The following is a 57,671-nucleotide window of genomic DNA, read 5'->3' as shown; positions in this document are numbered from 1 at the left end:
ATAGCACTTTTTCTAATTTCGATACCATGCAGTTTTAGGCCAATTGTGATGTCGTTTCTTTTGACTCTCCATGATGAGCAATCTTTGACCCCATGTCCATGTTCATTAAGTCCTTGCTAAAAATATTAATTGGATTTGAATTAATATTAAATAACTTATATGTATTTCACCTCAACATTACTTGAGTTCATATCCCTCATTGACGATGCACTCACAGAATTAATATTACTAAAAACAACCAAAAGCACCGAGAAAATTGAAATTACAACAAACAAAATTAACTTATCCGTTTTCATAGGTGTTATGTTACATAAATAACATTTCGTGATAAAATATTATCACGAAAAACAATAAATTAAGGGGACTACAAAATGAAAGCTAAAACAATTCTTATATCAACATCACTCATTATCATTTTATCGATTGGTTTTCTTGCTTTTGACCTTTTATTTGCTGACCATGCAGCAGTAAGCATTCAAATGAGAGCAATAACTTTATCAAATACTAAAATTAAAAAGTTTAGCAAGAATTTAGCCACTTATAACTACATAAAACGCCATAAATATGAGACATTAAAAAATTTATCAGATGATCAAGGGTCAGGAAACTTAGATTATTACGTAGGATCGTTAGGGCAAAAAAACATTGGTGTTTACGGAAGACTCAATTATTCAGGTATTAGGATTTTATTCCCACAATTTCAAGTGAAATACATAGAGCTAGAATAATCAAACTGAATAGATAATATTAACAATATTGGTTTTAAAATGAAAAAAATAAAATCAAAAACGTGGTAATTCAATTGACATTAGCTTCGATAGTAAGACAAAAAAGAGCCCACCAGCTTTAGCTGGTAAGCTCAATCATCAGTTCACCACAAACTGGTGACTTGTTTATCTCTTACTGTTTTAATTATATCTAATATTATTATTTAGTCAATAATATACTAATTAAGGCGAGTATTTACACCACAATACTAACTATACTCGTCGGTGATTTGATGTATCTCTTACTATCAGTCATTATTCCAGTAATAATTAATTTATTAACTCATTTGATTGAAAAATTAATTGCCTTTTTACTTAACTATTTTTCTGGAACTAAAGACTAGAGAAAAGCTCCTTTCACTTTAGGAAGGAGCTTTTTTACTTAGTAGGAAAACTACATAAAATTATTTTCTTTCATGTTATTCTAGCGATTAATCGCATCACAATCAATTCGTTCCTTATGCTCGCTTAGGTCCAGTCCCTTCTCCTCTTCTTCTGGAGTGACTCGCATTTTCGTAACGTGCTTTAGCACTAACACAATCAAGAAAACCATGATGGTCACAAACACGATACTGAAACCAGTTGCCAGCAGCTGAATCCAAAACTGATGGAGTGAACCACCAGCAAAGATGCCACTAAACTTCACCTGCGGATTAATTGCCTTACTAGCGAACAGTCCAGTCAAAAGACTACCAACAATTCCAGATACCCCATGACAACCGAACGCATCTAACGTATCGTCGACGTGCAAGCGGGGCTTTAAGTATTTAATGAAAGTGTAACTACATAAGGTGGCAATGACGCCAATCGCAATCGCACTGCCAATCCCAACGAACCCACAGGCTGGAGTGATGGCAACCAGGCCACACAAAGTTCCAGTACATGCGCCCATCAGGGATGGTGCGCCCAAGATGAAAACGTCCAAAATAATCCATGTCAACATCGAGGTTGCCGTAGCAATCGTGGTCGTCAGCATTGCCTGAAACGCGATGTGATTAATGGCGAGTGCCGACCCACAGTTAAAACCGTACCAACCAAGCCACAAGATGACCGTTCCCAAAAAGACCCAGGTCAGGTTATAGGCTTTATCGTTCTTACCCCGTTTGTGTCGTCCGAGCATGTTGGCCAACACCAGGGCGGTAATTCCCGCGTTAATGTGAATGACCGTTCCACCAGCAAAGTCCAAGACGCCCATCTGTTGTAAAAAACCCCCACCCCATACGATGTGAACGAGTGGATAGTAAATCAAGATACACCAGGCAATCGTGAACATAATCAAGAACTTAAACTTCATCCGGCCAACGATTCCACCAATCCAAAGGGCTGGCGTGATAATGGCAAACATCATCTGAAACAGCATGTATGAACCGTTCGAGATGGGACCGGCAGTTGCTGGGGCGGTAAAGTTGAAATTATGTAACATGAAATCATGCAGCCCACCGATAACGTTGAAGTAGTTCCCAGAAAATGAGAGCGAGTAGCCAATGATGACCCACAAAAGAACGGGAATGCTGCACATGATGAAGACTGACATCAGGGTGTTCACCACGTTTTTTCTTGAAACCATCCCGGCGTAGAAAAACGCCAGTCCCGGTGTCATGAAGAACACCAAAATCGTACAGATAAATACAAAAACCTCGTTTGCTGCCATGTAAGTCACGCCCGTTCATCAATTTAGTATACTAATAGTCTAGGCTTTAATTTTCATTTGAACAGGTTTAATGTCTCAAAACGTTACATGGAAGACGGAAAAGTTTCATCAAGTCGACTTTCTTGACGTTTACGCCATATGAGAGGTTACCATTTAACTGTATTAAGAAGGGAGTTGTTATGATGTCTGTTAAAGATAAAGTTGTTGTCATCACCGGTGGCTCTTCTGGAATGGGAGAAGCTACCGCTAAGTTGGCCCTTACACGAGGTGCCAAAGTGGTCGTTGGATCACGAAATGAAGAAAAATTAGAACGAATGGCCGATGAAGTTGACCATCCCGAAAACTTTGCCTACCAACAAACTGACGTTACGAAAAAAGACGAGGTGCAGTCCTTAGTCGATTTAGCCATCAAAAAGTTTGGCAAGCTCGACGTAATTTATAACAACGCTGGGATCATGCCGCAGGGAATGGTTGACAATCCAGCTAAATTAAGCGAATGGCAGGATATTTTAAACACCAACATTATGGGAGTATTAAACGGGATTGTGGCCGCCGTTCCCCAAATGAAGAAACAGGGTCACGGTTTAATCATGGCTACCGACTCGGTCGCAGGTCACGTCGTTTACCCTGGTTCAGCCGTCTACAACGGTTCGAAGTACGCCGTTAAAGCCATCATGGAAGGTCTGCGTCAGGAACAACACCAAAACGGCATCAAGACCGGGATTGTCTCACCCGGAGCCGTTGATACCAACCTGATGTCAACTGTTCACGACGATACCATTCAAAAGAGTATTGAACAAAATAACAACACCAAGTATGGCTGGTTAGAACCTGACGACATCGCAGAGATTGCGGTCTTCATGATGAGTCAACCAGAAAACGTCGACATTAACGAGGTTTTGGTTCGCCCGACCGACCAAGACGTTTAATAAAACCTTGATTTAACTCCTACTCAACGAGTGGGAGTTTTTTTGTCACAGAATCTTAATCAATTTTGGAACCCATTTACTTGAATCAGGACTAAATTTAGCGTTAAATGATCCCGTATCGGAAGTCATAAGTTGGAAGAGGGGTTTTATTATGACAATCGAAAATAAAGTTGTAGTTATCACCGGTGGTAGTTCTGGGATGGGAGCTGCCACCGCCAAGTTAGCTTTGTCTCGGGGTGCCAAAGTGGTCGTCGGTGCTAGAAATGAGGAACAACTTGAAGAGCTTTCTACCGAAGTTGATAATCCAAAAAACTTTTCTTACAAAATTACGGATGTTACTAAAAAAGAAGACGTTCAGGAACTGACCGGCATGGCAATCGACAAGTATGGTCAACTAGACGTCATGTATAATAACGCTGGCATCATGCCACAGGGTCCTATCGACGACCCAGATCGTTTAACCGATTGGAAGAAAACCATTGACATCAATATCATGGGCGTCTTGAACGGGATTGTGGCCGCGGTCCCACAAATGAAACAACAGGGTCAAGGTTTAATCATGGCCACCGATTCCGTTGCTGGACACGTGGTTTACCCTAACTCCGCCGTTTATAACGGTTCCAAGTACGCCGTCAAAGCCATCATGGAGGGGCTCCGTCAGGAACAACACCAAAATGGAATTCGGACCGGGATCGTCTCACCCGGCTTTGTTGACACGAACCTGATGGACACCATCAACGATGACAAGATTAAAAAACAGATTGAAGCTGGCAAACATGGTTGGTTAAATCCCGAAAACATCGCAGAAATCGCGGTCTTCATGATGAGTCAACCAGAAAACGTTGATATTAACGAAGTCTTGGTTCGTCCAACCGACCAGGATGTGTAAGTGAATATACCAAATAAGCCCTTACTCAAATCGAGTAAGGGCTTATTTTTTTGAAAAACTAGTCATTCTAATTTCATTAAACTATTGTTCAGTCAAACATAATTAATCCTTATCAACAATCAATAACGATTTAATGGCTTCTCGTTTATCCATGGCGGTATAAGCATCCTTGACGTGGTCTAAATCAAATTCCTTGGTAAAGACTTTTCCGGGATTAATCTTGCCATCAAGAACCGCCTTCAACAATACATCACGGTCGTAAGTGGTAACGGGCGCAATGCCGCCACGCAAACCGGTGTTGTTGTAAAAAAGTTTGTTGGTATTCATGTCAGCCTTTTGGGGAATTCCCACCCGGCCAACGACAGCGCCTGGTCTAGCAACCTTAGTTGCCGTATCAACCGACTGTTCGGTTCCAACACATTCAAGGATGGCATCAGCGCCAGCTCCGTCAGTTAGTTCCATCACGTGCTTCACCGCTTCATCCCCACGTTCTGGGACGATGTCAGTGGCGCCAAACTCCTTGGCTAACTTTTGGCGATCCTCGTGACGACTCATGGCAATGATTCGTTTTGCGCCACGCAACTTGGCCGCAATTACACCACAAAGGCCGACGGCACCGTCACCCATGACGACAACGGTGTCACCGTCCTTCACTTCGGCGCTGGCAGCAGCGTGATAACCCGTTGCCATGACGTCAGAAAGGGTAACTAATGACTTCAACATCTCGTCTGAATAGTCCGATGGTTGACCCGGAATCTTGACGAGTCCCCAGTTGGCGTTGATGTATCTGAAGTACTGGGCTTGATAACCAATGTTGGCACCCTTTTCTTGGTTCATACAGTTACCGTCAAAACCCGCCAAACAAGCAGCACAGTGACCACAACCATGGGTAAATGGTGCAATCACAAAGTCACCGGGTTGAACGTCCTTGACGTCGGACCCAACTGAATCGACAATCCCGATGGCTTCGTGACCAACAAAGGTATCGCGTTTTCGTTCGTCAATGCCACGATACCACCAGAGGTCGGATCCACAAACACTGGCCCTTACCACCTTGATAATGGCATCGGTTGGTTTTTCAATCTTAGGTTTGGGCGTGTCAACAAGTTCAACATCGCCCGGTTTGATAAATTCCGTTGCTTTCATTTCAATTCCTCACATTCATTTAACTAAGCTTTTCGATTAATTCCTAAACTTTCCCTTAAATCCAGCTGGTCATCTTGAAGCAGGCGTGTCGCTAGGTCAGCAATACTGGCAACGGCTACCCGATTACCGCTAACATCTTGACCTTTATACGTAATTTCGTATTCACTACTGCCGTTATCAAACCATCCCGGTCGAATTAACGTGTAATCTAAATCAGAACTTTCAATCACATCGGCCGCCTCACGATACGGTGCCAGTCGCGGATTATTTTTCAGGTTTCCACTTGCCGAAATTTCTTCAGGGACCTCATTATAGATGCCCATTGACGTAATGAAGACCAGGCGTTTGACGTTTTCATCATCCATGGCGGCCACAACGTTCCTGGCCATTTCCGGTAAATTGCCACTAAGTGCCACAAACACTTCGTCTTGACCATGCACTACTTTTTCAAGGTCGGATAAGTCATTTACGTCGCCACTTACGGCTCGTTCACGATCATCATCACTAAACTTTTGACCTGCACTTCTTGAAAAGAGTGTCAAAAAATCATCGGTCTTTTCCAACAGGTTCTTTCTGACCTCTTGACAGACGTTTCCGGTCGCTCCAATAATTAAAATTTTCTTCATAAATTATGCCTTTCGCATTCTCATTACTTAACGAAATTTTGAATGGTCTTTGGATCACGGTGGTCAAAGAATTGGCTTTCACCCTTGTCCAACTTGGCGATCTCCTTCATATCATCGTCACTTAATTCAAAGTCGAAGATATTGATGTTTTCTTCCATCCGATTCTTATGAGTTGATTTAGCCAGGGTCACGATTCCACGTTGAAATTCCCAACGTAAGATGACCTGACCAACACTCTTTTTGTACTTAGCACCAATTGCTTTCAGGGTTTCGTTATTAAAGATAGCGTGTTTGCCCTCCGCAAATGGAGCCCATGCTTCTGGACGAACGTCAAATGATTCCAGATAGTCGACGGCGGGCTTTTGTTGTTCCCAAGGATTAATCTCAATCTGATTAACGGCGGGTTTAACGTCGTTAAATAGTGCCAAATTGGTAATCTGATCATCGTAGAAGTTGGAAACCCCAATGGACTTAATTTTGCCCGCTTTTTGAAGTTCTTCAAGGGCCCGCCATGAGCCAAAGGTGTCGCCGTAAGGTTGATGAATTAGGTATAAATCAAGGTAGTCAAGCCCCAATTTTTTGAGGCTGGTTTCAAACATGTTCATGGTTTTGTCGTAACCACTGTCAGTAAACCAAACTTTAGAGGTGACAAATAAATCCTCGCGTTTTACGCCAGACTTCTTTAAACCCCGACCCACGGCTTCTTCGTTTCGGTAGTATTGAGCCGTATCGATTAAACGATAACCCGATGCGATGGCGTCAATGACCGATTGTTCGGCCTCTTCTGGGTTGGTGATTTGAAAGGTCCCAAAACCAGTTGCGGGCATTTGGTTGCCGTCATTTAATGTAAAGTATTCCATGATAACTCTCCTTATTTGTTATTTATTAACTACCCCATAATTTACACCTTTACTTGGACTTGAATGCAAGTAAAGCGTTTTGTAGGAAAGAAAAAACAACCAAAGATTGGTTGTCTTAAACCGATTCATCTTCAAATTTTGCCATCCAGTACACGTCATGGTAACTTCCGTTAACGTAAAACTGGTCTTTGAGCGTTCCTTCAATCTTAAACCCAAACTTTTCGTAAATATGAACGGCGGGCTTGTTTTGCACGTCAACGTATAAGAAAAGTTTGTGGAGGTTTAACGTCTCAAATCCATAGTTCACACAGGCATCAAACGCCGCCTGGGCAATGCCGTTGCCAACGAATTCGTCACCAAGCGCAATCTCAATCTCAGCGTTTCGATCGCGTGGATTGATGTCAATCAACGCCACGATTCCCGCAAATTTCCCTTTAACGTCAATCGCAAAATTGCGAACGGCCGGATCGTTATTCTCACGTTCGTATCTTTCGTTAAGGGACGACATAGAAAGATACGGTTCGGTGAACCAGTAGTCCATGGCTCGTTTATCATTAAACAGTTCATGGAGTTTGGGTAAATCAGTTTTCTCTAAAGCACGTAATTTCATTAATTATTCCTCGGTTGTCTTTTAATTAGTGCCTAAATCTTATCAATCTTTCGCCACTTTGACAATTTATGAAGAAGAAACAGAACTAAAACAAATGAACCCATAAAGTCGACTTTTGATCCGACTCTATGAGTTCATCCCGTTTCTAATTATTAATATTGATTATCATTTTGCTTTATCAGGGTGCCCCTGTAAGTAGATGGTGTGGGTATTTAAGAATTCATCAATTCCATGTTTACCATCGTCGCCACCAATTCCAGATTCTTTCCAACCAGAATGTGAACCATTAATGGCTTCGAAGTTGTAACGGTTAATGTAGGTTTCACCGTCTTCGAGTTCATTTGCGGCACGATGAGCGTTATCCAGATTCTCGGTAAAGATTGATGAAGTAAGCCCAAAGTCACTATCGTTAGCCATCTTGATGGCATCACTTAAGGTCTTGAAGGTCACAATTGGGAGAACTGGTCCAAAGATTTCATCTTGAATAATCTCAGAATCCTGTTTGACGTTCGTGATGACCGTTGGTTCGTAGTAAAAGCCACCTTCGATGTTCAACTTGTGACCACCAGCGGTAACCTTGCCGCCAGCTTCAACGGCTCGGTCAACCATCTTTGAAACTTTATCCAAAGCTCCTTGGTTAATCAGTGGACCCATCCCAACGTTTTCGTCCTTCATCGGATCGCCAACCGTAATTTCTGACATTTTCTTCGATAATTTCTTGATAAATTCGTCGGCCACGTCTTCTTGGACGTATACTCGTTCACAGTTATTACAGATCTGACCGTTATTATCAACTCGGGAATCAATGATGGATTGAACCGCCAAGTCAATATCAGCGTCTTTACATACAATGGCGGGAGCTTTTCCACCAAGTTCAAGTGACACTTTGGCCAAATGGGTAGCGGCACTAGTCATGACTCGTTTCCCCGATTCAACCGAACCAGTCAGACTGATGATGCCGACTTTCTTATTCTTTGACAACTCATCACCAACAACCGAACCGGGTCCCGTAACAATGTTGACAACGCCCTTAGGAATGCCAACTTTTTCAACGATCTTAGCGAATTCAAGCGCTAAATTAGGGGTGTCAGAACTTGGTTTCATCACAATGGTATTCCCGGTGACTAGTGCTGGACCCATCTTTCTGGCAATTAAGAAGAACGGGAAGTTCCATGGTAAGATGCCAGCCGCAACGCCAATTGGTTGCTTTTCAATCATGATACTTTCGTCTTCGTTATCAGATTGAAGGATTTCTCCCTCATAGGTTCGACTGGCACTTCCCATGTAGTCAAAGTAATCGGCTGAGAATAGGATCTCAGTGGTGGCAAGTGACTTAATCTTGCCCTGTTCTTCTTGAAGCATGTAAATCAAATGGTCTTTTTGTTTACGAACTTCGTTTGCGACCGCGTGCAAATACTGACCACGAGTGGCAGCTGGAACCTTCTTCCATGATTCTTCGGCTTTAGCTGCGGCATCGATGGCTTGTTTAGTCTCTTCCTTACTAGCACTAGGAACGGTTGAGATTGCCTGTCCCGTCGCTGGATTGAGCACCGTTAATACTTTTCCTGAATCTGAATCTTTAAATTCTCCGTTAATGTACATTTGGTAATGTTTTAATTCAGCCATAATATGATGCTTCCTTTCAATAACATTTAATTTCAACAATCATGTTAAAGTGATTTAATCAACCTTATTTTCCGGGTTGGTAGTCCTTATCAATTACTAGTACCGGTTTAATCGTCTTTCCGCTAATGGAATCAGCATTGGCTTCGTTGATTTCATCAAATGGATAGAACTTCTCGGTCTTATCAAAGTCGAACATGCCTAATTGGTAAAAACGAATTAAACGGGGAACGTCGACTTGCGGAATCGAATCACCCATGTTAACACCGACAACCTTGCGATCACTGGTACAAAGGTCGTTCCAAGTATCCAAGTTAATGTGCTGGTCGGTTACGGCAATCGTAGCCGTTGTTCCACCTTGAGCCAAGGCTTGAATCGAACTTTCCATGACCTGTTTAACGCCAGTCGTATCAACGGCATAGTCGACTCCGTGCCCATTAGTTAATTTCTTGATGGCTTCAACGGGATCCTCGTCCTTACTGTTGATAGCATCAGTGGCGCCAAGTTCTTTAGCCAACTTCAAACGGGATGGAACGATGTCAACGGCAATCACACTGGTACATCCGGAAATGCGACCAGCCATCATGGCCGCCAAACCAACGGCTCCAGTTCCAAAGACCGCAATCGTTGAGCCCGGCTCGGGCTTTAAAGTATTAAAGACCGTTCCGCTACCAGTCACATAGCCACAACCTAATGGTCCTAACTTTCTCAAATCGAGGTCCTTTGAGACCTTAACGGCGTTTCGTTCACGAACCACCGTGGTCGTGGTAAACGATGATTGGTCAAACATGTCGGCAACATCGTGTCCATTTTCGGTAAAGTGCGCACTGCCGTCGGGACGAACCCCCGATAGGTTATTGGCCGCATAGTTTAAACATTGAGTGGGAATTCCCCTTAAACAGTTAATGCAGTTTCCACAACCATAAAATGACAGAACGACGTGATCGCCGGGCTTAAAGTCTTTTACTTCCGAACCAACCTTTTCGACAATCCCAGAACCTTCATGACCCAGAATAATCGGATAACCAATCTCAGCCGTGCCCTTTCTTAAAGCTTCATCTGAGTGACAAATTCCGGTCGCAACCATGTGAACTTGTAAATCATCTGGTTGCATTTTGGCTAATTCGACATCATCTTTGATTTCGAACTTGCCATTTTTCTTGTTAACGACCGCTGCTTCAATCTTCATAAGTAAACCCTCCCATAATGTAAAATTGTTAATTATTGAGCAATTATGATCAAAGAAAAAGCTGATTTCATTAATCAACAATTGATTTTTTAAACTCTTTTCTATTAAACAGGATTGGAATTTTCGAAATGATTGGTTTGATCTGTAACCGCTTACAGATTGTTATACTCGTCTTCTAAAAAAATTCAAGTTATAACACATCAAAATCATAATTATCTAAGAAATTGTTCTTTCAACCCCTTGTGTTTCTAGTAGAGTCAAAAGCCAAAAAAATTCCCAATATTGTGATGAAATAAACTTTAATTATGTATAAAAAAGGGAATCCCAATAAATGGATTCCCTTTACTTAATTATTTAATTTTCGCTGGCTTCAAGATTGGCTTCTCCCAGAAATCAAGCGCACAAATCGAGTTGATAATGTAATAGATGTATTTGCCAACGTTTGCGAAGTTGCCCTGCACGATGGCCTTTAGTAACTGGATCAGATTGTAGACGAACCAGTACTTCCACTGAACGGTCAGTTTCATTGCGTTTAAAATGTTCGCAGTCAGCGACAAATCAAACGCAATCACAACAATCCAGAATAACAAATGCGTGTAACCATTAGGCCACCCCACTAAATTGGCCGCAAACGAAAATATGAGACTCAAAAGTAAAATACTGGTCATGACGACCCACTTCTTGACGCCCGTATACGGTTTGGTTGCCTTGTACTTAGCGGTCTTCATCCACTTATTAATCGCAAACGTGTAGATGATGAAAGTCACCGGATAGGTAACGACCGCCGCTTTATTACCTAAAACGTAGTCAATAAAGCCGGACAACACTACGTTAATGATGCCAATCACGTTGCCGAGGTTATTCATTCGTCCCGTCAGACGAGTCGAATAAATGGAAAGGACGGCGTTTACGATCGAAATAATTCCAAACGGAACAAAGACCGCCCAGGAGCCCCAGTGCGTGACGTCTGCCAGATTCTCCGTCAGATAACCACTCGCAATCGACGCAGTCACCACGATTGCAACTCCAACTAGGTCAAACCATCGACTCTTTGCTAATGCATGTAACATTATGAACATCTCCTCATTGTTTTTAGCGAGGCGTATCGGAAGCAACCCTCGTTATTTAGTTTTTTGTTACAAACAATTGAACGGCTTGATTATAACACCATTATCATTACTAGAAGCCAAATTTTGAACGTAAAAAAAGACAACCCGGATGGATTGCCTAATTAATCTAATTTGATTTGCTTTGACTATCTTTCGCTGTTTCTTGATGCTTATTCTTAGAACTATCTTTATTTGTAAAGTGATTAATGACCATGTGTAAAACAATAATAAACAGGATGGCACCAACTAGGACGCCGACAATTCGCTTCAAGCTACCGTTAATGATGTACATCCCACCAACGATATAAATAATTGACTGTGGAATTGACCCAATCACGACCGCTAGGACCAGTAGTTTGCGTGATATTTTGAACCGTGAAGCCGCGTAACTAATTAAATAAACGGGGAAGAATGGGATGGCATAACCAATACACAGAATGATAAAGGGATGCTTAACGTTACTAAAACTCAACTCTTTATCTCGATAATTACTGGCGATGTTACGGACGGACTTAATCAACTTAACACTGCATAGTCCACCAAGGGTTAACCCAATTAAATTAATAAAAAAGCCCAAAACGTTCCCGAAACAAATGCCGGCTAGCACACAGATTACTTGATAAGGAACAAATGGTAACAGCGTCGCAAACGTTAAAACAATTAAAAACAGAGCCGCATCAATGACCCCATGCTCATGAATTTCTTTGACGGCCACGCCCCTCTGACTCGGATCAAAAAACATCCGAATCTGTGGAAAATAGTCTTTAAATAGAATCACTAATCCAATAACAACGATAATCGCTAAAAGACAGTATACGATTTTCTTGTTTTCTAATTTTTTTATGATGATAAACTTCCCCTAACATTAATTGAATAGGGAGATTCTAACACATGTCACGAAACGATAAAACCGATTTTACAAAATTAAATTCCATAATGCCATTTCTTTCTTAACTTTCACCACTAGTCTATAATCAATCCTAATAGTCACATTCAAGGAGGTTTTTAATTTGCACATTGACACAAAATTAATTCACGGCGGAATCACTGGTGACAAGGAAACGGGAGCCGTTTCCGTCCCGGTCTATCGCGCCTCAACTTTCAAACAAACTAAGCTGGGAGGCAATCCACGCTGGGAATACTCACGGACGGGCAATCCGACCCGTTACGCCTTTGAAACCCAGATGGCGGAACTCGAAAACGGAACTGCCGGCTTTGCCTTCAGTTCGGGGACCGCTGCCATCAATACCATCCTTTCGATGTATTCCAAGGGTGACCACATCATTGTCGGACAAGACCTGTACGGTGGGACGATTCGTCTGATTAATCAGGTGATGAAACGTTTTGGACTAGAGTTTACGGCCGTTGACATGCAAGATGTAGACGCTGTTGAAGCTGCTTTTCAGCCCAACACTAAAGCCATTTACTTTGAGACCCCTACGAACCCACTGCTGACGGTAGCCGACATTCATAAATTATCCGAAATGGCGAAAAAACACGGTGCCAAAACCATCGTTGATAATACCTTTGCGACCCCTTATAATCAGAACCCATTGGATTTAGGTGCAGACGTGGTGGTACACTCCGCCACCAAATATCTCGGCGGACACAGTGACGTCGTTGCGGGCGTTGCCGTTACTAACGACGACCAGATTGCCGAACAGTTGGCCTTCCTGCAGAATTCCATCGGTAGTACGCTTGGACCAGATGACAGTTGGTTGGTTCAACGTGGCATTAAGACGCTTGGTGCTCGCATGCGGGTTCACCAAGACAACACGAACGCCATTCTTGATTTTCTCAAAAATGAACCAAAAGTGGCGAAGGTTTACTATCCCGGTGATCCTGACAATCCGAACTACGAAGTGGCAAAGAAACAGATGCGTAACTTTGGTCCCATGATTTCGTTTGAACTCCAACCAGGACTTTCAGCGAAGACGTTTGTCGAAAGTTTGAAAATCATCACCTTGGCCGAAAGTCTTGGTGGTGTTGAAAGCTTGATTGAGGTTCCTGCGGTCATGACCCATGGTTCCGTTCCAAGAGCAGAACGTTTAAAGGACGGAATTGCTGACGGTCTGATTCGTTTGTCAGTTGGGATTGAGGATAAGGAAGATTTACTGGACGATTTGAAACAGGCGTTTGATAAAATTTAGGAAGTAAAGAACTAGCATATTTAGATACGAATATGCTAGCTTCTTTTATTTTGCCGAATAATATTTTTTAATCATGAGGTACCAAATTAACTTATATTGACAATTATTCTAACTTCGGTAAAATTATTAAAAAACAAGGAGGAAGTTATGAATTTATCTAAAAAGTTTGTAATTCCAATTCTTTGCGTAACAATGTTGTTTATTCTAAGTGGATGTAAGAATTTCTCGTTAAATAGCTCCGGGAAAGATTACTTAAAAGTATATGATGCAAATAACAAAGTTATTGAAACGGCAAAGGGTCATAAAAGCACTGATATTCTTTCAAAAATAGATAAAAACTATAATTCAGTAAAAAAAGAAAGGGTTCCTAAGGATGCTAAAGTAAGCTATAAATATGTAAGTCATGAAAGCAAACACAATATTAAAACTTCTTTGACCGTATATTCAAATTATAAGATCGCAAAAGTGAGCGGAATTCCAATGATTGGAAATGGCATTATCCACTTAAATCAAAATGAATTTAACGAATTAAATAATCCTAATAAGCTAATTAATAAATACTAATAAAGTTAATTATTGGAAACGATAAATTAACGGGTCGCTTTAATATTCATATATAATAAAAAAAGCTAATCATCACTGATTAGCTTACCCAAATTAACGCACCTGAAATACGCGCTTGGAAGAGATGCGCAATATTTCTTCCTTTTTTATTACACTATTATTATATGTGATAAATGCATAAATGTCAATCCAACTTTTTTTACTCCCAATCAACCTCAATCTGTTAAACTGAAACCAAATAATTAATGGGAGGCATATTATGACTAGAAAAATTGGAGTCATTGGTGACGGTCACGTTGGATCAACGGTGGCAAATTACATCGTCGTAAGTGGGTTCGCCGATGATTTAGTAATGATTGATAAAAACGACGCCAAGGTCAACGCTGACGCCATTGATTTTCGGGAGGGCATGCCTAATTTACCCTTTCACACCAATATCATTGTGAATGATTACGACGCCTTAAAGGACGCCGATGTTGTTATCTCGGCCCTTGGTAAGATTAAACTGTCAAATAACGACAGCGACAATCGTTTTGCCGAATTATCCTACAACATCGAACAGGTCAAAGAGGTCGCACCTAAGATTCGTGACTCTGGTTTTAATGGCGTTTTGATTGCCATTACCAATCCAGTTGACGTGATTACCCAGTTGTACCAACAAATTACTGGTTTACCAAAAAAGCACGTCATTGGAACTGGGACACTCCTGGATTCCGCCAGAATGAAACGTGCCGTTGGTGAAAAACTAGGAATTGATTCACGCTCGGTCACTGGTTACAATCTTGGTGAGCACGGTAACTCCCAGTTTACCGCATGGTCGACCGTTCGGGCTCTTGACCAACCAATTGAAAAGTTAGCCAAAAGTCGTCATCTTGACCTCGACACTTTAGACCAGGAAGCACGCCACGGCGGTTTTAGAGTAATGCAAGGTAAGGGTTACACCAGTTACGGAGTTGCCAGTGCCGCAGTACGACTCGCCAACACCGTTCTCTCTGATGCCCGCACCGTTTTGCCAGTCTCAAACTACCGTTCTGACTATGGCGTATACTTCTCCTATCCAGTTGTAGTTGGAAGAGCCGGCGTAATCGAAGATGTCCCACTTGATTTAACCGATGAAGAGAAAGATAAACTCCAGGCTTCCGCCAACTTTATCAAAAAGAACGTTGAAAAATACAGTTAAAACACAAACACACCGTAACCACTAGATTTTCTAGCAGTTACGGTGTGTTTTAGTACTGTCAGCAATTAAAATCACCACAGCAGACGTAATAATAAAAAAGCCAATCATAGTGGACTAACTCACCTATGATAATCGCATCCAACTTGCGATGAGAAAAAAGTTAGAGATTTCTTCTCGTTTTTATTATATGGAATAAATGGTTGGGTGTCAATTTAAATAAACTCACTAAATCGTGGCACTATAATCGTTCAAATCAATTACTTTATCGTATCTAGCTAAATCCTTCTGACTATAATGGTGAATAATTTCTATCAGGGTTTTATCCGACTTCAATAAGATATCATGTACCTCAGCGGCTGTCTTTTGATCTAATGCCGAACTAATTTCGTCCGCCAGAATCACAGGACGATCCGTGTATAAAGCTCTTGCGATTCCGATCCTTTGCTTTTCACCACCCGATAGATTAATTCCATTACTACCAAGTTTAAAATTCATTCCATACTTTTTTACCACATTAGTCAGACCAGCTTTAGAAATAACTTCATTTATATTAGTTTTTGATTTTTTTCCAAAGGTAATGTTGTACAGGAAACTATCGTCAAAAATATAAGTACCCTGGCTAATATACCCAAACAAATCTTGAAATTTACGTATGTTATGGAGATTGATCAAACAACTATTAATAGAATATTCTCCATGAGATTGAAATTGATCATTTAAAATTAATTTAAATAAGGAAGACTTCCCCGAACCGGATTCACCAATAATAGCTACTTTTTCACCATTTTGAACGTTAAATGTGAGATCCCTTAAAATCAGCTTATTACCAATGGATAAATTAACGTTGTTCAGTGTCAGTTCATAAAAACGTTTTTCATCATTTAGATTGTCAACTTCAACTGGTTTCATCATACTTTCGACTTTTGATTTAATGTCTTTAGTCGAAATAATCTGATTCCTTAGCTGAATGATATCCATACTTGGCCCTGTAATCGTGTTCGATAATTGAACTACAGCAAAGAAAGTTGCTAATTGAAGATGACCACTAATAACTAATGCAATTCCAAAAACGAACGGAATAACTAGGCTAAATATCATCCCCGAAAATTCAACGATCGTGTTGGCATTATTGGTGATGAAATTAAGACTAAAAAGTGATTTTTCAAGTGTATGAGTATCACCTTGATTCTTTTTTGTTGCATTCTGCTCACCATTGTAAATCTGTAAAGTATCTCTACCATCGATTAAGTTCTTTATGTTATTTAAATAATTTTTACTAGCTGAAGACCACAACATAGAAGCTCTTTTGATCCCATTTTGTGTAAAATGAGAAATAACCATGGGCATCAAGGCTCCAATGACAAATAAAAGGGTGATTTCCCAACTTAAGAGTAAAGACGATATGGCTGAAAAAATGATTGAATAGCTATATTTCATGATTTGCAACTCAGAATTAATCCCATTAGTTTCTAACAATTTATAATCATTCGTCAAAAAACTAAGATATTTATCACTATTCTCATGAGAGTAAAGCATGTTATTAAATAATCTGGACCTTACATTTTCATTAATTTGTTGCTTAGATTTAGACTCAAAATAATTTCGACAAATCGTAGCGACAAACACAATAATGGCAAACACGGTCGCACTGATAGCGAATTTTGGAACACCATCTAAGTTTCTTTTAGTGGCAAATGAAATCAGAGAACTAATTATGTAAGCAATGATAATATTATCAAAGCTTCCAATCATGGCAGTGATGTTTAACAATATTAAGTTAGCTTTAGATTCGTAACGTAACATGGTGTTGTCCTTCTTTATTATTTATCTCATTTTAAGCTATTCACATAATATAAATAACGCATATAATATCAATAACGAAATTATCATTGCTTACTAATACAAGCAGAACGAGGATTAATCTATGGATATTTCTCAAACATTAAAACACGCTCGCATGAAAAATAATTTAACCCAAGATTACGTTGCTAAAAAATTAAATGTGTCTAGAAAAACCGTTTCCAGCTGGGAAACTGGACGCCATTATCCTGATGCCGAAACTTTAGTTGATCTTAGTGACCTTTATCATGTATCAGTTGATAATTTATTAAAAGATAACGTAAAAACTACTAATAATCAGGCAGTTTCAAAAAAGCATTTTAATATTTCCATTATTTTTTATTACGCAAACATCTTATTTTTACTGTTAAGCATAATGAACTTGTTTAGGCCCTTTCATCTTCACTTTGAATGGGTAACTCCATTCTTAGTAATCAACCTTTGTTGTTACATTGTTACGTATCATAACTGGATAACAACCATTAAAAATAAACATAATCTAATGAAAATTATTCTAGTTTCAATCATCTTCTTTTCAATTACTCTTTTAGTCGGAATGATTTACATCGAGCCGGGACTATCAACCAAATATGCAATTCCAGATACAATCGGCGTCTTCATCCATATCTTTACAATGACGATTAGTTTCATCGTAGCGTTATATTTTCACTAAAAAAGGAATTACCAACAATCTAGTAATTCCCTTTATCATATTATGAAAGTACACAATATCCCAGCTACCATCACGTAACAATTAAGTAATTTATGTCTACTCTAACGTTACATACGGTTAATACCATTAATAAATCACACAACGACATTTAAACCGAATCGAATCTATAAAAAAATGATTGCCCCACCAGGCAATCATTTTATTTTACATTTATATGAGCAGCCAAGGACTTGAACCTCAATCTCACGAATAAAGAATTCGTTGCTCTAACAAGTTGAGCTAGCCGCTCGCAAGCAAAACTCAATTACATTTACTAGTATAATGCATATTAGCACGTCCGACAACACTTTTTGCAGTCGATTAATGAAAACTTCATAATTTTAATTACTAGCGACGATGTCGATTAAACTTCCTGATTTGCAGAATTAAGTAGACTAACAACAGAAGGATAACCAGTAATTCAATCGCGCCCATGACCATCTTCATCACATTTACTGGATTGGTCGATTTGTAAACGACGGGGACACTCATGGAACTGTTTGGTAATAAGTTTAATTCATTTTGAGACGCCTGGATGTTAACCGTTCCAACCCTCTCGCCCTTCGTAATTGGAGCAAGTGGCGTTTTGAAAACCCTAGAGTGGTTGGTAGAGACAAAGTCTGTCTTTAATTTTTCACCTTGCGGTAACCAGTACGTTTGAGGTGCAGTCAAGCCAATTTTAGTTTTAGGATTTTGTCCGTTAACAACGTTGACGGTTTTATTTTTAATCACGTTGTCACCAATCGTAATTGGTTCCAAGTTTTGGCTGATTTGATTAAGCATTAGTTGAGTTTGAGCGAAGCGCTGCTCCTTTGGTGCCCCTAAAACCACAGTGATGACCCGATCGTTGTTACTGGTACCAGTTCCCACAAAATTCTCACCCGCAGTATTACTGGTTCCCGTCTTTAATCCGTCAATCTTAAATGGATTAGTTTGGCCCAGAAGTAAGTTAGTGTTCTTGTACGTCTTTCCATCCCATTCCAATGTGGTCATTGAGGTAGTCTTTAAGATTTGCGGGTATTGAGTAATTAATTTCTGTGCTAATTGAGCTAATTCCTTAGCTGACATCGTATTCTCAGCGTCATCACTTAGTTTAGGATTCTTTAGCGCGCCTAAATCATGATTAGCCAATCCACATGCGTTATAGAATTGCCCGTTCTTAATTCCCAATTTTTTGACTTCTTGATTCATCATTTGACCGAAGTCGTGGTTAGGACCTGCCAAATATTCGCCAAGTGCCATGGCAGCACCGTTAGCAGAACAAACCAGACTCGCGTCGTACAGTTGTTTAACCGTGTATGATTGACCAGCTTTCAACGGAACGTTAGTAAAATCACGTTTCTGACTCAAATTAGCAACCCCAGGGCTAATTTTGACCTTGCTGTCCCACGAGATCTTTTTTGCTTTTATTTGGTTTAACACAATATATGTAGTAATAAGTTTACTAACGGATGCGATCGGCAACTCTTGGTTAGCGTTTTTGCTATAAATGATCTGGCCGCTGGTGGCGTCAACGGCAATGGCACTTTTGGTCTTTATGTTAATTTCATTCTGTGAAATGGGCGGCTGTTTGTTACTAGCATCGACCGTACTGGGATTGAAAATCAGCGGCGTGATTAAAAGCACGAGGGACATTATCACACCCAGCGCCAGTAATTGATGTTTTTTGCTTTTCAAAATTAAATGACCTCTTTTTATTAAATGATATTTTTTGTAGATAACACTTATACGTCTATTGTACTAAATTAATAAAATAATCAAAATATGCCATTAAAAATAAAAAGCCAATCATCACTGATTAGCTCAATCAAAATATTTCGTTATTCAATAGTGATGTTTAGTTCCACCACAACATCACATAAACAATGGTGGCAAACGCAAAGAAAATCCCATTAATTACGTACGTTTTCTTGGTTGGATAACACAAGAAATCGATTAAGTTCAGAATTAAGATAATGGGCAACCCAATTATCGTAAAGCCACTCACAATGGAATCAATAAATTGCGGCATTTTCATTCCAATCATGATCAAACCAAGCAGCAACGCGGAAACCACATAAATCAGGTTGACGATAAGCATCCCGACTGAGGCGTACTTACTGTATTTAGTTGAACTTGGCTTACCCTTTTTAAACAGAACGTTATAAAACAAAGCGTAAACCACAGCATACACCACCATTCCGTAGATTAAAATAATCCAAAACATGGCGGGACTAAGGGTGAGGCTAGTCTTAATGTTTATAACCGCAAACAATTCAGGAAAACTACCGAAAACAATCAAAGCCGAAAGCAATGGTGCCAAGATAAACTTACCCAATGACTTAAGAAATCGCATGTAGACACTCTTCTCTCAATTAAATTCAATCCTTAGGTAAATTATACTATAAACGAAAAAAATACCAACTAACTCCCATTTGGAATTAGTTGGTATTTTTGACTATTCATTAAATTAATTTCCTTCTAATGTAACCGGAACAGCCATCAATCACCATGACCATGATGACGATCCCCAATAAGATGATCCCCACTCTGGACCAATTGCGGGTGTTCAATGCCATAATCATTGGCGCTCCGATTCCGCCAGCACCAACCAAACCAAGGATTGAAGCAGCTCGAACTGAAATTTCAAAGCTGTACAAAGTGTATGAAATCAAAGCTGGCAGGATGGTCGGCCACGTCGATAGTGCGAAAACCTGTGGTTTGCTGCCGCCAGCCGCCACGATGGAATACTCCGAACTGTGATTCATTTCCTCAATAGATTCTGAGAAGAGTTTCCCAAGCATTCCGATGGAGTGAATCCCAAGGGCCATGACTCCGGCAAAACTACCGGGGCCAACCGCTTTAATAAACATAATCGCTAACACAATTTCAGGAAATGCTCGAATGGCGGTCAAAAGGAAGGTTCCCACCTTAGACGTTACGTTGTACTTACTACTCTTACTATGAGCAGCAAAGAAGGCAAACGGGACACTGATGACGGCGGCAATGATGGTTCCCAAAAAGGCAATGGCAAGCGTCATAATTAATTGGGACACTAAATCTTCACCACTGCCGTTGTAAATATAGGACCAATCAGGGTGAATTAGTCCCATGAAGATGGACTTAGAAACCGTGCCAGCTGATTCCTGAATCTGACTAAATTTCATGTCAGAGAAACACCAGCCATAAATCAAAATGATGATGATTGCCCAAACGATCCAGCTGTAGCGGTCCCATCGTTTTTGTTTCTCGTTAATTTTTGGAATGGTCACTGTAGTTTCCTCCTCAAATAATTACTAAGGATGTCAATCACCAGAACCGTTACGAAGGTTGCTAAAATTACAACCGCTGTCTCGGAGTAGTTGAATTCATCGATGGTTTGTTGAAGATACAAACCAAGGCCTCCAGCACCAACGTATCCTAAAACGGTTGATGAACGAACGTTAACTTCTAGGGTGTACAGGAAGAAACTACAAAATTGACCTGCAATCTGGGGAATAATGGCCAAACGAATAATTTGAAGGATGCTGGCACCAGAAGCTTTCATGGCTTCAGCTGGCCCCATATCGACCGTCTCTAATACTTCATAGAACAGTTTGGAAATCATCCCAAACGAGAAAATGGCAAGCGTGATGGTTCCAGTCGTTGGACCAATCCCAAAAATGGCAACTAAGATAGCTGCCAGTAGCAGTGATGGTAATGTTCTGACGATGTCCAGTACGAACCGAGATGTGCCGTGAATAACCTTGCTGTGGTCAAGGTTCCGCGCAGCCAGAAACGCGGCAGGAATCGCAAAGACGGTTCCAATCGTGGTTCCAAGGATTGCCATCTGAACGGTCTGAACCAGTGGGTCCCAGATAAAACTAAAGTACGACCAATCCGGGTTACTCATTTGACCAATCAGAACCCCAAACTGGGCGATGTTCGAGATAAACAAGCTGGGATCAACCCCACAAATTTTCATGGAGTAAATAAACAAACCGATCAAAATGGCAATTACAATGATGCCCTTAACGTGATACTTTTTGACAAAGGACATCTTCGGCATGTCGCTAGTGTGCATTAGCTATTGCCTCCCTCGTAAATTGCCTTCAAATCTTCTGGAGTCGAGTCAGCTGCTGGCTTGTCGAACACTAATTTTCCATCCCGAATTCCAATAATTCGGTCCGCAAATTCAAGTGCCAGTTCAACTGAATGGAGGTTCACCAGAACAGTATCGTGATCCTTGACGTTCAAATTCTTCAAATCCTGCATGACTCCGTGACTAGTCTTAGGGTCAAGCGAGGCAACCGGTTCATCGGCTAAAACCAAATCAGGTTCCTGCATCATTGTTCGTGCGATGGCGACCCGCTGCATCTGTCCTCCAGAAAGGGAGTCCGCCCGATCGTATAATTTTTTGAGCATGTTAACGTGGTCCAGTGATCGAACCGCTTTCTCTTTGTCTTCTTTAGTGTACAAACCGAGGAGTGTCTTCCAGATTGGATAGTAGCCAACTCTCCCACTTAAGACGTTTTTTTGAACCGTAAGTCGGTTCACGAGGTTAAAACTCTGAAAAATCATCCCAATTTTTCGACGAAAGTGGCGGAGCGCTTTTCCCTTCAATTTAGAAATATCAGTCCCGTTGATGATAATTTTGCCGTCGCTGATATCTTGCATCCGATTAAGGGAACGAAACAGGGTGCTTTTCCCCGCACCTGAAAGTCCAACGACAGCGATGAATTCACCGCGTTTGACGTTAAAACTAATATCATCTAATCCTTTAATACCACTAGGATAAGTTTTGGTAACATGATTAACTTGTAAAATATCCGAATCGCTCAATTTAATCCCTCTCGCCTATTCTTTGGTTTTACTAATCTTGTTGGCTTGGTCCATGTACGAATGAAGTTGCTTAAATTCTGACTTCTTGTACGGAACGTAGCCCTCTTCTTGATAAATCTTGAAGATAACGTCGTGACCCTCTTTCGTCTTCGCCATGTTCTCGTAGGCTTTGGCAATCTTCTTCTGCCATGACTTCGACATATCACTTCGACAAGCAACCACGTCATTTGGAATGGCCTTAGTCGTGTAAATAACCTTGGTATCCTTCATAACGTTCGGATTGTCCTTTGAAACTAAGGTTTGAGCACCTTGGAAGGTGAACGCAGCATCGTTGTTCTTGTTTAAAACGGACAGTACAGCTTGATCGTAACCATTAATAACGTCGGTCTTGATGCCATCCTTGTTAATATTAATTCCGTGCTTCATAAGCTCAACGACCGGGTAAATATAACCCGCCGTTGAATTCGTGGTACCAGTGGCAATCTTTTTGCCCTTTAAATCGTTGATGTTGTTGATACCACTATCTTTTCTGACAACAATTGTGGAATAAAAGTGATCTGATGACTTATTAGTGAGCTGCAAAGTCTTCGGATCGCGTGCTTGGCGCGTCGCTTGAACGAGGGGAACCACTTTGTAATTCTTTTGTGCTAAGACAAAGTCCCCGGGGTTCATTTCAGAAACATCCAACGTCTTTGAACCCATGGCCTGAATAAGCGAGTTCCCGTCAGTTGAAACCTTGACCGTGACCGGGATATGGAGCTGTTTTTCTAACTGCTTGGCGAGTGGCTTGGCCTCAGCATTGGCCTGACCAGCATTCACTGACGGCGTAAAACCAACCGTTAATTTCTTTGGTTTGTAGTTACTAGACTGTTTCCCACATCCAACTAATCCAACCGACAAAAATGTAAGTGCAGCACCTGCTGTGATCCATTTCAAAGCTTGCTTGAGTTTCATTACGAGTCCCTCCCAAAAAATTGTTGTACCAGACAAATTAATCATATCATGATACATACATTTTTCAATAAATATCTTTTAATTGTTCGTATTTTATTTAAATACATGTTTTATATGCCCTGTTACACTCAATACATTAATTAATTAACGAATATTGATAATCAATATAATTAGAGCAACCAAAAAGGACAACACTAATAAGTACGAGTTGTCCTTAAGAAAATTTTGTTAGATAAAAATTATTTTTGTTTCACGTGAAACTATTTTAATAACCATTTCATACCAAATAATAATTGACATTCTTCATCAACGGAAATAAAATAAGTGTATACTAAATAAAAAAGAAGAGATGCCGTTATCATCTCTTCTGCATAGGTTTAGTGTGTTATTTGGGTAAAAAGCTAATCTTTGCGGTTAGCTTTTTTTATTATCGCGTATGCTTTAGCAAAGTTAATTGCTGCACGCGAGATAACAAGAACCACTACTGCTAGTGGAACAATCCCAATAACCCACTTTCTTCTGTATTCAAGCGATTCACCTCTTCATTAATTATTAAGGTGGAGATGAGGCTCAACACAGTAAACCTACTAAAGCTCCAATTGGTGATCAAATCAATTATCACTCTGTATATAATCATACCCAATTATTCTAAATAATGGAATAGTTAATTTTTAAAATGAAGTGAAAGGAGAAAGTTTCTTGGATAATCCTAACGAACAACAATTAGCCGGCATTTTCAAAGCTCTTTCTGAACCAAATCGGATTAAAATTCTTAGAATTCTCATGGAAAATAAAAATGAAATGACATGTGGCGAAGTTAGTTCCCATCTCAATCTATCCTTATCAACCGTCTCTTATCATTTCAAAATTCTCAGACACGCGGGATTAACCAATATGAGAAAAGCTGGGCAAACCAAATACCTATCCGTTAATCAAGACTTAATTAACAAAATTCACTTAAATAATGTTATTGAACAGAAGCCATAATTAGACTTCTGTTTTTATTTTGCTTTCAAGATACTTGCATCCAATTCTAGATGGGACTATTCTAATTATAATTTCGATAATTATCGAAATACATTTTACTAATTAGGAGGAATTACCTTGAAGAAAAAGAAGCAATGGACCAAGAAAAAAGTCCTCATCATCATTTCAGTGTTAATCGCCACGTTCATGACGTCGGTTGAGACCACCATTGTCACTACGGCTTTGCCCTCAATACTGAGTAGTTTGCACGGACTGGCTTTTCAAAGTTGGGTGTTCGCTACATATCTATTAACGACCACACTCAGTACACCCATTTACGGTAAATTAAGTGATCGAATTGGCAGGAAGCCCATTTTTCTCTTCGGCTTAGCAGTTTTCACGATTGGATCAATGGCCTGTGGACTCTCAACGAATATCGGCTTGCTGATTGCGGCGAGAGTCCTTCAAGGCCTGGGCGCAGGAGCCATTATGCCAATCACGTTTACCTTAATTGCCGACACGTTTCCACTAGAAGAACGCTCTAACATGATGGCATGGAACAACACCGCCTGGGGGATTTCAGCCTTAATTGGTCCCATCATTGGTGGTTTTATCGTTGACCAACTTAGCTGGCATTGGATTTTCTTCATCAATGTTCCACTGGGCATCATTGTATTCATTCTAATCTACTTTGGATATGCAGATCCCATTACCAAGAAAACATCCCTTAAAATGGATTATCTTGGCAGTACCTACTTAGCCTTGTTTCTAGTATCACTATTAGTTACCCTTCAATTTTTGGGTGAACAAAAAATCAACTTTTTCGTAATTATTATTGGTTTAATTATTATCTTAGTTTCATTTATCATGTTCATTCGTGCCGAAAGAAAAGCCAGCGATCCTGTTATTCCACTAAAACTATTTAAATCATGGACCTTTTCGGCCCAAATCTTAACGGCTTTACTACTGAGTGGAATTCAATTTGGTTTTCAAATTTACTTTCCAATGTGGTTACAGTCTATCTACCGGGTCTCAGCAACGATTGCAGGCTTGGCAATTACACCCAGTCCCGTTGCCTGGTTAATTACATCGTTCTTCGTTGGAGCGCTGATTAAGCGTTTCGCTCCAAAGTTCGTTACCATTCCGATTGCGATTATTCAATTTGCATTTTACCTCATTCTGGTATTCAGTTCCGTCTCCCTACCAATGATTTGGTTCTACATCATTTCAGGTGTCACTGGTGCCGGACTAGGAATCGTAATCACGATGAACACGGTGGTTGCGCAAGCAATCGTGCCCAAAGACAACGTCGGCGTCGCTTCCTCAATGATTACTTTGGGGAGGACACTTGGACAAACCGTTATGACTGGTGTATTCGGATTTATCTTTAACCTATCAATCAATCTAGGTCACAATCGTTATCCTGCCATCAACAGCAAACTTCTAAACGATGTAATTTCATCGAAAAATTCGGCTGGAGTTCATCTTCCAGTTAATATCAGTAATGATATCAATCAGATTCTACTTGGCGCCTTTCATAACGTCTTCTTGTTTGCACTGGTACTATTCATCATTATCGTGGTGGTAAATTTAGCGGATAAGTTGAATAAGCCGTTGGATGTAACAAATAAATAAGTGGTTTCAATATTTATCACAAGTTGTCTGCCCACTTATCAAAATCATCAATATTTCCAATTTTATTAGTTTTGCCGTTAAGAGCATCATTTCTAGCTTGAATATTTGCTAAAGTATCTTTATCATCGCGTACATTGCTTCTAGCTTTTCTTTTCCTTACCATAATTCCATCCCCCTTAGATCAATATTAAGGCATCATGTAAACAATGAAAACATGATATACACATTATTTATTATTAATAATTGAATAAAACTCAAAAAACATCCCCACTTCCAAAAAAGTGAGGATGTTTTTCGTATCTTATTTTGTGTAGGTTCTAATCTTTGGTGCCGTGTATGTGGTCATAAATTCATAGATTTCAGACAACGAATCCGAAAAAAGTAACTTTTTGCGATCTTCCACCGTCAAAAATTCCTTTTCGGTCATTTCATCAAACATTTGTTTAAGTGGGTCGTAGTATCCCTGGACGTTATACAACACGCATGGATCATCATTGTCGCCGATTCGAGCCCATGAAAACGCTTCAGATATCTCTTCTAGAGTCCCAGGACCACCGGGGAGTGCAATACAACCATCCGATTGAGTCAACATTTTCTGTTTGCGAATATCCATGTTGGGAACTACCTCTAAACTATTTAGGCCGTCCATGCTGGCACCACGGTCAACCAGTTCTTTTGGCATAATGCCGTGAACTACTCCACCAAGTTTTAAAACTGTCTTGGCAAGCAATCCCATGAGACCAACACCGCCACCACCATAAACTAACGCTAAGTCATGGTTAACCAACCATTTCGCTAATTTTTTGGTGGCCTCTTGGTATGCTGGATCATTTCCAGGAGCCGCACCACAAAATACTGCAACTGATTTCATATTCCGTTCTCCTTTAACTATTTTTATATCTCGTATAATACCACTCTAAACCAGTAGTAACGGGTAATTTAGCAAATTGTTTCATGTGAAACTATCTTAATTTTGTTTATTCATCATAAATACTGGCATCATATTTAAAGGGATGGTCCATAAATAACTGACTGTAAAACGCGATTTCGGAAAAAGCTCGATTCAATTTCTTTATGTCCACGGTTTTACCGGGAGCGTCTTTTAAAAAGCTCCCATCAGCAGCAAAATTTTTATCGACCTTTCGAATTAAAGTTGGCTTTGGCAGGGTAAATAGGCCCAGTTGTCCAAGCGTTGGTAACAAAGCCGGATAAGAAGATTGGCCACCTCGAGAATTATTAGAATAGGTAATAATCTTGGCCGGTTTGCCCTTGGCTTCAAACGCCAAAAAGTCGAGCGCATTCTTTAAAACAGCCGGAAACGAATGATTATATTCAGGGACCAAAAAGAGATAACCGTCCGCGTTTTGCATGTCATCCACCCATTTTTGTTCATTAGGTTTTAAAATCCGGTTTTGGTTGTCCATTGGTGCAACATCTTCATAGAAAAACGGCAAATCGTAGTCCGCCAAACTAATAAAATTGAAATCAGCATCATTAACCCGCTCAAAATCACCCTGTCGATTACGTAAGTACTTAAAGATCCGACGTCCCAGACTGGCCTTTCTTGAACTACTCAAAATAACGTTAATTGTCATTAAACATCACCTCAACCCATTTTCTAATCATTATACCTTTAAAATCAAAATAAAAAACCGAACCAGCTTTATCGCCAATCCGGAAATTTACTTATCAACTATTTCTTAGCTTCTTCTTTCGGACGATCAATTACCTTAACCTTATCGCCACCGATAATTAACTGATCACAAATATTTAAGAACAGACCGTGTTCAACAACTCCGGTGTAGTTCTTCAAGTTGTGAGCTAACTTTTGTAAGTCAGCATCTTCTGGAATTGTAATGTCGATTAGGTAGTTTCCTGAGTCAGTTTGAAGAATATCACCGTCATCTCTGAAGCGGAACTCTGGTTTGTATCCAGCTTCATTTAAGTAGCGGAAGACACCCATTCCACCGAACGGAATGACTTCAACTGGCAACTTCTGCCCAGCTAAGGTCTTGTGATACTTGGTCGAATCAACGATCCAAACGTTCTTGTCTGACATGGTTGCGACCAACTTCTCAAAGAGTAATGCAGCTCCTCCACCCTTGATTCCGTTGAGCTTGTCGTCAACGGCGTCGGCGCCATCAACCGTCAAATCCACCCGATCAATGGTATTAACGTCAAGCATCGGCATGCCAAGACTCTCAGCTAATTTCTCGGTGCCAACCGAAGTGGCGACACATTGAACATCTAAGCCTTCTTTTTTGATTCGTTCGTTAATGGCTTTGACGAAGTAGGCAGCCGTACTACCAGATCCAAGACCTAGCACAATGTGATTTGGAACTCGAGCAGCGGCGTATTCAGCAGCTTGTTTCTTCTCTTTTTCGATCACTTCTTTAGTCTTGGAAGTCTTGCTGATGACATCCAAGACATCTTTTTCATAAGGAATGGAGTTCTGTGCTCCAGCCACTTGAACCGTCAGTGATGAGGCGTGGTTAGCGTACAACATCGCATCCTTGATGTTAGCACTGTTTAAATCCAAACGTGATGCCAAGGCTCCGATGAAGGTGTCACCAGCAGCGGTTGTGTCAACAGCTTTGACTTTAAATGCTGGAATGAAGGCATGACTGGCTGGGGTTGCGTAGAATGAACCCTTGTCACCAACGGTGATGATAACCATTCTAATGCCTAGTTTAAAGAAGTATTCAGCGTTCTTCATCATGGAATCATCGTCAATCACCTTAATTCCAGTGAGGGCCTCTGCTTCAGTCTCGTTAGGGGTAATAATGTCAGTCAATTGAAGTAATTCTTCTGGTAACTTCTTAGCCGGGGCTGGGTTCAAAATGGTCTGAACCTCATTTTTCTTCGCAATCTTAAATGCTTCGATAATCGTTGGTACTGGAATTTCTAGTTGTGCAATCGCACGGTCCGCATTCTTAATGGCGTCTTCGTGTTGGTCAACGTCTTCTGGGGTCATGGCCATGTTGGCGCCCCCATAAACATAGATGGAATTCTGACCCGTACTATCAACGGTAATGTAAGCCTGTCCAGTCTGTTGCTTCTCCGTAGTAATCACGGAATCAAGGTTCATCCCGTCCTTTTTAAATCCTTCAATCATGAACTTAGCGTCTTCGTCATCACCTAGTTTAGTGATAAAAGTCGTATCGGCACCAGATCTTGCCGCAGCAATTGCCTGATTGGCACCCTTTCCGCCACCATGAGATTCCTGGTGATTCTTCACCGCCAGGGTTTCACCAGGTAACGCATATTTGTCAACGTTTAGAACCTTATCAACGTTGGTAGATCCAATCACAACAACTTTTTTACTCATTTTACTGCCTCCCTATTTGCAACCGCTTTCATTATGTATATCATATCATTGCGGGAAATAGTTGTATATAGATTTAGCTAAAATGATGTTTTTTAAACTTGTTTTCAATAGCAAGTTTATAAACATAGGAATTTTCACTCATTTAGCTACTTCAACCCTTCATCAGGATTATCAAACTTCTTATAATCATTACTTTTAATTGCTTTAGTTAAACGTTCATTTGGAGCATCAAATTGTTTTTTTGTTTCAGCATCTACTTTAAAACGAATTTGTGAATTACTAATAAACATCATGATTAATCCTCCTTATTTTTAAGATACCATAAATGACAATTGACACAAAAAAAGAGACACCCGCAGGCATCCCTTTAAACAATTTAATTAATTATTTCTTTGATTCGTCCAAAGCCTTTTTAGCTAATACGAAATCACCAAAAGTAGCGGAACCGTTGTGTGGTACGACTGGACGACTAATGTATTCGTCAAGGGGACCAACGTCAAGATAGTTATCAAACAACAGATTGAATTGGTCTCTAACCTTTTGAACAAATTGAGGAGTACATACACCTCCACCAAGCACAATTTGGTCGGGACGGAAGTTAACCGTTAAACTGATAACCCCTTGGGCAATGTAGTACGCAATGATGTTCCAAACTGGATCATCTGGCGGGGTATCTTGACCTTTAATGTTGTTTCGAGCTTCAAAAGTAGGACCAGAAGCAACCCCTTCAAGACAGTCACCGTGATAAGGACAAATTCCAGGAAAGTTCATGTCATCTTGGTGTCTCTTAACTCGAATGTGACCAAATTCAGGAGTTCCACGAACCCCTAAGAACTCATCTTTGATGACGGTTCCAGCACCAATCCCAGTTCCATCAGTGATGTAACTAACGGCTTCAATATTTTTATTAGCCTGTTTACGTTTGATGTATTCACCGTAAGCTGAACCGTTAACGTCGGTAGTCCAGTAAATTGGAACCCCAAATTCACGTTTCATGGTTCCAACAAAGTTGACGTTACTCCAACCCTTTTTAGGGGTTTTAATAATCCAACCGTATTTGTCAGAGTCTTTTCGAACGTCGATTGGTCCAAATGATGCAATCCCAAATGCATCAATGTGATCAAACTTCTTAAAGTACTCAACGACCTTTGCTAACGTTTCTTCTGGTGTCGTAGTTGGAATGTGGACACTATCAACAATATTGAAATCGTCATCACCAACCGCACAAACGAACTTTGTTCCACCTGCTTCAATACTTCCATATCGCATAAAAATGATCCCCTTTGCCATTTTTTTGTATCGTTTATTGTTAATAGTATAAAGCGCTTACATATTGATTGCAATAGTTTACTACAAAAATTGTTAAAAACTTAACTTAGAAATAACAAAAAGCCGGACTATTCACGTAGTCCAGCTTGATCTTATTTTTTCTTCGCAATTTTACCCTGTTGAATGTAAACGGAGAGAATGGCAATGTCAGAAGGATTGACCCCACTGATTCGGGCGGCCTGTGCGATCGTCTCCGGTTGGATTTTCTCCAATTTTTGGCGACCCTCAGTCGCGATCCCATCAATTACGGAGTAATCAATGTGATCAGGAATCTTTTTGGATTCCATTTTCTTCATGCGGGCGACCTTATCCTCTTCTTTTTTGATGTAGCCAGCGTACTTCGTTCTAATTTCGACCTGTTCCACCACTTCTGGATCCAATTTTTCGTCGGGTCCCGGAATAAAATCAAGTAACTTTTCGTAATTTACGTACGGCCGACGTAAGAACTGAGCCGCGATGATGCCGTCTTTTAACGGTTTATCACCCTGAGCTTCAACGAACTGGTTAACCTTTTCACTCGGTTTAATCCGAACGGTGTTCAACCGCTTGATTTCATCCTCAACGGCATTGCGTTTTCCAACAAACTTGTCATAGCGTTCGTCTGAAATGAGACCCAACTGGTGACCAATTGGTGTCAGCCGCATGTCAGCATTGTCGTTTCTAAGCAGGAGTCGATATTCAGCCCGACTCGTTAGGAGTCGGTACGGTTCGTTGGTTCCCTTTGTAACCAGGTCATCGATTAGAACGCCAATGTATCCTTGGTCCCGCTGCAAAATCAACGGGTCTTTCCCTTGAATCTTAAGGGCAGCGTTAATTCCAGCGATCAAGCCTTGTCCCGCGGCCTCTTCGTATCCCGAGGTTCCGTTGGTTTGACCCGCGCTAAATAATCCACTAACTTTCTTGGTTTCAAGCGTTGGCTTCAATTGATATGGAGAGATAATGTCATACTCAATCGCATAACCGGGACGCATCATCTTCGCGTCTTCAAGGCCCTTCACAGAATGTAACATCTGTTGTTGAACCTCTTCTGGAAGGGAGGTCGACATCCCATCGACGTACCACTCTTCGTTGTGGCGTCCTTCTGGTTCCAAGAAGACCTGGTGGCGCTTTTTGTCCGCAAACCGAACGACCTTGTCCTCAATTGATGGACAGTAACGAGGACCGACCCCCTCGATGACCCCAGTAAACATCGGAGCGCGATCCAAATTATCCTTGATAATCTGATGGGTTTCTTCATTAGTGTACGTCAACCAGCACGAAATCTGCTTTGAAACCGGTAAATAATCGGCATACGGAGTGGTGTAACTGAAATGATGGGGCGTTTCGTCGCCCGGTTGCTCCTCCGCTTCATCGTAGTGAATGGTATCACCGTTGACACGCGGTGGCGTTCCCGTCTTAAAGCGCTTCAGTTCAAAGCCCAAATCTTCCAGGTTTTCTGAAAGATGAATGGCTGGAATTGAGTTGTTTGGGCCCGAGGAATACATCAGTTCACCAATAATGATCTTACCACGAGCGGCCGTCCCGGCACAGATGACCACGGCTTGGGAGTGATATTTGGCACCCGTATTGGTAACCACACCCTCAACCTGACCGTCTTTCACGATTAAACGCTCCACGATTCCCTGACGAAGCGTCAAGTTGGGTTCTTTTTCCAGGGTGTTCTTCATTTCATGGTGGTAGGCGTGCTTATCAGCTTGCGCCCGTAAAGCTCTGACGGCAGGACCCTTCCCGGTGTTTAACATCCGCATTTGAATGTAGGTCTTGTCGATGTTTTTCCCCATTTCACCACCAAGGGCGTCGATTTCTCTTACGACCGTTCCCTTAGCGGGGCCACCAACCGACGGATTACATGGCATAAACGCCACCATATCAAGATTAATTGTCACAAGCAGTGTTTTTTGACCCATGCGGGCAGCGGCTAGTGCGGCTTCACAGCCAGCGTGTCCGGCTCCAACGACGATGACGTCGTAATCGCCACCATTGTAGGTCTGCTTCACTTCTTGCTGTATCATTTTATTCATTTAAAAACCTCCATTGAGTCAAAGTCTTATTTACCCAAACAGAACTGACTAAATAATTGATCCAACAATTCGCCATCGTAACTATCACCAGTAATTTCACCCAGTAAATCCCAAGCGTTCGTCATGTCAATTTGAACTAAATCAACGGGCATCCCGTTATTTAACCCATTTTCAACGGACTGAAGGGAATCACTGGCCTGTTGTAAGAGACTAATATGCCTGGCATTGGTGACCATAACGTCGTTTTGAGAACTCTTAATGCCACCAGTGAAGAACATCTTCGAAATCGTATCCTCTAAGGATTTGGTTCCGTTATCCTTTACGGCTTGGGTCTTAATCACGTTGTCAGCGTGATAGCGGTTCTTTAACTCATCAACATCAATTTTTTCTGGTAAATCCGTTTTATTCAATAGGATAATCCGCTTGCTGTGCTGCGTCAGATCCAAAAGTTCCCGATCTTCGTCAGTCAACGGTTCACTAGCGTTTAACACTAGTAGTACCAAATCAGCCTGCTTGATGGCTTTTCTAGAACGATCGACTCCAATTTTTTCAACTTTATCGTTAGTATCACGAATCCCAGCGGTATCAACTAGGTGCAAAGGAATGCCAGAAACGTTAACGTATTCGTCCAAAACATCCCGCGTGGTTCCCGGCACGTCGGTTACAATCGCCTTGTCTTCGTGTAAGAGACGGTTCAATAAACTCGACTTACCAACGTTGGGCCGTCCAATGATAGCGGTGTTTAAACCATCTCGTAAGACTTTTCCTTGTTTAGCCGTTTTTAGCAATTGATCAATCTGCGCCTTTAGTTCCTTGGACTTATCCATTAAAAGCTTCGACGTCATCGTCTCCACGTCATCGTACTCCGGGTAGTCAATGTTGACTTCGACCTGAGCCAGCACGTCTAAGATGTCTTGACGCAGGTGCTTAATTAAATGAGAAAGGTTCCCATCGAGCTGATTTAAAGCCGCTTTCATCGATTCGTCAGTCTTCGCTTCAATCAGATCCATGACAGCTTCAGACTGCGACAAATCCAATCGCCCATTTAGAAAGGCCCGCTTAGTGAATTCACCCGGCTCCGCCATTCTGGCACCGTTACTTAGGACCAACTGCAAAATCTTGTTGGTTGCCACAATTCCACCGTGACAGTTAATCTCAATAATATCTTCCTTGGTATACGTCTTGGGTGCTCTCATGACCGAGAGCATCACTTCATCAACTTCACTGTTGTGGTCTGCTGGATCAACAATGTGACCATAGTTAATCGTGTTCGATGCTACCTTTTCGAGGTTCTTGCCCCGATAAATCTTTTCAGCCACTTTCATTGCATCAGATCCACTAACCCGGACAATCGAAATGCCACCTTCACCAGGTGGGGTCGAAATTGCCGCAATAGTATCGTAATCAGTCGTTGTCAGTGCCATTTTGAAAACTCCTTTCTCATTTTTAATCGCATAAAAAAAGTACTTAAGCCACGCCTGTTGCGTGGATAAAGTACTTTCACTACTTTACCTATTCGAATTTACAATCCTACACATAATAGGACGAAAGTTTTATTTTGTCAATCATTTTACCGTGGAGCTACCACGATTGAACGATGGGGTTCCCGTCCTGCCGAATATGTCATCACGTAGGGGTTATCTTCAAGCGTCACGTGAATCTGTTTGCGCTCAAAAGATGGCATCGGGTCCAAATAGACCGGCTTGCCGGTGGCGGCGACCTCTCTTGCGGTTCGCTCAGCTAGACTAGTAAGGATCTGAAGTCTCCGACTGCGATAATTAGCCGTATCCAGCTCAACTTCAAGGTAGCTAATCCCCATGTTATTTAGATAAATCCCACTTAACTCCTGTAAGGCATTGATGGTCCGACCGTGTTTGCCAATCAAAAGCCCCTCTTTGGGCGTATCAAAGTTAATGATCACGTGCCGATTGTTTGGCATCTCATAACTTAGCTCGGCCTCAATCCCCATCTGATCAGTAATTGCTTGTAAATATTTAATTAGTCCACTAATAGCTTCAACGTTTCTAGCGTGGCGATCCTCTGTTTGAACTGGATTAGCAACCGCCGTGCTCGCTTCTCTTTTAATTTTTAACTTGCCACCTGCTGGTTTTGGGTCTGGAGCAGATGAGTTCAATTCCATTTCAACTTCTGCGGGATGTTTAAAAAGTCCGAAAAATCCCTTACTTGCGGTTTTAATAACTTTAATTTCAACATTATTTCGATTAGTATCAAGTGATTTTAAGCCATTTTTAACGGCTTCTTCGATGGTGGCTCCGGTGTATTTCGTCATTATTGTTCTCCTATTTTTGTAAACGTCTAACGCTATTAATCTTAGCACAAATTAAATAGCTGTTGGAATAGGATTTTAGAGATGTAATATTACATTTGTCACAAAAATAAAAAAAGCAGACCAACGTCTGCTTTTTGTTTAGTAATCTATTTGTGATGTTTACTCTGCTTGGCCTTTCGAATGGCCTTTTTCACGGCGCGATCGTGTTGACGCTTTTCACGTTCTTTTTCTTCACGTTCACGATTAATCTTCCAAGGGTTCTGAATCAATAACGTTTGAACTACTTGGAACGCATTGGTTACCACCCAGTATAGTGACAAAGCTGATGGCACGTTTAACGCGGTGAAGAAGATAATGATTGGCATCCCAATCGTCATCATCGTGGTCATTCCGTTTGATTCGGGTTGCCCCTTCATTGACAACCACGAACTAAGGAACGTGAACACGGCGGCCAAAACTGGCAGAATGTAGTACGGATCTGGAGTTCCCAGCTGTAACCACAAGAAGTGACCAGTTCGAAGGATGTGAGTTCGCCAGATGGCTTGATACAAGGCGAAGATCACTGGCAACTGGACTACCATTGGCAAACAGCCGGCCCATGGATTAATTCCTGCTTCCTTGTAGAGCTTCTGCTGCTCGGTCTGCAGTTTTTCCATGGTCTCTGAATCTTTACTGGAGTACTTCTTTTGCAGGGCCTTCAATTGGGGCTGAATTTCCTGAGTCTTCTTCATACTCTTGGTCTGATACATCATTAACGGAAGAAGAATAATTCTAACCAAAATGGTGAAGAGGATAATTCCAATTCCATAGTTATCGCCAAAGAACTTTGATAACCAAATAATCACTCTTGAGAAATTCAAGACAACTAAGCCATCCCAAATTCCTTTACTATGACTAGTAATTGGGGCGTTACTACATGCCGTAAGCACCAGACCAATACTGGCAATTGCAAGTGTAGTAGCGATTCGTTTAAGTTTTTTCAATTTTATTCCTCGCTATAATCAGAATCTAGTAAATGAGCTAACTTTAAAACATGAATTAGACTTGCCTTAACGTCTTTTTGTGACATCGCATCCGCTCTCGGTCTCGCAATGATTAAAAAATCAACGTCCGTTTTTAGGTCTGGCTTTAATTCGGTGATCGACTGGCGAATCCTACGTTTAACCCAGTTGCGATGCACGGCATTTCCAATCTTCTTTCCAACGGAAATCCCGATGCGGAAATGTTTTTGTCCCGGCTTTTCCAGTTGATACACGACAAATTGTCGATTAGCAACCGAATCATGTTTTTCGAAAACCTTTTGAAAGTCAGCTTCTTTTTTGACACGGTACGATTTTCTCATGAATAATCTCCAAGTATTTTCAAAAAATAATGAAAAAGACCACTGAATGGTCAGTGGCCTATGCCGATAATACTTTTCTACCTTTTTGACGTCGATGTGCTAACACTTTGCGACCTTTGCCAGTGCTCATACGTTTTCTAAATCCGTGAACGCGGTTTCTACGACGTTTCTTTGGTTGGTAAGTTCTTTTCATTACTAACCCTCCTTACTAATTAATCGCCTATATTAAATTGTTTATTCAATAGCTTTTCTAACTTATAGTATCACAAATCGACCAATCTTCAAATAGGGATTTTAAATTCATAGGTAACACTCCGTTCGATTCAAAAAAGTTTCATAAAATTTACTTGTGGATTATTGTGGATAACTCATCCCGTAATTAACACGAATTCAACACGTTTTTAAACAAAAACACAGCATGTTAACAACGTTAACCACAATCTGTGGATAAAATCAATAATAGTGCTGACATCCCCGTCACATTAATAATTAGTTGTCCACATTTTCGTGTTAATTACCTAAAATATTCGCGTGATTTTGATATTTATTAACAACGCTGTGGATAAACAGTAAACAGGGTGTGAAACATTTGTCCACACCCTGTTTTTTCTGTGGAAAACTTTTTTTAAAAATGATATTATACATTCATAATTTAAACACAAGGAGTCACTCTCAATGGATCAAAACGAATTATGGAACAAAATTAAAAGTAAATTTAAAGCGGATCCGAAATTTGAGGGAACGACATATGATACATGGATCGCCACCGTGAACCCAATCTCATATGATGGCGATACCCTAACACTCGAATTACCATCCTCGCTTCACCGTGACTACTGGGAGAAAATGCTTAAAAGTCAGCTGGTTGAGTACGCTTATGCTATTACTTACAAGAACATTTCACCAAAATTTGTTCTAGAAGAAGAATTAAAAAAGAAGCAAACCCCAGCTCCTACACCGGAAAACGAGAGCGAAAAGTCATATAGTTACACCGACACGCACTTGGAGCCCAATTACACCTTTGAAACCTTCGTGATTGGACAGGGTAACAAGATGGCTCAGGCCGCAGCGTTAGCGGTCAGTGAATCACCCGGAAAATTGTACAATCCACTCTTCTTATATGGTGGAGTTGGTTTAGGTAAGACCCACTTGATGCACGCGATTGGCAACAACATTATCAAACACGACCCGAGTCAGCGGGTGATGTACGTTACAAGTGAGAAATTCGCCAACGACTTTATCGGTGCCATCCAAAACAATAAGATGGATGATTTCAGAAACGTTTACCGAAACGTCGACGTCCTCTTAGTTGATGACATCCAGTTTTTTGGTAATAAAGAAGGAACTCAGGATGAGTTTTTTAACACCTTTCAAGCGTTATATTCCAATCACAAGCAGATTGTGCTAACGTCTGACCGTTTGCCAAACGAAGTGCCAAAACTAAAAGACCGGTTGGTATCCCGGTTTGCGTGGGGCCTGTCCGTTGACATTACCGCTCCCGATTTAGAGACACGAACCGCTATCCTTAGGGCCAAGGCCAAAGCTGACAACATGAACATTCCAGCGGACGCATTAGGCTACATCGCGAGCCAAATTGAGTCTAACGTCAGAGAACTAGAGGGGGCGTTATCAAGGGTTCAGGCTTTTTCCAAACTCAATAACGCTCCCATTGACACTGAACTAGTGGCAAACGCCCTAAGGCCGCTGAAGTTGGCCAAGGCGCGCTCGGCTCTGACCGTGTCAGACATTATCTCGAAAGTCGCCTCTTACTATCACATTAGTGTAAAGGAAATTAAGGGCACCAAACGGGTCAAGGCCATCGTGGTTCCTAGACAGGTTGCCATGTACCTGTCACGTGAAATGACCGACAATTCGCTTCCAAAAATTGGCGACGAATTTGGTGGTAAGGATCACACTACCGTCATTCACGCCTACGACAAGATTAGTAAAATGGCCGCAAATGACTCTGATCTGAGTAAGCAAATCTCAGACATCAAGACGGAACTCCAGCACTAAGCGTTGCTCGGTTTAAAAATGTTATAATAACGGGTGTGGATAAACGGGAATTTAACCGTTGATTTACCCACAAAGTTATCCACAGTTGATAACTTTTATTCTGTAACTAATCATTGAGTTATCCACAGTATTAACAGTGCCTACTGCTTCTACTGTTTTTTATCTTTTTAATTAAGTAAATAAACATGCACCACATTTTGAGGGGGAAATTTGGCAATGAAATTCGTAATTAACCGTAATGCTTTCATCAAAGCACTAAATACCGTATCAAGAGCAATCTCATCAAAAACGACCATTCCAATTTTGACGGGTTTAAAATTAGACGTATCAGAAAGTGACATTCTACTAACTGGTAGTAACGCTGACGTTTCAATTCAAACTAGCATTCAAGCTTCTAATCCAGATAATGAACTCACGATTAACTCAACTGGTAGCATCGTCTTGCCGGCTAGATTCTTTAGTGAGATCGTCAAAAAGTTACCCGATAAAACCATGTCATTAGAAGTTGGTGACAACTTTCAGACCACGATTAAGTCAGGTAACTCAGAATTTACGATCAACGGTCTTGATGCGAACGGTTACCCACATCTACCTGAAATTGATTCCGAGAATACGGTTGATTTAGCGGCTGATATTTTCAGACAGGTTATCGGACAGACGGTTATTGCGGTTTCAAAACAGGAAAGTCGGCCAATCTTGACCGGGGTGCACTTCACGCTTGCTAACAATAAGTTGCTTGCGGTTGCAACCGACAGTCACCGTTTAAGCCAACGAAGAGTTAGTCTTCCAGCTGATGACGACGGTAAGTTTGACGTGGTCATCCCAGGTGACAGTTTAAAAGAACTCTCACACATGCTTGACGGAATCGATCAAAACATCCAGATGAACTTGTCGGAAAATCAGGTCCTCTTTACCCTCGGCGAAACCCGATTCTACTCACGTTTACTTGAGGGCAATTATCCGGATACTTCGCGTCTGATTCCAAAGACTTCAAGTACCAAGATGGAGTTTGCGGCTGGTGACCTACTGGCCGCAATCGAGCGGGCTTCGCTGTTGTCACATGAATCGCGAAATAACGTCATTAAGTTGACGATTAAACCAACCGACCAGGTCGTTACCATTTCGGGGAATTCTCCTGACGTTGGAACCGTTGAAGAAGATTTAAAGCCAAAGACTTCAGAGGGCGATGACCTTGAAATTTCGTTTAACCCCGATTATATGAAGGAAGCTCTCAGAGTTTTTGGGCAAACTGACATTGAGATTGCGTTTACTTCAGCTCTTCGTCCGTTCACGCTGGTTCCAACCGAAAATAAAGAAGATTTCATCCAATTGATTACCCCAGTTCGAACCTTTTAATTAAGAATGATTATTAACGACCTTCATTTTGAGGTCGTTTTTTTTATGTCTTTAAAATGAAACCAAATTATATTTACCAAAGACCTCAAAATATTAAAAAAGCTCATATTTCCATTTATTTACGAATATGAGCTTTTTAGATCATTTGAGGCATTTTTGTCTAGAAATGCGTACACGCGCATAAAACGCATAAAATCGCCCGATTTATGTACTTTTACCAAATTTTAGCGTATAATAGAAATAGATTGAAAGTGGGTGAATTCATGAAAAAAGACATTTTCATAACGACTCCGTACATAACTTTAGGGCAACTCTTAAAAGAAGAGAACATTGTTGAATCAGGTGGCAAAGCGAAGTGGTACCTAAAGGAAAATATGGTGTATCTAAACGATGAGCCTGAGAATCGACGTGGCAAGAAGCTCTACCAGGGTGATACGGTCTCAATTCCGGACGTAGGGATGTTTTTTATTAAGACAAAGTAGGGTTAAGCATGCAGCTAGAAGAATTGAAATTACGCAATTTTCGTAATTATAAAGATGCTGACGTTCATTTCTCAGATGGAGTGAACGTGTTACTTGGACAAAACGCCCAGGGCAAAACCAATCTACTTGAAGCAATTTACGCGCTCGCCCTTACCAAAAGTCATCGGACCACTACCAATCGTGATTTGATTAATTGGGAAGAACACCATGCGCAATTGTGGGGTCGAGTTAAAAAGAACCATACTACCACTGAACTAGAGCTTGATTTTGGTAAAAATGGCAAGCGAGCTAAGGTCAATCACATTGAACAGCCCAAGCTATCGTCTTACGTCGGGCAGCTGAACGTGATTTTGTTTGCTCCCGAAGATTTGTCGATTGTAAAGGGTTCGCCTCAGATTAGAAGGCACTTTATGGACATGGAGTTTGGCCAGATGAGTAATCGCTATTTATACAACATGACCCAGTACCGTCGAATTTTGAAACAACGAAACGCCTATTTACGTGAACTATTACTTCACAAACAGAGTGATCTGGTCTACCTGGATGTATTGTCAGACCAGCTTTCAGCGTATGCGGCCGAGATTATTTTCCAACGCATCCAACTGATTGCCAAATTACAGAAATGGTCTTCGGCCATCCATTACGAAATTTCACAACAAAAGGAAACGTTGCGATTTAAGTACGTCACCGCGCTAAAAAAGGCCGATTTAACGTCAGTGGAACGAATCTATCAGAGTCTGCTGGCTAAATTTAAGGCCAATCGAGATAAAGAAGTGAGGCAAGGAACGACGATCTTTGGGCCGCATCGTGACGATTTACACTTCATGGTTAACGGCAAGGATGTCTCCACCTTTGGTTCACAGGGTCAACAGCGAACGGCGGCATTATCCACGAAGTTGGCCGAGATCGATTTAATGAAAGAAGAAACCGGCGAGTACCCGGTTTTACTACTTGATGATGTTTTGTCTGAACTTGATGAAAGTCGGCAGACCCACTTGCTGACTGCCATTCAGGATCGGGTTCAAACCTTTCTAACCACCACAAGTATGAGTGGGGTCGCATCTGATTTAATCAACAATCCCAAGACTTTTCACATTGAAAAGGGAGTCATTGTATCCGAGTAACTTAGTTGAGGAGGAATTGTAGTGACTGATCAAGAAAAAGAAGCAAAAAGAGAACGGGCCGGGGAGTACGACGCTAGTCAAATCCAAGTCCTAAAGGGACTAGAAGCGGTCAGAAAACGTCCTGGAATGTACATTGGAGCCACTAACGAACAGGGACTCCATCACTTAGTTTGGGAAATTATCGATAACGGAATTGACGAAGCGTTGGCGGGTTTTGCTGACGAAATCAACGTTACCGTGGAAAAGGATAACAGTATTACGGTCGTTGATAACGGTCGTGGGATTCCCGTCGACACCCAAAAAGATACCGGTAAGTCGGCACTAGAAACCGTCTTCACCATCCTCCACGCTGGTGGTAAATTCGGTGGTGGCGGATACAAGGTTTCTGGTGGACTTCACGGAGTTGGAGCCTCAGTGGTAAACGCCTTGTCAAAGGAACTGGACGTTGTTGTTACTAAAGGTGGCAAGCGGTACTACATGGATTTTGAAAGGGGTCACGTCAAGACGCCAATGAAGGTCATTGGGGACGCACCCAGAGATGCTCACGGAACTAAGGTTCACTTTGTTCCCGATCCAGACATCTTTACCGAGACCACGACCTTTAACATGAAGACTTTGACCACGCGTGTCAGAGAACTGGCCTTTTTAAACAAGGGGTTAAGAATCACAATTAGAGATGATCGCCCCGAAAAACCCGTGGAACACGATTTCTTCTACGAAGGTGGAATTCGGCACTACGTTGAATTCCTCGATCGGGGTCGCACTCCAATCTTCAAGGATCCCATCTACATTGAGGGTCAGGAAAATGGCATCACGGTCGAAGTTTCAATTCAGTACACTAACGATTACCACAGTACCCTTTTGACGTTTACTAATAACATCAATACCTATGAGGGTGGAACCCACGAAGAAGGGTTCAAGCAGGCTTTGACCCGAATTATCAATAACTACGGGAGAAACAACAATTTAATTAAGGATAGCGAACCGAACCTTTCTGGTGACGATGTTCGAGAAGGAATGACCGCGGTCGTTTCGGTTAAGCATCCCGATCCTCAATTTGAGGGTCAGACCAAGACAAAACTTGGTAACTCTGATGCGAGAACCGCTACGAACCACATTTTCGGTCAGGAATTTTCCAAGTTCATGATGGAACATCCTCAGATTGCCGAACAGATTGTTGAAAAGGGTTCCGTGGCCTCTAAAGCGCGAGCCGCAGCGAAAAGAGCTCGTGAAGTAACCAGAAAACGAAGCGGACTTGAAATCAACAGTTTACCCGGGAAGTTAGCTAATAATACTAGTAAGGATCCGAAAGTCTCTGAATTGTTCATTGTCGAAGGTGACTCGGCCGGGGGTTCCGCTAAACAAGGTCGTTCTAGACTGACGCAGGCTATCCTGCCAATTCGTGGCAAGATTTTAAACGTTGAAAAGGCCACGATGGAAAAAATTCTGGCTAATGAAGAAATTCGTTCTTTGTTTACCGCGATGGGGACTGGCTTTGGCAGTGACTTCGACATTAGTAAGGTTAACTACCACAAGTTAATCATCATGACCGATGCCGATGTTGATGGGGCCCACATTCAGATTTTGCTTCTAACCTTAATTTATAACTACATGCGTCCAATGATTGATGCTGGATACGTCTACATTGCCCAGCCACCGTTGTACCGAGTTCGTCAAGGAAATAAGTTCCAGCGATACGTTGATTCTGATGAAGAACTCCAGGAGTTATTAGCTCAACTACCAGCTTCACCAAAACCACAAATTCAACGATACAAAGGTTTAGGCGAAATGGATGCCTCGCAGTTGTGGGACACCACCATGAATCCAGATCATCGTCGGCTTCTAAGGGTTACTTCTGATGATGCTTCGGCTGCTCAAGAAGCCTTCACCATGTTAATGGGTGAAAAGGTGGCTCCAAGACGGAAGTTTATTGAAGATAACGCAACCTTTGTTGAAAATCTGGATGTATAAATTGTTTCACGTGAAACAATTAGGTTAATTGACTGATTTAACAAGGAATGGAGGCAAAATCTCTTGGCAAATGAAGAAAATAATAAACCAAGTCGAGTTCAAAACATTGAATTATCGAAGAAGATGAGATCATCATTCTTGGATTATGCAATGAGTGTGATTGTGTCCCGTGCGCTTCCTGACGTTCGTGACGGCTTAAAACCGGTTCATCGTCGAATCCTGTACGATATGCACGAACTAGGAGTTACACCGGATAAGCCTTACAAGAAATCCGCGCGAATTGTTGGGGATGTTCTAGGAAAGTTTCATCCTCACGGTGACAGTTCCGTGTATGAGGCCATGGTTCGAATGGCTCAGGAATTTAGTTATCGTTACATGTTAGTTGACGGACACGGAAACTTTGGTTCCGTCGATGGTGATGGTGCCGCTGCCATGCGTTACACCGAGGTGCGACTCTCCAAGATTGCGATGGAAATGTTGCGAGACATCAACAAGGACACCGTTGATTTTCAGCCTAACTACGATGGCACCGAACGTGAACCAGTGGTCTTACCGGCTAGAATTCCGAACCTCCTTTTAAACGGAGCTTCTGGGATTGCGGTTGGAATGGCCACTAACATTCCACCTCACAATTTAAGCGAAGTAATTAGTGCAATTCACATTTTGATGAGAAATCCAGACGCTACCACCAATGATCTGATGGAAGCTCTGCCCGGACCTGACTTCCCAACTGGGGGAGTGGTCATGGGTAAATCCGGAATCAGAAGAGCCTACGAAACGGGTCGTGGTAGTATCATTGTTCGGGCTAAGGTTGACATTGAGGAACAAAAAAACGGCAAACAGCGCATTATTGCGACTGAATTGCCGTACATGGTCAACAAGGCTAAGTTAATCGAACGGATTGCTGAACTAGTAAGGGACAAACGAATTGAAGGTATTACCGCCATTAACGATGAGTCCGATAAGGACGGGATGCGGGTTGTGATTGATGTCAAACGGGATGCTTCAGCTGAAGTTATCTTGAACAATTTGTACAAGTTAACCCTGATGCAAACCTCCTTTAGTTTCAACATGCTAGCCATCGTTGATGGTGCGCCGAAAGTCTTGAGTCTGAAACAAATTCTGCAGTACTACCTGGAGTATCAGGTGGAAGTTATTACCAGAAGAACGAAGTTTGACTTACGTAAGGCTCAGGCTCGAGCTCACATTCTGGAAGGGTTACTGGTTGCTCTTGACAACATTGACGCCGTCATCAAGATTATTCGTAATTCCGCGACTGGCGATATCGCCAAAAACGAACTGATTAGCAATTTTGATTTAGACGACAAGCAAGCGCAGGCCATCTTAGACATGCGGCTGGTTCGATTAACCGGACTGGAACGTGGCAAGATTACCGACGAGCATAATAAATTACTGGCTAACATTAAAGATTACAAAGACATTTTAAACAGTCGAGATCGGATCAACGGCATTATTTACGATGAACTCCTTGAGATTCAGAAGAAGTTTGGTGACAAACGGCGGACCGAATTACTGGTTGGTGAAATTACCAGTATTGAGGACGAAGATTTAATTGAAGAGGAAAACGTCGTAATTACTTTGACCCACAACGGTTACATTAAACGACTACCAACCGACGAGTTCAAGGCCCAAAATCGTGGAGGTCGTGGAATTCAAGGAATGGGTGTCAATAAGGACGATTTCATTGAACATCTCCTGTCAACGGCAACCCATGATCGACTCTTGTTCTTCACGAACGCTGGCAAAGTTTATAGTATGAAAGCTTACGAAGTCCCAGAGTACGGACGATCCGCGAAGGGAATTCCAATTGTTAACCTCTTAAACTTGGGTCAAAATGAGAAGATTCAAACGGTTATCAGTATTTCGTCCCAGCATAATGACGAGGACAAGTACCTGTTCTTTACAACGAAACTGGGAACGGTTAAACGAACCCCAGTCTCTGACTTCTTGAACATTCGAAAGAATGGTTTAAAGGCCATTCACTTACACGATAATGATGAAGTGATTGGCGTATCCATCGTGGATAACGGCGACAACATGATCATTGGAACTCATTTGGGATACGCCGTTAGCTTTAGAGCTGATGACGTTCGCTCTATGGGACGTTCGGCTTCAGGAGTGAGAGGAGTTCGACTCAGACCAAATGACTATGTGGTTGGAGCGGCCATCTTGACACCTGACAGTGACGTGTTTGTCATTTCTGAAAATGGATATGGGAAACGCACGAAAGCTTCCGACTACCCGATCAAGGGTCGCGGTGGTAAAGGAATCAAGACGTCAAACGTTACTAAGAAAAATGGTCCCCTAGTGGGATTAAGTACCGTGACTGGTGATGAAGACATCATGTTAATCACTAACATGGGTGTTATGATTCGGTTTGCCGTTTCCAACGTTTCAGAAACCGGTCGTGCCACCCTTGGAGTTCACTTAATCCGGGTCGACGATAATGCCAAAGTTGCGACGATGGCAGTCGTTGCTAAGGATGAAGAGAATGAATCAAAGGTCAATGAACCAGCTTCATCTACCGATCAATCCGAAGAATAATGCTTTAAAATAACACTACGTTAACGGTAGTGCTATTTTTTTGCCTAAATTTATGGTTAACATTCGTAAATTGGCACTTTCATATTGATTAAATGGTGCAATTCGATTATGATATTGGTTGTGTTTGAAACATTTAAACTAAATTTGACAAAATAGTTCGTAAAATAATCAAGGAGAGTTATGAAGATGGACGTGTTTGATTACGAAGATATTCAACTGATTCCGAATAAGTGTGTGGTCAATTCTAGAAGTGAGTGTGATACTTCCGTGGAATTTGGTGGCCGTAAGTTCAAGATTCCGGTCGTACCCGCCAACATGCAAACGGTCATTAATGCTGATTTAGCCGAAAGCCTTGCAAAAAACGGTTATTTTTACGTCATGCACCGTTTTCAACCTGAGAAACGACTTGATTTTGTTAAAAAGATGCACGCTGACGGGGTCTTTGCCTCTATCAGCATTGGGGTCAAGCCTGGCGAGTATGACTTCATTAAAGAGTTGGTCAAAGCCAACCAGCTTCCTGAATACGTTACGATTGACATTGCTCACGGATACTCGGACTCGGTTATCAATATGATTAAATTCGTCAAAGAACAGATGCCTGACACTTTCCTGATTGCTGGAAACGTTGGAACGCCAGAAGCCGTGCGGGCACTTGAAAATGCCGGAGCGGACGCTACCAAGGTTGGAATTGGACCCGGGAAAGCCTGCATTACCAAGATTAAGACCGGCTTTGGAACGGGAGGATGGCAATTAGCTGCCATTCGGTATTGTGCGAAGGGTGCCAGAAAGCCCATCATCGCTGACGGTGGGATTCGGACCGATGGTGATATTGCGAAATCAATTCGCTTTGGTGCTACAATGTGCATGATTGGATCGATGTTTGCGGGCCACGAAGAGTCGCCCGGTAAAAACGTTGAAAAAGACGGTAAGGAATACAAAGAGTACTTTGGTTCCGCATCGCAATTTCAAAAGGGTGCTTACAAGAACGTCGAGGGTAAGAAGTTGCTGGTTCCGTTTAAGGGCAGCATCTACGACACCTTACGGGAGATGCAAGAAGATTTGCAGTCATCAATTTCTTATGCTGGTGGAAAAGACATTGATGCCATTAGAAAAGTTGATTACGTGGTCGTAAAAAATTCAATTTATAATGGTGATTAAAAAAAGATTTAAAAAAGCTTCGTATTTAATCATGTATCGCAAGTCAACGTCTCAAATGTCCTGTTGAAGTAAAAAACAATCAATGATATAATCAATCGTTGTGAGTTTAATTAGATGTTAATTGACTCCCCTTGCTCTCCAAATCACTGGAGAGCCGACAGTCCACAAGGAGGTGTAATTCATGGAAAACAAATACGAAATTACTTACATCATCAGACCAGATATCGACGATGCTGCCAAGACTGACTTGGTCAACCGCTTCGATAAGATCTTGACTGATAACGGTGCAAACGTAATCGATTCAAAAGACTGGCAAAAACGTCGTCTTGCCTACGAAATCGGCGGTTACAATGAAGGTACTTACCACATTGTTAACGTTGAAGAAGGCGACAACGACCAAGGTCTAGACGAGTTTGACCGTCTTGCTAAGTTTAACAAAGACATCTTACGTCATATGATCGTAAGAAGAGACGACAAATAATTTAGAATGAAAGGAGTTTTTCAGTATGATTAATACAGTAGTTCTTACTGGACGCTTAACACGAGACGTTGATTTGCGATACACCCAGAACGGCGCAGCAGTGGGTACTTTTACGCTAGCTGTTGACCGTCGTTTCACTAACTCAAATGGTGATCGGGAAGCTGACTTCGTCAACTGTGTCATTTGGCGCAAATCAGCTGAAAACTTTGCCAACTTCGTGCATAAGGGTTCCCTGGTTGGAATTGAAGGTCGAATTCAGACCCGAAATTACGAAAACAAGCAGGGTCAACGAGTTTATGTTACCGAAGTAGTCGTTGAGAACTTCACCCTCCTTGAACCACGTTCACAGAACGGAAATGGGCAGGGTCAAGTTAACAACGGTGGCAATCACGATCCTAGCGAAAATCCATTTGGAACTCCAAAGACGAGTGGTCAGGCCACTCCTAACAATAGCAAGGGCAACGACAATTCGAAGGATCCGTTTGCTAACTCTGGAGACCAGATTGATATTTCCGATGACGATCTTCCATTTTAATGGAACGATTTGATTAATGTTTTAGGAGGGAATTACACATGGCTCAACAAAGAAGAGGTGGCCATCGTCGCCGTAAGGTTGACTTTATCGCCGCTAATCACATTGAATACATTGATTACAAAGACGTTGATTTGTTAAGACGTTTCGTATCAGAACGTGGTAAGATTTTACCTCGTCGAGTTACCGGAACAAGCGCTAAAAACCAACGTAAGTTGACCATTGCGATCAAGCGTGCCCGCATCATGGGCTTAATGCCATTCGTAGTTGGTGACTAATTAAGAATTTGAGACTTAACTAATTTAGTTAGGTCTTTTTTTTATCCGATTATTGGGTTGCCTCAATGTGATAAAATAGAAGCTATAATGGAGCAAAGATGGGAGTTACTATGAAGAAATTCTTTTCACAAATGACGTTGCCGCCATTTTTAAAAAATACACGATTAAGAAAAATTACGATTTTTATTGCAATTTCATTGATTTTGGGACTAGTAATTGCCTTTCTCTACAACTTCTTTATCGGAATCGTTCTTTTACTGATTGCTTGTGTGGGACTCGTCTATACCATTAACACGATGAACCGCGTGGGTGAAGAATCCGATAAGTACATCAATGATTTGTCCTATCAAATCATGCGCGGACAACAGGAGTCACTACTTGAGATGCCGATTGGGATCTTAATCCTTGATGATAACCACGTGGTGGAGTGGATTAATCCATATTTACAGCCATACTTTGATAGTACGGAGGTGGTCGGATATCCACTTGACCATTCTGCTCCAGACCTCTTTGACATCATTCAGGCCAACCTTGACCAGACCAAGCCGATTGAGGTCACCTGGCGCGGTCACATGTTCGATATGTTGATTCAAAGAGAGTACAACACCGTCTACATGATGGACATTACCCGCTATGCTGAGATTGAAAAGAAGTACGAAAACGGTAAAATTGCGGTCGGCCAGATTTTTCTGGATAATTTTGACGAAATTACGCAGTCAATGAGCGACCAGGACGTCTCGAACCTTAGAAACTACATCACCAACGAACTGAGCTCGTGGGCGCAGGAATACGGGATTTTTCTAAAGCGAATTGATGCCGATCATTACTTTATTCTGTTGTACGTTTCCGCGTTGAATCAAATTGAGGCGGATAAATTTAAGATTTTAGACGTGATTCGAGAGGATACCTCGAAACAGAACCTTCCTTTGACCCTTAGTATCGGGATTTCATACGATGATAATAACCTGAACAACTTAGCCGACCAGGCTCAGAGTAACCTTGATTTAGCCCTCGGTCGTGGTGGAGATCAGGTGGTCGTTAAGGCTAAGGACAAAGAAGCCCGCTACTATGGTGGAAAGACGAACCCAATGGAGAAACGAACTCGGGTCCGGGCGCGAATGATTTCCCACGCTTTACAAGAGTTAATGAAAGAATCGGATCAGATCTTCGTTCAGGGTCATGCACAGCCTGACATGGACGCGATGGGAGCCGCCATGGGAATTAGACGGATTGCCCAAATGAACGGGAAGCAGTGTTGGATTGTGATGGATGACGAAGAACCGCACTCAGACATCAAGCGGTTATTAAACGCGATTGATGATTATCCAGACATTAAAGAATCAATTATTACTCCAGATAAAGCGTTGAAAAAGGCAACTGACAACAGTTTGCTGATTATGGTTGACCATTCTAAACCTGACATGGGTGTTTCTGGGGACCTTTACAAACGCTTAAAGAACCGCGTCGTCATCATCGACCATCACCGGCGTGGTGAGGACTTCCCAGAGAATCCGATCCTGGTTTACATTGAACCTTACGCTTCGTCAGCCTGCGAACTGATTACCGAGATGTTTGAGTACCAGTCTCAGGACGCCGATCCAATCAACCAGTTAGAAGCGACCGCCATGCTGAGTGGGATTGTGGTTGATACCCAATCTTTTACGATTAGAACGGGAACGAGAACGTTTGATGCGGCGAGCTATCTGCGGTCAGCTGGTGCCAACGCTGACGAAATGGCCGACTTTATGAAGGAAAGTATTAATAATTACATGGCCCGAAACCACCTGATTTCCATGATGGAACAGATTGATGAGAACATGGCCCTGATTACCGCTGAGGATGATAAGGAATATGATTCGGTCATTGCCGCGCAAGCCGTTGATTCGCTACTGACGATTGACGGAGTGGAAGCCTCGTTTATCGTCTTTAAGCGGACGAACGGGAACATTGGAATCTCGGCGCGAAGTAATGGTAACATTAACGTTCAGTTGATTATGGAAGCACTTGGTGGAGGTGGCCACTTATCAGCGGGAGCTACGCAAATTCCCGACGAAAGTGTTTCAGAGGTTAAGAAGACACTGCTAGGTGCCATTGATAAAATCGTTAATAACGATGATAAAACCGACCAATAGCAGAATTAGTTTAAATCTGTTAAATTATTAGTAAACAAGGAGGGATTTAAAATGAAAGTAATCTTTTTAAGCGATGTTAAAGGCAAGGGTAACCGGGGCGATGTTAAGGACATGCCATCCGGGTATGCTAACAACTTTTTGATTAAGAAGGGCTTGGCTAAAGAAGCTACCAAGCAGGCTATCAGTGAATTAAAGGCTCAACAACACGTTGAACAGGAGCACGAGCAAGAGGAACTAGCAGATTCCAAGAAACTGAAAAAAGAACTTGAAAATGACAAAACCGTCGTTGAACTGAAGGCCAAGGCTGGATCTGACGGTCGCTTGTTCGGTTCTATTACCAGTAAACAGATTGCCCAGGGACTTTTGGATCAATACAACATTAAACTGGATAAACGGAAGATTGAATTAAGTGAACCAATCAAGACCATGGGATACACCGATGTTCCCGTTAAGGTTCATCCCCAGGTTTCCGCTCAAATTCGGGTTCACGTAAGCGAAAAATAGTCGTAAGTTGCAGTTAGAAAAGAGTCGATAATGAACAACGATACTTTAAATGATCATACGCCACCACAAAATATTGAGGCCGAAAAGGCCGTTTTGGGTTCCATTTTTCTGAGTACCGACGGTTTAGTTGACGCGATGGAATATCTGAATCCAGATGACTTCTATAAGCGAGCGCATCAATTAATTTTTAAGGCGATGTTGGATCTAAATGATGACGATCAGGGCATTGATGCCGTGACCGTGACCGATCTTTTGAAGCAGCGGGACCAACTGGAAGACGTTGGTGGTGTGCCTTACATCATTGATCTGACCAACGCCGTCCCAACGGCCGCTAATTTGGTCTACTACGCGAAAATTGTAAGAAATAAGGCCGTGCTCAGGCGCTTGATTCAGACGGCTACTAACATTGCCACTCAGGGATATGAACAGTCCGAAGACGTCGAAGACCTCCTCGATAATGCCGAACGTGACATTATGAACGTCTCTGAGGACCGTAATCAGTCGGGATTTAAGAACATCAAGGACGTTTTAAACGAATCATTTACAAAGATTGACCAACTTTCTCAAAATGGTGGCGACGACATCACGGGACTTGCGACTGGTTATCATGAGCTCGACAAGATGACGACCGGACTTCATCCCGGCGAATTGATGATTCTAGCTGCCAGACCGGCCGTTGGTAAAACCGCCTTTGCGCTAAACATTGCGCAAAACGTGGGAACCAAGACCGACAAGACGGTGGCCATTTTCAGTTTGGAAATGAGTGCCGAATCGTTAGTGAACCGAATGTTGTGTGCCGAAGGTAGCATTGACGCCAATCACCTTAGAACGGGTCAGTTGACCGAAGAGGAATGGCAGAACCTAGTCATCGCGATGGGCAGTCTTTCTAAGGCCCACATTTACATTGATGATACTCCCGGCAATAAAATGGCTGGAATTCGGGCTAACTGTCGTCGCTTGGCAAAACAAACGGGGAACTTAGGGCTGATTGTGGTCGACTACCTCCAGTTAATTGAGGGTGGTAATAAAGAAAACCGGCAACAGGAAGTGTCTGAGATTTCCAGACAACTTAAAAAACTGGCCAATGAATTACAGGTGCCAGTGATTGCGTTATCTCAGCTTTCGCGTGGAGTGGAACAGCGTCAGGACAAGCGTCCGGTGCTGTCTGATATCCGTGAATCGGGGTCAATCGAACAGGATGCTGACATTGTTGCATTCTTATACCGAGAGGATTATTATGAACACGATTCAGACGATGATGACCAAGATCCACGTTCCGATGTTGAAAATGACGATGATAACGTTGGCGAAGTTGAAGTTATTATCGAAAAGAACCGTTCGGGTCCACGTGGAACGGTTAAACTGCTCTTTATTAAATCGTATAATAAGTTTTCATCGATTTCATACGCTTCAAACGATGGTGTACAGTAAAAGGCCACTTACAGAGTAAGTGGTCTTTTTATTAAAATTAAGAATGATTGAGAGGATTTTCAATGAATAACAATGAAAAGACACAAGGGTTGCCAAAACTTACCACGGCCGCAATCTGGTTTCTATCCTTTGGAATTCTTGGAGTCCAAATGGCGTTTGGCTTAATGAATTCGCAACTGGGAAGAATTTTTCAGACCCTCGGGACTTCTCCGAGTCTTTTAGGGCTTCTGTTTATTATTCCTCCAATTGCGGGATTATTTGTCCAACCGTTAGTGGGAGCGTGGTCCGATCGAACCTGGGTGCCAAAATGGGGAAGAAGAATTCCCTACCTCATTATTGGAACCGTTGCTTCCGCCATTACCCTGTTTCTTTTACCAAACGTTGGTGATTTTGGCTGGCCGAGCATCATTACGATCTCACTGGCCGCCGTCATCACGTTGGTTTTGATGATTGCGTTCAATATGTGTGTGCAACCCTACAAGATGTTGATTGGTGATATGGTTAATCAACGTCAGAGTGGGTTTGCCTACTCAATTCAGAGTTTTTTCTTAAACATTGGGAGTGTGCTGGCATGCCTATCGCCGTGGGTTTTCACCGAGCTCGGGGTCAGTAACACCGCTAGTAAAGGAATGATTCCTAATTCAGTCATTTTTTCGTTCTACGTTGCGGTGGTCGTTTTAATCTTCTGTACGTTTATTACCGTCATGAAGGTTGATGAGTATCCCCCTAAACAGTTTAATGACTATCATGGACTGGAGCAGAATGGCGAACGGGCCAAAAAGAGTACGTGGATGCTTTTAAAAGATGCCCCACGCGTTTTCTGGGTGGTATCCATCATCCAACTTTTTGCCTACATTGGCTTTGCCTACATGTGGATGTACGGGACGAGTATCATTGCCAAAAACGTTTTCAACACAACCAATCCGATGAGCAGTGGTTATCAGTCCGGTGGTAATTTATTTGGAATTTTATCGGCCGTTTATGCTTTATCAGCTGTTATTTTTTCACTTTTACTATCAAGAATCCCCCAACGAAAGTACAAGTTGCTCTTTTCAATTAGTTTGGTAATTGGCGGAGTCGGCTTTTTGATGTCAGCATTCTCCCACACCGTTTTCTTGCAGGTGCTTGCGTTTATTTTGATTGGCATTGGATGGGCTGGCGTTTCGGTCTACCCGTTGACTTTTGTAACCCGTGAGATTCCAGGAAAGTACATTGGTGTGTACATGGGACTGTTTAACGTTCAAATTTGTATTCCTCAAATTGTGGCTTCACTTGCTAGTCCACTAGTTGTGATGGCAATTGGATCCATTGCTAACATCTTTGCGATTGCTGCGGTTACCATGGTTTTGGCGGCAATCTCAGTATGGATCTTAAACGACATTAAAGACTAGTTGGAGGTGAGAACGTGCACGTAATTGATGTAGGTGGTTTTCGTGGGCACTCACTGACCGTTAGTTTCAATGGGTCGAACGTCTATTTTGACTACTTAGATGTAATTAATTTATTGAAGCCCAAAATGGTTTCACTTTCAGACAGTGAACTAGTGACTGATGAAAATGGAGTTAACCAATTAACCGTTTTAGGAACGTGTCGTCTTGCTTCCCTTAGTAATTATCCACGTGCTGACCGACTAATGCGCTGGATTCAGCAGCAGGTAAAACCAATCGTGTTGCGTTACGGAAATAGTTTAAAGCAGAATCAGATCACTAAATCAATTGATGACGTTTACGGTGAGTTACACGTAAGTGGGATGGAAATGACGAAACATGAGTTTTACCAGTTCTTAAGAGTCCATCACTACACCATCAAATGGCTCAAGGGAAATAATAGCCCCAGTGACCTGAGTATTAAAAAACGGTTAATGGTACCAAAAATTGGTCATTTTAACTTGCCTCAACCATGTGGAGCGGATAAACTATACGTAAACGCGGCTTTTACCACCAAAGGTGTCCAAGTTGTGATTAATCAGTTGAAAGAAGTAGATGAAGTTGCCTATCAACAGACTTCACTGTTTTAAATGATAATTGTTCCACGTGAAACAATTGATGTAATCCCATGGTGTTCAAGGATTAGAGGTGTTAAGCGTGAAGAAGCAACATGTCCTATCGTTAATCTTGGCCTTTTTGGCGGCAATGTTTTTGATCCTCGTTCCGTTTATTGAGGATCAAAGCTTGATTTGGATTGGTCTGGCGATGGCCGGCTTTTGTGCTGTTCTAGCAATTTTAACCGAGATTTTAGCAATTAAAAAATAAAAAAGGAAGGATCCTTCGCAATTAACGAAGATGGTCTTTCCTTTTTTAGTGAAATTAATGATATAAAAAAAGATCATGGCGTTAACCATGATCATGATATGTGATGGGCAGTCAGGGGATCGAACCCTGGACCCACGGATTAAGAGTCCGTTGCTCTGCCAGCTGAGCTAACTGCCCAAATCAAAAGTACATTCATTATAATAGCATACCGCAAAACCCCATGCAACACTAATTTACAAAAAAAGGCGAAATTGCAGATACGGAAGAAATACTGAAAAGAGCTGTTATTAATTAACAACAGTTGTTGAATAACGTGAAGCGAGTAATTTGATGTGTTACAATTTAACTAGGATTGAGCGTAAAATAAGTCTTGATCCCAAACTTGATTGATATGGGGACTGCCAGCAGTTCAAAGGAGACAAATAATATTATGAAGAAAAAAATTCTAGTTGTCGATGATGAAAAACCAATTACAGACATTGAAAAATTTAGTTTAACCAAAGAAGGATTTGACGTTGACGTCGCACACGATGGGCAAGAGGCCCTTGATAAGGTTGATAGTAACACGCCTGACCTCATTATTCTTGATCTCATGTTGCCAAAGGTCGATGGCTTAGAAGTTGCCAAGGAAGTTCGAAAGACCCACAACATGCCAATTATCATGGTGACTGCCAAGGATTCTGAACTCGACAAGGTATTGGGCCTAGAGCTCGGTGCCGATGATTACGTTACTAAGCCATTTTCCAACCGTGAATTAGTGGCACGGGTCAAGGCCAACTTGAGACGGCAGAACATCACTGGCTCAGCTGGGGAAGGGAAAGACGATAATCACGATATCGAAATCGGTGACCTGGTGATTCATCCTGACTCTTACTCCGTTACTAAACGCGGAAAGGGTGTTGATCTTACCCACCGAGAATTCGAACTTCTTCATTATCTAGCCCAACACATTGGTCAAGTGATGACCAGAGAGCACTTGCTTCAGACGGTTTGGGGCTACGATTACTTCGGTGACGTTCGAACCGTCGACGTGACCGTACGTCGTTTACGAGAAAAAATTGAAGATGATTCAAGTCACCCCAAGTGGTTAGTAACCAGACGTGGGGTTGGTTATTACCTGCGGGATTCCGAAAAAGAAGAATAACCCAAATTGATTAGTTTAGAGGTATTCATGTAATGAAGAAGAAAAGACGTTGGCACTTTTTAAGGTCCATTCATTTTAAGATTGCGTTAGTTTTCGCCTTAATGATGATCATTACCTTGGAAGTAGTGGGTGCCGTTTTTGTGCGTCAACTCGAGTACCAAAATTTGAATACGTTTAAGGACTCCATCCAACTGAAGCCCTACGTTAATACATCCCTTAAAAAGCAGTTAGCCAAAAAGAATCAAACCAAGGCTAATAAGCAGATCCAGACGATCTTGGAAGACGTTGATACCAACAATTCTGATGATATTCTGGTGGTGGATTCCAGGGGAAACATCCGTGGAACCAATCAGAGTAGCGACCAGTCGTTAGTGGGGCAAAAGACCACCGACAATGATATCAAGAACGCTTTAAATAACGGTAAAACCATCGAGAAAAACACCTACAGTGATGGGAACCGTTACTACACCATGATTACACCCTTGATTAACAGTCAGGGAAACGAGAACAACATGGAAGGGGTCGTCTACGTTCGGGCTAATCTGAACCCAGTTTATCAAAACATTAACAGTATCACCTTAATCTATCTGTTTGCGGCGATCGTTGCCATCATCTTGGGACTACTGTTAACGTTCATTATTTCTCGGGCCATTACGAAGCCAATCGACGCGATGAAGAAGCAGACGGAACAGATTGCTCGCGGAAATTATTCGGGGCACGTTAAGGTCTACGGAAATGACGAGTTGGGTCAACTAGCGAAGGCCGTCAACAACCTGTCAGTGCGGGTGGAAGAGTCTCAGGAGTCAACCGAGTCAGAGCGAAGGCGTCTGGATTCGGTCTTAGATAACATGACCGACGGGGTGGTTGCCACGGATCGTCGCGGAAACGTCATCATCATCAACGATGAGGCGCTTAGTTTTCTAGGCGTTAGTAAGCAACAGGTCATCGGTAAGTCCATCCTAGATGTCTTGCATTTACGCGACCGGTTCACCCTTAAAAACTTGATTGAAGACCCAGGACAGGTCAACTTGGACTTTTCTGATCACGACCATAAGCTGATTTTATCAGCTCATTTTTCGTTGATTCAGCGTGAATCCGGCTTTATTAATGGGCTTGTTTGCGTGTTCCATGACATCACCTTGCAACAAAAGATTGATGACGATCGGAAGCAGTTTGTATCCAATGTTTCACACGAACTACGAACGCCCTTAACCAGTGTGCATTCCTACATTGAAGCCTTGCAGGACGGCGCTTGGAAGGATAAAAAGTTGGCACCCAAATTTTTGAAGGTCACTCAGGACGAGACCGACCGAATGATTCGAATGATCAACGACCTTTTGACACTATCGCGGATGGATTCTGGGACCCAGAAGTACGATACGGAACTAGTTAACATCAACAAGCTCTTTAACTACATCTTGGATCGTTTTGACATGATCATTAAGACCGATGACGATCCGAAAAAGAAGAATTATTCCATTAAACGGGACTTTACTAAGCAGGATCTGTGGGCTGACATCGATACCGACCGTTTTACCCAGGTCATTGATAACATTATGAATAATGCAATCAAATATTCACCAGACGGTGGCGTCATTACCTGTCGGCTGTACGAACAGAACAACCGCATCATCATGAGTATTTCTGATCAGGGACTAGGAATGCCACGAAAAGCCATTAAACATATTTTCGATCGTTTCTATCGAGTCGATAAAGCTCGTTCACGGGCTCAAGGT

56 protein-coding genes and 2 tRNA genes (1 of these 58 only partly in view) are annotated in these 57,671 nt (G+C 41.8%); 27 read left to right on the top strand and 31 right to left on the bottom strand.

Annotated features, from left to right (window positions below):
• The first annotated feature begins 371 nt into the window (after positions 1 to 371).
• Positions 372 to 728 (top strand): hypothetical protein, encoded by a 357-nt coding sequence (locus tag AC6UD8_RS05465; RefSeq protein WP_500699731.1) that lies wholly within the window; start codon positions 372 to 374, stop codon positions 726 to 728.
• 463 nt (positions 729 to 1,191) lie between these two features.
• On the opposite strand, the gene AC6UD8_RS05460 is transcribed toward AC6UD8_RS05465, so the two are convergent.
• Complete coding sequence (locus AC6UD8_RS05460) at positions 1,192 to 2,418, bottom strand: ammonium transporter (RefSeq protein WP_500699730.1); 1,227 nt, start codon at positions 2,416 to 2,418, stop codon at positions 1,192 to 1,194.
• A gap of 182 nt (positions 2,419 to 2,600) precedes the next feature.
• On the opposite strand from AC6UD8_RS05460, the gene AC6UD8_RS05455 reads away from it, so the two are divergent.
• Positions 2,601 to 3,347: an SDR family oxidoreductase gene (locus AC6UD8_RS05455; protein ID WP_500699766.1), complete on the top strand. Its 747-nt coding sequence runs from the start codon at positions 2,601 to 2,603 to the stop codon at positions 3,345 to 3,347.
• 45 nt (positions 3,348 to 3,392) lie between these two features.
• Here the strand turns inward: AC6UD8_RS05455 and AC6UD8_RS05450 are convergent, their stop codons facing one another.
• A complete protein-coding gene (locus tag AC6UD8_RS05450; protein WP_500699765.1) occupies positions 3,393 to 3,476 on the bottom strand; it encodes an LCI fold-containing protein in 84 nt (27 codons plus the stop codon).
• 22 nt (positions 3,477 to 3,498) lie between these two features.
• On the opposite strand from AC6UD8_RS05450, the gene AC6UD8_RS05445 reads away from it, so the two are divergent.
• Positions 3,499 to 4,236 (top strand): SDR family oxidoreductase, encoded by a 738-nt coding sequence (locus AC6UD8_RS05445; protein ID WP_500699729.1) that lies wholly within the window; start codon positions 3,499 to 3,501, stop codon positions 4,234 to 4,236.
• Positions 4,237 to 4,338: 102 nt separating this feature from the next.
• Here the strand turns inward: AC6UD8_RS05445 and AC6UD8_RS05440 are convergent, their stop codons facing one another.
• The 8 genes from AC6UD8_RS05440 to AC6UD8_RS05405 form a co-directional block, all read right to left on the bottom strand.
• On the bottom strand, positions 4,339 to 5,382 hold the full coding sequence (locus AC6UD8_RS05440) for a zinc-dependent alcohol dehydrogenase family protein (RefSeq protein ID WP_500696230.1): 1,044 nt from the start codon (positions 5,380 to 5,382) through the stop codon (positions 4,339 to 4,341).
• Positions 5,383 to 5,405: 23 nt separating this feature from the next.
• Positions 5,406 to 6,008, bottom strand: a complete 603-nt coding sequence (locus tag AC6UD8_RS05435; RefSeq protein WP_500699728.1) for an NAD(P)H-binding protein — start codon at positions 6,006 to 6,008, stop codon at positions 5,406 to 5,408.
• 23 nt (positions 6,009 to 6,031) lie between these two features.
• Positions 6,032 to 6,868 carry an aldo/keto reductase gene (locus tag AC6UD8_RS05430; RefSeq protein ID WP_500699727.1) on the bottom strand — a complete coding sequence of 279 codons (837 nt, stop codon included), beginning with the start codon at positions 6,866 to 6,868 and terminating at the stop codon, positions 6,032 to 6,034.
• A gap of 115 nt (positions 6,869 to 6,983) precedes the next feature.
• A complete protein-coding gene (locus tag AC6UD8_RS05425) occupies positions 6,984 to 7,478 on the bottom strand; it encodes a GNAT family N-acetyltransferase (protein ID WP_500699726.1) in 495 nt (164 codons plus the stop codon).
• A 165-nt stretch (positions 7,479 to 7,643) separates the two neighbouring features.
• A complete protein-coding gene (aldA, locus tag AC6UD8_RS05420) occupies positions 7,644 to 9,104 on the bottom strand; it encodes an aldehyde dehydrogenase (protein WP_500696236.1) in 1,461 nt (486 codons plus the stop codon).
• 64 nt (positions 9,105 to 9,168) lie between these two features.
• The gene (locus AC6UD8_RS05415) at positions 9,169 to 10,290 is read right to left on the bottom strand and encodes an NAD(P)-dependent alcohol dehydrogenase (protein WP_500694228.1); all 1,122 of its coding nucleotides are present in this window, start codon (positions 10,288 to 10,290) and stop codon (positions 9,169 to 9,171) included.
• Positions 10,291 to 10,640: 350 nt separating this feature from the next.
• Entirely contained in the window at positions 10,641 to 11,360 is a 720-nt protein-coding gene (locus tag AC6UD8_RS05410; protein WP_500699725.1) for a nicotinamide mononucleotide transporter, read from the bottom strand.
• Between the two features lie 166 nt (positions 11,361 to 11,526).
• Positions 11,527 to 12,177: a TVP38/TMEM64 family protein gene (locus tag AC6UD8_RS05405; protein WP_500699724.1), complete on the bottom strand. Its 651-nt coding sequence runs from the start codon at positions 12,175 to 12,177 to the stop codon at positions 11,527 to 11,529.
• 232 nt (positions 12,178 to 12,409) lie between these two features.
• Here AC6UD8_RS05405 and AC6UD8_RS05400 point away from each other — a divergent pair, with 232 nt between their 5' ends.
• From AC6UD8_RS05400 to AC6UD8_RS05390, 3 genes are all read left to right on the top strand, one after another.
• Complete coding sequence (locus AC6UD8_RS05400) at positions 12,410 to 13,549, top strand: trans-sulfuration enzyme family protein (RefSeq protein ID WP_500699723.1); 1,140 nt, start codon at positions 12,410 to 12,412, stop codon at positions 13,547 to 13,549.
• A 147-nt stretch (positions 13,550 to 13,696) separates the two neighbouring features.
• Positions 13,697 to 14,113, top strand: coding sequence for a hypothetical protein (locus tag AC6UD8_RS05395; protein ID WP_500699722.1), 417 nt, complete (start codon positions 13,697 to 13,699; stop codon positions 14,111 to 14,113).
• Positions 14,114 to 14,372: 259 nt separating this feature from the next.
• Complete coding sequence (locus tag AC6UD8_RS05390) at positions 14,373 to 15,293, top strand: L-lactate dehydrogenase (protein ID WP_500699721.1); 921 nt, start codon at positions 14,373 to 14,375, stop codon at positions 15,291 to 15,293.
• A gap of 225 nt (positions 15,294 to 15,518) precedes the next feature.
• Here the strand turns inward: AC6UD8_RS05390 and AC6UD8_RS05385 are convergent, their stop codons facing one another.
• Entirely contained in the window at positions 15,519 to 17,096 is a 1,578-nt protein-coding gene (locus AC6UD8_RS05385) for an ATP-binding cassette domain-containing protein (RefSeq protein WP_500699720.1), read from the bottom strand.
• Positions 17,097 to 17,217: 121 nt separating this feature from the next.
• On the opposite strand from AC6UD8_RS05385, the gene AC6UD8_RS05380 reads away from it, so the two are divergent.
• Entirely contained in the window at positions 17,218 to 17,805 is a 588-nt protein-coding gene (locus AC6UD8_RS05380; protein WP_500699719.1) for a helix-turn-helix domain-containing protein, read from the top strand.
• Between the two features lie 215 nt (positions 17,806 to 18,020).
• On the opposite strand, the gene AC6UD8_RS05375 is transcribed toward AC6UD8_RS05380, so the two are convergent.
• The 7 genes from AC6UD8_RS05375 to AC6UD8_RS05345 form a co-directional block, all read right to left on the bottom strand.
• Positions 18,021 to 18,094: transfer RNA gene (locus tag AC6UD8_RS05375), tRNA-Lys, on the bottom strand.
• A gap of 98 nt (positions 18,095 to 18,192) precedes the next feature.
• Entirely contained in the window at positions 18,193 to 19,521 is a 1,329-nt protein-coding gene (locus tag AC6UD8_RS05370) for a D-alanyl-D-alanine carboxypeptidase family protein (protein WP_500699718.1), read from the bottom strand.
• Positions 19,522 to 19,681: 160 nt separating this feature from the next.
• Entirely contained in the window at positions 19,682 to 20,179 is a 498-nt protein-coding gene (locus tag AC6UD8_RS05365; protein WP_500699717.1) for a hypothetical protein, read from the bottom strand.
• A 109-nt stretch (positions 20,180 to 20,288) separates the two neighbouring features.
• Positions 20,289 to 21,095: a phosphonate ABC transporter, permease protein PhnE gene (gene phnE / locus AC6UD8_RS05360; protein WP_500699716.1), complete on the bottom strand. Its 807-nt coding sequence runs from the start codon at positions 21,093 to 21,095 to the stop codon at positions 20,289 to 20,291.
• Entirely contained in the window at positions 21,092 to 21,886 is a 795-nt protein-coding gene (gene phnE / locus AC6UD8_RS05355) for a phosphonate ABC transporter, permease protein PhnE (RefSeq protein WP_500699715.1), read from the bottom strand. The genes phnE (AC6UD8_RS05360) and phnE (AC6UD8_RS05355) overlap by 4 nt, the downstream gene beginning before the upstream one ends.
• Positions 21,886 to 22,650, bottom strand: coding sequence for a phosphonate ABC transporter ATP-binding protein (gene phnC, locus AC6UD8_RS05350; RefSeq protein ID WP_500699764.1), 765 nt, complete (start codon positions 22,648 to 22,650; stop codon positions 21,886 to 21,888). The genes phnE (AC6UD8_RS05355) and phnC overlap by 1 nt, the downstream gene beginning before the upstream one ends.
• 9 nt (positions 22,651 to 22,659) lie before the next feature.
• The gene (locus tag AC6UD8_RS05345; RefSeq protein WP_500699714.1) at positions 22,660 to 23,598 is read right to left on the bottom strand and encodes a phosphate/phosphite/phosphonate ABC transporter substrate-binding protein; all 939 of its coding nucleotides are present in this window, start codon (positions 23,596 to 23,598) and stop codon (positions 22,660 to 22,662) included.
• Positions 23,599 to 24,297: 699 nt separating this feature from the next.
• On the opposite strand from AC6UD8_RS05345, the gene AC6UD8_RS05340 reads away from it, so the two are divergent.
• Together AC6UD8_RS05340 and AC6UD8_RS05335 are read left to right on the top strand one after the other, a co-directional pair.
• Positions 24,298 to 24,585, top strand: a complete 288-nt coding sequence (locus AC6UD8_RS05340; protein WP_500699713.1) for an ArsR/SmtB family transcription factor — start codon at positions 24,298 to 24,300, stop codon at positions 24,583 to 24,585.
• Positions 24,586 to 24,702: 117 nt separating this feature from the next.
• Positions 24,703 to 26,199: an MFS transporter gene (locus AC6UD8_RS05335; protein ID WP_500699712.1), complete on the top strand. Its 1,497-nt coding sequence runs from the start codon at positions 24,703 to 24,705 to the stop codon at positions 26,197 to 26,199.
• Positions 26,200 to 26,215: 16 nt separating this feature from the next.
• Here AC6UD8_RS05335 and AC6UD8_RS05330 read toward each other — a convergent pair whose 3' ends face one another.
• From AC6UD8_RS05330 to rpmH, 12 genes are all read right to left on the bottom strand, one after another.
• Positions 26,216 to 26,362 carry a hypothetical protein gene (locus AC6UD8_RS05330; protein ID WP_500699711.1) on the bottom strand — a complete coding sequence of 49 codons (147 nt, stop codon included), beginning with the start codon at positions 26,360 to 26,362 and terminating at the stop codon, positions 26,216 to 26,218.
• 138 nt (positions 26,363 to 26,500) lie between these two features.
• On the bottom strand, positions 26,501 to 27,070 hold the full coding sequence (locus tag AC6UD8_RS05325; protein ID WP_500699710.1) for an LOG family protein: 570 nt from the start codon (positions 27,068 to 27,070) through the stop codon (positions 26,501 to 26,503).
• Positions 27,071 to 27,176: 106 nt separating this feature from the next.
• Positions 27,177 to 27,794: an NADPH-dependent FMN reductase gene (locus AC6UD8_RS05320; RefSeq protein ID WP_500699709.1), complete on the bottom strand. Its 618-nt coding sequence runs from the start codon at positions 27,792 to 27,794 to the stop codon at positions 27,177 to 27,179.
• 98 nt (positions 27,795 to 27,892) lie between these two features.
• Positions 27,893 to 29,527 (bottom strand): ribokinase, encoded by a 1,635-nt coding sequence (gene rbsK, locus AC6UD8_RS05315; protein WP_500699708.1) that lies wholly within the window; start codon positions 29,525 to 29,527, stop codon positions 27,893 to 27,895.
• 146 nt (positions 29,528 to 29,673) lie between these two features.
• Positions 29,674 to 29,820: a hypothetical protein gene (locus AC6UD8_RS05310; RefSeq protein WP_500699707.1), complete on the bottom strand. Its 147-nt coding sequence runs from the start codon at positions 29,818 to 29,820 to the stop codon at positions 29,674 to 29,676.
• A 91-nt stretch (positions 29,821 to 29,911) separates the two neighbouring features.
• Complete coding sequence (locus tag AC6UD8_RS05305) at positions 29,912 to 30,796, bottom strand: ROK family protein (RefSeq protein WP_500694214.1); 885 nt, start codon at positions 30,794 to 30,796, stop codon at positions 29,912 to 29,914.
• Between the two features lie 152 nt (positions 30,797 to 30,948).
• Positions 30,949 to 32,877, bottom strand: coding sequence for a tRNA uridine-5-carboxymethylaminomethyl(34) synthesis enzyme MnmG (gene mnmG / locus AC6UD8_RS05300; RefSeq protein ID WP_500699706.1), 1,929 nt, complete (start codon positions 32,875 to 32,877; stop codon positions 30,949 to 30,951).
• 26 nt (positions 32,878 to 32,903) lie between these two features.
• Positions 32,904 to 34,301 carry a tRNA uridine-5-carboxymethylaminomethyl(34) synthesis GTPase MnmE gene (mnmE, locus tag AC6UD8_RS05295; protein WP_500699705.1) on the bottom strand — a complete coding sequence of 466 codons (1,398 nt, stop codon included), beginning with the start codon at positions 34,299 to 34,301 and terminating at the stop codon, positions 32,904 to 32,906.
• 146 nt (positions 34,302 to 34,447) lie between these two features.
• Positions 34,448 to 35,167 carry an RNA-binding cell elongation regulator Jag/EloR gene (gene jag / locus AC6UD8_RS05290; protein ID WP_500699704.1) on the bottom strand — a complete coding sequence of 240 codons (720 nt, stop codon included), beginning with the start codon at positions 35,165 to 35,167 and terminating at the stop codon, positions 34,448 to 34,450.
• A gap of 146 nt (positions 35,168 to 35,313) precedes the next feature.
• Positions 35,314 to 36,150, bottom strand: a complete 837-nt coding sequence (locus AC6UD8_RS05285) for a YidC/Oxa1 family membrane protein insertase (protein ID WP_500696254.1) — start codon at positions 36,148 to 36,150, stop codon at positions 35,314 to 35,316.
• A gap of 2 nt (positions 36,151 to 36,152) precedes the next feature.
• The gene (rnpA, locus tag AC6UD8_RS05280) at positions 36,153 to 36,509 is read right to left on the bottom strand and encodes a ribonuclease P protein component (RefSeq protein WP_500695946.1); all 357 of its coding nucleotides are present in this window, start codon (positions 36,507 to 36,509) and stop codon (positions 36,153 to 36,155) included.
• 58 nt (positions 36,510 to 36,567) lie between these two features.
• Positions 36,568 to 36,702, bottom strand: a complete 135-nt coding sequence (gene rpmH, locus AC6UD8_RS05275) for a 50S ribosomal protein L34 (RefSeq protein ID WP_500694208.1) — start codon at positions 36,700 to 36,702, stop codon at positions 36,568 to 36,570.
• A 482-nt stretch (positions 36,703 to 37,184) separates the two neighbouring features.
• Between rpmH and dnaA the strand changes: the two genes are divergently transcribed.
• From dnaA to AC6UD8_RS05195, 16 genes are all read left to right on the top strand, one after another.
• Positions 37,185 to 38,525: a chromosomal replication initiator protein DnaA gene (gene dnaA / locus AC6UD8_RS05270; RefSeq protein WP_500699703.1), complete on the top strand. Its 1,341-nt coding sequence runs from the start codon at positions 37,185 to 37,187 to the stop codon at positions 38,523 to 38,525.
• A 216-nt stretch (positions 38,526 to 38,741) separates the two neighbouring features.
• Positions 38,742 to 39,881 (top strand): DNA polymerase III subunit beta, encoded by a 1,140-nt coding sequence (dnaN, locus tag AC6UD8_RS05265; RefSeq protein ID WP_500699702.1) that lies wholly within the window; start codon positions 38,742 to 38,744, stop codon positions 39,879 to 39,881.
• Positions 39,882 to 40,144: 263 nt separating this feature from the next.
• A complete protein-coding gene (gene yaaA, locus AC6UD8_RS05260) occupies positions 40,145 to 40,363 on the top strand; it encodes a S4 domain-containing protein YaaA (protein ID WP_500694205.1) in 219 nt (72 codons plus the stop codon).
• An 8-nt stretch (positions 40,364 to 40,371) separates the two neighbouring features.
• On the top strand, positions 40,372 to 41,487 hold the full coding sequence (recF, locus tag AC6UD8_RS05255; RefSeq protein ID WP_500699701.1) for a DNA replication/repair protein RecF: 1,116 nt from the start codon (positions 40,372 to 40,374) through the stop codon (positions 41,485 to 41,487).
• Positions 41,488 to 41,508: 21 nt separating this feature from the next.
• Complete coding sequence (gyrB, locus tag AC6UD8_RS05250) at positions 41,509 to 43,458, top strand: DNA topoisomerase (ATP-hydrolyzing) subunit B (RefSeq protein WP_500694202.1); 1,950 nt, start codon at positions 41,509 to 41,511, stop codon at positions 43,456 to 43,458.
• A 123-nt stretch (positions 43,459 to 43,581) separates the two neighbouring features.
• On the top strand, positions 43,582 to 46,023 hold the full coding sequence (gyrA, locus tag AC6UD8_RS05245; RefSeq protein ID WP_500699763.1) for a DNA gyrase subunit A: 2,442 nt from the start codon (positions 43,582 to 43,584) through the stop codon (positions 46,021 to 46,023).
• Positions 46,024 to 46,209: 186 nt separating this feature from the next.
• On the top strand, positions 46,210 to 47,181 hold the full coding sequence (locus AC6UD8_RS05240) for a GMP reductase (RefSeq protein ID WP_500699700.1): 972 nt from the start codon (positions 46,210 to 46,212) through the stop codon (positions 47,179 to 47,181).
• Between the two features lie 181 nt (positions 47,182 to 47,362).
• Positions 47,363 to 47,662 carry a 30S ribosomal protein S6 gene (rpsF, locus tag AC6UD8_RS05235; protein ID WP_500694200.1) on the top strand — a complete coding sequence of 100 codons (300 nt, stop codon included), beginning with the start codon at positions 47,363 to 47,365 and terminating at the stop codon, positions 47,660 to 47,662.
• A 25-nt stretch (positions 47,663 to 47,687) separates the two neighbouring features.
• Entirely contained in the window at positions 47,688 to 48,197 is a 510-nt protein-coding gene (gene ssb / locus AC6UD8_RS05230) for a single-stranded DNA-binding protein (RefSeq protein ID WP_500699699.1), read from the top strand.
• 38 nt (positions 48,198 to 48,235) lie between these two features.
• Positions 48,236 to 48,472: a 30S ribosomal protein S18 gene (gene rpsR / locus AC6UD8_RS05225; RefSeq protein WP_010022194.1), complete on the top strand. Its 237-nt coding sequence runs from the start codon at positions 48,236 to 48,238 to the stop codon at positions 48,470 to 48,472.
• Positions 48,473 to 48,582: 110 nt separating this feature from the next.
• On the top strand, positions 48,583 to 50,604 hold the full coding sequence (locus AC6UD8_RS05220) for a DHH family phosphoesterase (RefSeq protein WP_500695951.1): 2,022 nt from the start codon (positions 48,583 to 48,585) through the stop codon (positions 50,602 to 50,604).
• Positions 50,605 to 50,655: 51 nt separating this feature from the next.
• Positions 50,656 to 51,108 carry a 50S ribosomal protein L9 gene (gene rplI / locus AC6UD8_RS05215; RefSeq protein ID WP_500694197.1) on the top strand — a complete coding sequence of 151 codons (453 nt, stop codon included), beginning with the start codon at positions 50,656 to 50,658 and terminating at the stop codon, positions 51,106 to 51,108.
• Positions 51,109 to 51,138: 30 nt separating this feature from the next.
• Positions 51,139 to 52,539 (top strand): replicative DNA helicase, encoded by a 1,401-nt coding sequence (dnaB, locus tag AC6UD8_RS05210; RefSeq protein WP_500695952.1) that lies wholly within the window; start codon positions 51,139 to 51,141, stop codon positions 52,537 to 52,539.
• Between the two features lie 62 nt (positions 52,540 to 52,601).
• Positions 52,602 to 53,930: an MFS transporter gene (locus AC6UD8_RS05205; protein WP_500699698.1), complete on the top strand. Its 1,329-nt coding sequence runs from the start codon at positions 52,602 to 52,604 to the stop codon at positions 53,928 to 53,930.
• 14 nt (positions 53,931 to 53,944) lie between these two features.
• Entirely contained in the window at positions 53,945 to 54,556 is a 612-nt protein-coding gene (locus AC6UD8_RS05200) for a hypothetical protein (protein WP_500699697.1), read from the top strand.
• Between the two features lie 67 nt (positions 54,557 to 54,623).
• A complete protein-coding gene (locus AC6UD8_RS05195; RefSeq protein ID WP_500695955.1) occupies positions 54,624 to 54,791 on the top strand; it encodes a hypothetical protein in 168 nt (55 codons plus the stop codon).
• Positions 54,792 to 54,895: 104 nt separating this feature from the next.
• Here AC6UD8_RS05195 and AC6UD8_RS05190 read toward each other — a convergent pair.
• Positions 54,896 to 54,968: transfer RNA gene (locus tag AC6UD8_RS05190), tRNA-Lys, on the bottom strand.
• 253 nt (positions 54,969 to 55,221) lie between these two features.
• Here AC6UD8_RS05190 and yycF point away from each other — a divergent pair.
• Together yycF and walK are read left to right on the top strand one after the other, a co-directional pair.
• Positions 55,222 to 55,935, top strand: a complete 714-nt coding sequence (yycF, locus tag AC6UD8_RS05185) for a response regulator YycF (RefSeq protein WP_039143559.1) — start codon at positions 55,222 to 55,224, stop codon at positions 55,933 to 55,935.
• 32 nt (positions 55,936 to 55,967) lie between these two features.
• Positions 55,968 to 57,671, top strand: partial view of a cell wall metabolism sensor histidine kinase WalK gene (gene walK, locus AC6UD8_RS05180; protein ID WP_500694192.1) — the 5' portion only. It continues 156 nt past the right edge of the window; the window shows 1,704 of its 1,860 coding nt (coding positions 1–1,704); its start codon is at positions 55,968 to 55,970; its stop codon lies off the right edge, out of view.

The organism is Fructilactobacillus sp. X1R3C1, assembly GCF_059901545.1.
The sequence above is the reverse complement of the archived record's forward strand: the minus strand, read 5'-3'. Positions and strand labels throughout refer to the sequence as shown.

What these genes read in the sequence shown, in the direction of transcription:
- gyrA (WP_500699763.1), top strand. Translation starts at nt 43,582, where the DNA reads ATGAGATCATCATTCTTGGATTATGCAATGAGTGTGATTGTGTCCCGT.
- AC6UD8_RS05425 (WP_500699726.1), bottom strand. Translation starts at nt 7,478, where the DNA reads ATGAAATTACGTGCTTTAGAGAAAACTGATTTACCCAAACTCCATGAA.
- AC6UD8_RS05430 (WP_500699727.1), bottom strand. Translation starts at nt 6,868, where the DNA reads ATGGAATACTTTACATTAAATGACGGCAACCAAATGCCCGCAACTGGT.
- AC6UD8_RS05305 (WP_500694214.1), bottom strand. Translation starts at nt 30,796, where the DNA reads ATGCGATATGGAAGTATTGAAGCAGGTGGAACAAAGTTCGTTTGTGCG.
- AC6UD8_RS05330 (WP_500699711.1), bottom strand. Translation starts at nt 26,362, where the DNA reads ATGGTAAGGAAAAGAAAAGCTAGAAGCAATGTACGCGATGATAAAGAT.
- aldA (WP_500696236.1), bottom strand. Translation starts at nt 9,104, where the DNA reads ATGGCTGAATTAAAACATTACCAAATGTACATTAACGGAGAATTTAAA.
- rnpA (WP_500695946.1), bottom strand. Translation starts at nt 36,509, where the DNA reads ATGAGAAAATCGTACCGTGTCAAAAAAGAAGCTGACTTTCAAAAGGTT.
- AC6UD8_RS05395 (WP_500699722.1), top strand. Translation starts at nt 13,697, where the DNA reads ATGAATTTATCTAAAAAGTTTGTAATTCCAATTCTTTGCGTAACAATG.
- AC6UD8_RS05460 (WP_500699730.1), bottom strand. Translation starts at nt 2,418, where the DNA reads ATGGCAGCAAACGAGGTTTTTGTATTTATCTGTACGATTTTGGTGTTC.
- AC6UD8_RS05240 (WP_500699700.1), top strand. Translation starts at nt 46,210, where the DNA reads ATGGACGTGTTTGATTACGAAGATATTCAACTGATTCCGAATAAGTGT.
- AC6UD8_RS05380 (WP_500699719.1), top strand. Translation starts at nt 17,218, where the DNA reads ATGGATATTTCTCAAACATTAAAACACGCTCGCATGAAAAATAATTTA.
- AC6UD8_RS05415 (WP_500694228.1), bottom strand. Translation starts at nt 10,290, where the DNA reads ATGAAGATTGAAGCAGCGGTCGTTAACAAGAAAAATGGCAAGTTCGAA.
- recF (WP_500699701.1), top strand. Translation starts at nt 40,372, where the DNA reads ATGCAGCTAGAAGAATTGAAATTACGCAATTTTCGTAATTATAAAGAT.
- AC6UD8_RS05320 (WP_500699709.1), bottom strand. Translation starts at nt 27,794, where the DNA reads ATGACAATTAACGTTATTTTGAGTAGTTCAAGAAAGGCCAGTCTGGGA.
- AC6UD8_RS05435 (WP_500699728.1), bottom strand. Translation starts at nt 6,008, where the DNA reads ATGAAGAAAATTTTAATTATTGGAGCGACCGGAAACGTCTGTCAAGAG.
- AC6UD8_RS05455 (WP_500699766.1), top strand. Translation starts at nt 2,601, where the DNA reads ATGTCTGTTAAAGATAAAGTTGTTGTCATCACCGGTGGCTCTTCTGGA.
- dnaN (WP_500699702.1), top strand. Translation starts at nt 38,742, where the DNA reads ATGAAATTCGTAATTAACCGTAATGCTTTCATCAAAGCACTAAATACC.
- AC6UD8_RS05445 (WP_500699729.1), top strand. Translation starts at nt 3,499, where the DNA reads ATGACAATCGAAAATAAAGTTGTAGTTATCACCGGTGGTAGTTCTGGG.
- AC6UD8_RS05465 (WP_500699731.1), top strand. Translation starts at nt 372, where the DNA reads ATGAAAGCTAAAACAATTCTTATATCAACATCACTCATTATCATTTTA.
- AC6UD8_RS05385 (WP_500699720.1), bottom strand. Translation starts at nt 17,096, where the DNA reads ATGTTACGTTACGAATCTAAAGCTAACTTAATATTGTTAAACATCACT.
- AC6UD8_RS05440 (WP_500696230.1), bottom strand. Translation starts at nt 5,382, where the DNA reads ATGAAAGCAACGGAATTTATCAAACCGGGCGATGTTGAACTTGTTGAC.
- AC6UD8_RS05450 (WP_500699765.1), bottom strand. Translation starts at nt 3,476, where the DNA reads ATGACTTCCGATACGGGATCATTTAACGCTAAATTTAGTCCTGATTCA.
- AC6UD8_RS05205 (WP_500699698.1), top strand. Translation starts at nt 52,602, where the DNA reads ATGAATAACAATGAAAAGACACAAGGGTTGCCAAAACTTACCACGGCC.
- yaaA (WP_500694205.1), top strand. Translation starts at nt 40,145, where the DNA reads ATGAAAAAAGACATTTTCATAACGACTCCGTACATAACTTTAGGGCAA.
- rpsR (WP_010022194.1), top strand. Translation starts at nt 48,236, where the DNA reads ATGGCTCAACAAAGAAGAGGTGGCCATCGTCGCCGTAAGGTTGACTTT.
- AC6UD8_RS05390 (WP_500699721.1), top strand. Translation starts at nt 14,373, where the DNA reads ATGACTAGAAAAATTGGAGTCATTGGTGACGGTCACGTTGGATCAACG.
- AC6UD8_RS05325 (WP_500699710.1), bottom strand. Translation starts at nt 27,070, where the DNA reads ATGAAATCAGTTGCAGTATTTTGTGGTGCGGCTCCTGGAAATGATCCA.
- AC6UD8_RS05310 (WP_500699707.1), bottom strand. Translation starts at nt 29,820, where the DNA reads ATGATGTTTATTAGTAATTCACAAATTCGTTTTAAAGTAGATGCTGAA.
- rpsF (WP_500694200.1), top strand. Translation starts at nt 47,363, where the DNA reads ATGGAAAACAAATACGAAATTACTTACATCATCAGACCAGATATCGAC.
- mnmG (WP_500699706.1), bottom strand. Translation starts at nt 32,877, where the DNA reads ATGAATAAAATGATACAGCAAGAAGTGAAGCAGACCTACAATGGTGGC.
- rbsK (WP_500699708.1), bottom strand. Translation starts at nt 29,527, where the DNA reads ATGAGTAAAAAAGTTGTTGTGATTGGATCTACCAACGTTGATAAGGTT.
- rplI (WP_500694197.1), top strand. Translation starts at nt 50,656, where the DNA reads ATGAAAGTAATCTTTTTAAGCGATGTTAAAGGCAAGGGTAACCGGGGC.
- AC6UD8_RS05410 (WP_500699725.1), bottom strand. Translation starts at nt 11,360, where the DNA reads ATGTTACATGCATTAGCAAAGAGTCGATGGTTTGACCTAGTTGGAGTT.
- jag (WP_500699704.1), bottom strand. Translation starts at nt 35,167, where the DNA reads ATGACGAAATACACCGGAGCCACCATCGAAGAAGCCGTTAAAAATGGC.
- dnaB (WP_500695952.1), top strand. Translation starts at nt 51,139, where the DNA reads ATGAACAACGATACTTTAAATGATCATACGCCACCACAAAATATTGAG.
- AC6UD8_RS05220 (WP_500695951.1), top strand. Translation starts at nt 48,583, where the DNA reads ATGAAGAAATTCTTTTCACAAATGACGTTGCCGCCATTTTTAAAAAAT.
- AC6UD8_RS05345 (WP_500699714.1), bottom strand. Translation starts at nt 23,598, where the DNA reads ATGAAACTCAAGCAAGCTTTGAAATGGATCACAGCAGGTGCTGCACTT.
- ssb (WP_500699699.1), top strand. Translation starts at nt 47,688, where the DNA reads ATGATTAATACAGTAGTTCTTACTGGACGCTTAACACGAGACGTTGAT.
- phnE (WP_500699715.1), bottom strand. Translation starts at nt 21,886, where the DNA reads ATGCACACTAGCGACATGCCGAAGATGTCCTTTGTCAAAAAGTATCAC.
- AC6UD8_RS05365 (WP_500699717.1), bottom strand. Translation starts at nt 20,179, where the DNA reads ATGCGATTTCTTAAGTCATTGGGTAAGTTTATCTTGGCACCATTGCTT.
- dnaA (WP_500699703.1), top strand. Translation starts at nt 37,185, where the DNA reads ATGGATCAAAACGAATTATGGAACAAAATTAAAAGTAAATTTAAAGCG.
- yycF (WP_039143559.1), top strand. Translation starts at nt 55,222, where the DNA reads ATGAAGAAAAAAATTCTAGTTGTCGATGATGAAAAACCAATTACAGAC.
- mnmE (WP_500699705.1), bottom strand. Translation starts at nt 34,301, where the DNA reads ATGGCACTGACAACGACTGATTACGATACTATTGCGGCAATTTCGACC.
- rpmH (WP_500694208.1), bottom strand. Translation starts at nt 36,702, where the DNA reads ATGAAAAGAACTTACCAACCAAAGAAACGTCGTAGAAACCGCGTTCAC.